Source organism: Methylobacterium sp. 190mf, from assembly GCF_900107945.1.
Taxonomy (GTDB): domain Bacteria; phylum Pseudomonadota; class Alphaproteobacteria; order Rhizobiales; family Beijerinckiaceae; genus Methylobacterium.
Window position 1 is genome coordinate 1 of sequence record NZ_FNVI01000017.1, and the last position, 56772, is coordinate 56772.

Consider the following 56772-nt stretch of genomic DNA (forward strand, 5'->3'; position numbering starts at 1 on the left):
CCTGTTTCGAAGATCACGCGTTTGGCAGACGGCGCATGCTTGCGCAGCAAGGCGCCAATACTGGCGGGATCGGACGCGCACTTGCCGCGCCAGATGCGCTTGCCATTCCGCCGAATGGAAACCGCGGTCTCTTTCATCGACACGTCGAGGCCGATATACTCGTCCATGGCTGTTCTCCGTCAGATGCTTGGGCCCGGCGTTCGGTCGTGAGCCCGTACTTCCATCAAATCGGGGAACAGCCACCAGCTTCCATAGCGTGACTGCATCAGGGTGACTCGCTCCCGCGATTACCCCATGTGGATGGCTCCCGCTCCGACTGACGGCATCTCGATGCCAAGATGTGGTTGCTGTCGAAACAGCAGCCACGCAGATGCAGGAGCCGTTCTCATGGAGATCACCACCGTCGGGATCGATCTGGCCAAGATGTGATTAGGCATGGAATAAGGGCTCTGACGCACTTTCGCTGATCATTATGAGGTGAAGCCGATCAGGCGAGCTTGCAGCAGGTCGATCTTGCCGCGGCCGTACATCTGGCGCTTCACCAGCTTGAGTTTGGTGATCTGCCCCTCTGTCTGACCGTTTGACCATGGCAACGTGATCGCTGTCCGAACCGCAGCTCGGTCCTGACCGACACCGCGGGCGAACGAGGCGACGAGGCCTGTGCCAGCACGCGTGAGCCACCCTTCGAGCCTGTCCGGCGCCATCGCTCGGACCATCGTCTGGAAAGCGCCCACCACCTCGCGCGCCTCGACCAGCGCCGGCACGCCGTCCCCGACGGCGGCCACTGTCAGCGTTTCCGCCTTGGTCAAGCGGTCGCGACCTGTCGTCAGCCATCGCGCCAGGGTTCGTGCCGACGGCACACGTTGCAGCCGTTCGATCTTGGCCTGCTCGGCGCGTCGACGCCGCGTCGCCCATTCCCCGACCACGCGCAGCGATCCTCTGAAGCCTTGCCCCTTCGCCCTGCGCCAAAGTTCGGTCGCGTTGCGGCTGCCAGCATCCCACTGGGCATCGAGCCAGGGCAGATAGGCATCGAGCGAGCTCTGGCGGACCCGGAAGACGTCGGTGCGCTCTCCACGCAGGACCGCACGCACCACCTTGCGGCTGCGGCCCAGACATTGGCAGATCCGGCGGATCGGAGTGCCTGCCTCGGCGAGCGCGCGGATGGCCGCGTCCACCTCCTCCCGCCGCAGGTAACCCTCGTACTGGATGCGCTCGGCTGCAGTGAGCAGCGCCGGATCGATCGTGGCCGCGCCGACGACGTCACGAACCTGTCGCATCGACCTGCGCACGGCTTCGAGGAAGCCACGGCTGGCGTTCTCCATGAGGTGCCACCGGTCGGCGACCTGGATGGCCTCAGGCAGAGCACGGGCGATGGCCTCGCCATATCCGCCCCCGCGGTCGCGGGCGACGATCCGGATCGAGCCGTTCATCTTCAGCCAAGTCTGTGCGGTGGCCTGCTCGCGGTCCGGCAGGAGCGCTACGATGCGTCGGCGTTCGAGATCGCAGACGAGGGTGCCGTAGCGGCGGTTGCGGCACCAGGCGAAGTCGTCGATGCCGATGACGCTGAGCGGATCGAAGTGTGTAGTCGCCCGACGGCGGATCACGCGCAGGAGCGTGTCGCGGCTGACGGGCAGCATCAGGCGCTGAGCGAGGCCCGCACCGGGCCGACCACCGAGCGCGAGCCCGAGGTGATGGACGATCTGCTCCAGTCGCGAGGTGCGTCGCGCGAAGGTAGGCAGGACGTCATCGGAGAAGCGCTCGGCGAAGATCTTCCGCCCACAGGCAGCCGCGTCACACCAGAAGCGTCTCACCATGACTTGGAGTTCGACGCGCCGACCACCGAGCGGCAGGTCGGCGGCACGGCGCTGGTAGCGGCTTTGGATGCGACGTGAAGAGGTCCGGCAGTCTGGGCAAGTCGCCGTCGCAGATCCGGACCTCGCGACCAGACCGATCCGATCAAGGCCGACATCGAGGTGATCGAAGGCGAATCCGGCAGGTACGAGGCTCGTCGGCCTGAAACGTTGGCGCATGCTGCGGCTCCATCATGGATATCCGCAACCTCAACGCCGCCGGCATCAGCGAGAGTGAGTCAGAGCCCCGATTGCACGCCGATCCGGGGTCCCGTTCCAACGCTTTTTGACACTTTGGATGACGATAGGCGTCAGATCCACTCCGATCTCTAGCGCTCTCCGGATGATCTTGTCCGCAGTTGGCCTTTCGGCCGAATGCTTGACCGCTCCGCCCACGCGATCCAGGGAATCCGCTCGCGCTTCCGAAACCGATGAAAGACAGAGTACGACCGAGATTGTGGCGATGAGGCGCTTCATGACCGAATCTTCGCTGTAAACGGGTAGTCCTTCCTATACGGGACGAACGCTTACCGTTGCTTGGTGGAACAAGCTTCGATGTAAGGATTTCGATAACCGGCCGGTAAGTCGGTGCCGCCGTTCGGCGTCGGCGGTGGCGTCGGAGCCCCTACCGGACCCGGACCGGAAGCCGGGTTCCGGTTCGAAGATCGGCTTCCGGAAGCGGAGGAGGGGCTGCACGGAGGCGTCGACGACCCTCGGTATGCCGCCCTCGAACAGCGCCTGTGCGAAGCCGAGCGCGCCGACCCGGAAGAGCTTTCGCGCAGTCGCATCGTCGATCGGGCAACCGTTCCGTGCCGGCCCGCGACGAGCCGGGCTCGACCGTGGGAGCGATCCAGACCCGCGAGCCGCCCGACAGGCATCCCACGCCGGAGACCGGATGTCTCCTCGTACGCGTCGACGGAAACAGGCCGATCCGCGGACCGGCCTGGACGAGCTTTCGAACGGTCGCCGGGCGGACGGCGCCGCATGTCGGCGGCGACAGGCGGACCGGGCCGGCGGTTGACGTCACGACGGAGTCGGGGCCGGCGCATCGCCGTCGCCGGTACGGCTTCTCTGCCGCTCGTGCAGAAACTCCGGGCCGTAACGACCCCGCTTCGCTCGGGTATACACCTTGAGATCGGGGCGATGCATCTTCGCCACGAGGGGCGACCCGCGTTCGCGCAACGACGCGACCACACGATGCCAGACTCCGAGCCTGATCATCCTGTTCACGGCGAGGTGCATGGCGTGCAGATCGCCGAATACGAACGGGAGATGCCAGCGGTTTCCCGTCGTGCACGCCCAGTGGAGACCTGCGTCCACGACGGTCCGGGCATCCAGCGCGATGCCGCGCGGATCCCGCAGGATGTTCGGTCCGATCATCGGCGCCACCGCGTTCCAGTCCTTGTCGCCGATCCTCAGCTCTCCGCTCGCTGCGAGCGCGTCGGCTTCTGCGATCTTGTCCCTCGTCATGAAACCCGTCGAGGTCCAACGCTCAAAACGGAGTACGATCGGATCGCTCCGCGCGTGCTCCGCGGACGACGGTTCGTCCAAGATGGCCGCCAAGTTGCCGGATATCGTCAGCGTATAGGCCGTTCCGTTCTCGACCGGGTTCATCTCGATCGGACCGAGCAGCGCGCGGAGGCGTCCCACGAGCTTGGCACCCTCGTCGTCCGCCGGGCAGAACGGCGAACCCGCGATCAGCCTCTCGAGCCCCTCCTGCAGGGCCGGGATCGCGCCGTCGTCGACCGGCGCCGCGTCGTGCCGGCCGAGCCGGCCGAGAGCCTTGCGGAGCACGCTCCGTTCCGCTTCCAGCTTCGAGCGTATGCCATCGAGCGTCTCAGGACTGAGATTGCGCACGTGCCGATGATTGAAGCTGTCCTCAAGATCGCATCTGATCACATCGAGACGGGCGTTGATTCGCGAGCGTTCCCGTCGATCGTTTTCAATGATCTCGTTTCTGCGGGCGATATATGTGCTGCGGAACGCGGCGATCTGCTCGTCGCCTACGATACGGTCGCGGACCGCTTCCAGAACTGCTCTCGTCGCCGAGACGACGTTAACGGTATTCCGGTTCGTGCAGACGCCTTCGCGATGATGACGCGGGCACAACATCCTCTTGTCCGCGCCGCTACTAAGAACGCACATCCTTCTCCCGCAGGTTCCGCACAAAATCTGGCCGCGCAACAGGAAATCCCGTCCCTTGCGTTCGTTCCGGCCGGGGCTTTCCCCAAGACTCTCGATCTTCTGCTGGACCCGCGTCCAAAGCTCGACGGGCACGATCTGCCACTCCGGCTTGCGCCGGACAATCCAACCTTCCGGAGGGACCGGCTCCCTCTTGGGGAACCGTTTACCGGCCACGTAGCGGCTTACGGTCTGGCCATAGACGAGCGCTCCCGGATACGTCAGGCTGCGCAGTATGCAGAAGCGACTGCTCCGTTTGAAAATGGCTGCGGCAGTCCACGCCTTCTCGCGGGGGGAGGGCACGTTCGCCGCGTTCAGTAGCTGTACGATCTGCCTGATCGAGACGCCCGCGTCGTAGAGCTGGAAGATCCGGACGACGACCTTCGCCTTTTCCCCGTCGATGATGAGCTCGCCCGGTGCGTCGCCCTTCTTGTACCCGTAGCACAGGCTGCCCGGACAGCGTCCCTCCCGCGCAGCCGCGATCCGGCCGTACATGGTGCGCTCGGCGATCTGACGCACCGCGTCTTCGGCCATGATGCCGTAGATCGCGATCTCCATCATGCCGAGCCTCCCGCGGTTGACCGAGTGGAATTCCGCGCCCCGCTGCTCGATCTGCTTCCACAGCCAAGCCATATCGGCGAACAGTCGGGAGATCCGGTCGGGCTCCTCGACGTAGACCCGATCGACATCGTTTGCTTCGAGATAGTCGAGCATCTCGAACAAGCCGCTTCGTCCATCGATGAACCGGCCACTCCGCTCCGGATCGATGAACGACGCGACGAGCTCGAAGCCGTCGCGGTTTATAATCTCCGCGACTTTTTCGTTCTGCCGATCCAGGCTGGCCTCGGTCTGACCCGTGGTGGAATATCGTCCGTAGAAGACCGCCGCGTTCCGCTTCCCCGCCGTTGTCTTGACCTGCTTCTTTCTTATTCGAAAGTATTCCGATGGCTGAACAACGGGAATATTCGCTTGGTCGAACAGCTGCATGATATCCATGTCTGTCTCCATCTTCGGACCGCATTCGATCAAGGTCCGAGAAATCATGGGTGCACGGATATGCGCCAAGGAAAAGGGAATTCAATAGGAGGAAATCTACGTATATGCGACCAAGACTAAAACCGTGAAGGATTTATTGTATTAAATTCGGTAGAGCATCGACCGTGTAGTGCAGGAATACGCGGTCGCCGATCGTCTTCGCGTGACCCGACCGTGGATGGGTCCGTCGGTGATCGTTCGTGCGAAGGACCGACGACCGGCTGCCGGGATCGGCCGAGCTACGGCGCCGTCAGCCGCGTCTTCGGGATGCGGCGTCCTGTTCGTCCTGCATCCGGGCCCAGCGGCTCGGTCTACGGGGTGGCGTCCCGGCGTTGCGGACGTCGACGGACGCGCACCACTCCGCCAGCGCCTCGACGAAATCGGCGGCCCGGGCAGAGCCTTTGCGGGTAGCTTCGATGGAAACAGGCATTCGGGTCATCGTCGGATCTCCGATCGGACACGAGTTGGATGTTCTTCCTCGTCCGTCCGTCGCCCGTGGCGATGGTCGGCGTCGTCGACGACCGCGGCCGCGGTCCGTCATCCGTCACGGCGACGGAAGTCGCGCTATCTCGGCGGTTGCTTCCGATCGGAGCCGGCCGCTCGGGCGCGCCGGATCCTCGGAAGGCCCACACGCGGCGAGCGCTCGCGGCCGGCGGGCCGCGTCGAGCCGCATCTACGTCCGTCGATCGTCGGCTCGAACTTCCTGCACCGAGGTCTGCGCCCGAAAGCAGTCCGGACGGCGTGGCCGTATGTGGCCGTCGTCGCCGACCGGGCCTCCGCCCTCCGATCGTGCGCGTATCCGTCTTGCCGTTGACGAGGAACGACGGCGGACGGCGTGGACGTCGCCTCCGGCGGCCTCGCCCTTCGGCTTGCCGATCGCAGCCATCTTCGGCGCACGTCGCCGCGACCGTCCACATCCGGTGATTTCGAGGGGGGCGCCAAGTCCGCCGACCGCAAGTCGGGACCCAGGCGTACACTTCGACGAGGTCGAAGAAGCTACCGCGCGTCTCTCCCAGTCTCGAGCCTCACGACGGAAGCTTCGATCGGAAGAGTCGCCGTATCGATCGCAACCTTTGAAGGTTGTCACGTCACCATTCAAATATCCGACGATCTCGTACGCAAGTCAAGGATACCCCGACCAATCAGGTGCCGCTCCGATCGCGCCGGCTCGGAAAGGACCATGTAGCTGTCGGGTCCCGTCCCGCCGCTCAGGAAGGCGTCCGAAGAAGAGCTCGTTTGCTTTTCCGCGCGGTCAATAGGGCATGAGAAGGCGCCGGCGCTCCACCGCCTTCTCGAGAACCGCTTCGCGCGCTTCCAATTCCTGGTATATCTGGAGCATCGGGTCCGCCGGGTTCCGCGTCGCCACCATGTCGACCAGCTTCCGTTCCGCGACGCCCCGTTCGTCCTTGGACCGGCGGATGGCCCGCTCGTGTTGAAGATACACGTCGTATAGTTCCGCGATCGCACGACCGTCGCTTCGCCGCGACCAATCGGTCGCGGCCTTTTCGAAGTGGGACCTGACGCCTACGATGTTTTGTCTGCAAACTGCTTCGTGAAGGATCGCCGAAATCCGCGCAAGAGATAGAGCCGCGAGTCCTCCGCTCGGGAAAATGCCGCCGCTGCATCCCAGCGCCGTCCGGTAGTATTCCACCGTATCCCTCATGCGTTCGTAGATGTACTTAAGTTCCTTGACGGAAATCGGATTTTTTTCGAGTGGCAGCGAGGGGTGCTTGACATAGCTACGGTCCGAATGAGCGTAGTACTTGTTTCTCAGTTTTCTAACTTTTTTGATCGTTGGATCGTCTCGGAAAAATTTCCGGTCCTCATGTGATCTCTTCGGATCTACCGGAATCTCCCATTCGATCTGATGATGATTGTTCTCGATGAAGCCGAGAACGGCGTCCAGGTTGTGTTCGTTCTTTGCGGTCGTCAGGATCTTGGCCATCTTTATGATGGTCAGGTATTCGAACGACTCTCGGATGAGGCCGAGTACCGGCCACTGGGAGACATCGAAGGATTCGTCGCTCGTCGTATCGCGGGAAGAATAGTTGATAACTGAGATCGCAAAATCGAGATCGACCATTATGTAGTGATAGAGATTGGAGAGTTCCTGCGAAAGCGAGTTTGGGTCCATAGGCCTGTTCCAGTGCGGTTCCGGTGCTCCGGAGCTCCGGTCATACTGGCAGACCGGCGTTTATCACCTCTGAAGGAGCAGGTCCGGACCGCCGGCCTTGAACTGCGCTGTTCCGGGTGAGGGTCGTCGGCTTCCCCGCGCGAAGTCCTTCCGGCCATCCGGATTCCGGTGTGGAATGCTTGAGGTGCTCCACGCCCTTCTCCCGACGGTCTCGCCTCGCCTGAGTCCGCGCGGGCGGTCGGGCCAAGGCAAAAAAATGCCCGGCCGTAAGGCCGGGCCAGTCTGGGTCCCGTTGCACGGGGACATCAGGATCGGGACTTTGGGAACCCGATCCCGATTCGGGAAACTAGAACTCGCGCTGGACGCGAAAGCGGAACTGCGAGACCGAGTCCTGCGAGGCGGTGCGGACCGCGAACGTGCCGTTGTTGATGCCGGCGATGTTCGAGTAGGCGGTCGGGCTCTTGTCGTTGTCGATCGCCCGGCCGTTCTTCAGGCCGATCTGCGTGTAGAACGCCTCCATGCCGATATTGAGGTCCTTGATTGGCGACCAGATGATGCTGGCACCCGCCACGAACTGGTAGGTGTCGCGCAGCGCCTGGCTGAGTTGGTAGAACCGGGTGCCCGGAACGCCGACGGCGTTCGTGCCGAAGCCGGGGTCGCCGGTGAGCCCGCTCACGAGGCCGTAGATCGCGCCCTGAGCCGCACGCGCGCTCTGCGAGAAGTTCTGCTCGCAGTAGGAGCCGAAGAAGGCCGAGCGCCACTCCGGCGTCCAGTAGTGCAGGTACGACGCCGTCGCGGTGAAGCTCTGCGAGGTCTGCAGCTGACCGGAGAACGGGTTGATCGTCGCGTCCGAGAAATACTGGTTGAACTTCTGTCCCTGGATTGTCGTGATGCTCTGCGTGTAGCAGCCGGTGTACATGCAGTAGCCGGTGTACACCTGAGCGCCGTCGCCGTAGGCGCCCTGCAGGTAGAGGGCGTCGCCCGGGGCGACGAACGGGGTGTTGATCTTCAGTCCGCCCTGAACCGCTCAACCCTGGACGTTTCTGGTGTGAGCCGGAACGACGGTCGGGCCCGTGCCGGTGCTGGCGGCGGTGGACAGGTTGCCGACGTTCAGCTCGTGGGTGGCGGCCGAGATCTGGGCCGAACCCCAGGCCTGGTCGAGGCGCACGACGCCGACGAAGTCGGGCATGCGCGACTTCTCGATGCTGTCCGCCAGTCCATAGCGGCCCGGTCCGACGAAGACGGGCGTCGGCTGGACGGTCACGCCGAAGTTCGAGGCGCTGCCGGTGGAGACGGTCGGCGAGACGGCGAACGGCGAGAAGATCGGGGTACGGCGGAAGGCCGGATCTTCGATCGAGATCGTGGCCGACAGGCCGTTGCCGATCGTGGCCGTGTAGGCGAGCAGGTTGGTCGAGAACACGTCCGAGCCCGCGGCGGCAGCGGCGATCTCGAAGTCGTGGGCATAGAAGTCGAAGAACGAGGAGGCGCGACCGGCGGTCAGGCCGGCGAACTGGATGAACGCTTTGTCGACGTTCACGTACTGCGAGTCGCGGTCGAACTGGTCGGTGCCGATACCGGCATAGGCCTGGCCGATGCGCTGCTGGGTACCGGACTGGCCGACCCCGGAGTAGCCGGTGCGGGACCCGGCATCAAGGCGGACGTCCGGTCCAGGATAATCGCGTCGTCGTGGATGGCCGTGATGGAACGCAGGCGGAGGACCGAGCGCTCGTGGTCGGCCACTAAGTTCGCGGCGCCGTAGGTCCCGCCGCCGGCCTCGGCCCGAGCTTTGTCCAAAATGATCTCGGCCTCGGGGAGCCGCTGCCGAGCCCGCTCCCGCCGCACCGGATCGCCCTTCGCGACCGCGCAGTCGGCACGCCCGGCCGCGCACGCGCCGTGGTGAGGACGAGCCGCTGACACCGACCAGGACGGTTGGTGCAGGCCACCGTTGCCGGGCCTCGACGACGAGTCGGCGACCGACATCGAGCCACGGCGTGCGCACGCATTCGGGCTCCAAGCGGACGCGATCGGAAAGGGAGAGCCGAGAAGAACGGTATAGCTCGGACCGGGCCGCCGCAAGAAACCTCGGCACCTTCAACCTGGCGGTCGTCCGCCGCCTGTAGATCGACGAGGCATCCCGTGGAAGGTGGGCAAGGCGTCTATCGCTGATCGACGGGCTGCCCGCCACTCCTTCGTTTTGCAGGGCCGCTCAGAGCTCCATTCCTTCAAATTAAGTAATGAACCGTAAAAATTCGGAAATCAAAGCAATGAGCCTCGAAGGAATGAAGGCGCTTGCCCAGATATCAGCTACAGGACTTGTCGTTCACGTGCTACTTTCTTGAAAGAAACTTGCGAACAACAAACGGTGTAGAAGTCCTCGGCTATTCGGATTTAAGTGATGAAACCCTTTTCGGAGGCTCGACGTAGGCGACGCCTCCCGCACCGGGGCAAGCCGTTGCCCCGACGAACTCGCGGAACGACCGTCGCCGCCCCCGGCGTGATGGGAGGCAGGCCTCCCGTCACCCCGGCGGCCGGCGGGCGGACCCCGCACGCCGCCGGAGACCGAGCCTTCCGGCTCGACCACGCGTGTGCCTCATGCGACGCTTTCCAGATTTTCGCGATCCGCCTCCAGGTCGACCACCCCTGCCTCCGGGACCCGCAGGACCGGGAGGCATGCGCGCGGCCGCGGGAAGGGTGACGTGGCCGGAGCCGTCGAGCGGCACGCAGAGGACGGCCGCACCCTCCCGGTCCGCATGGACGGTTCGGGAGGGCGGAGATCCGGACCCGGCCATGCGGAAACGACGAGTGCGTCCGCGCAGACCCAGCCCGGCTCGGCATCCAAGCCGGGATGTGCCGAAAGCCCAAGCGGAAATTCAAAAAGCGCTGCCCGGGACGAGGTCGAGAGTGGGAGATGTCGATCGCAAAGCGGATCGGTTCGTCTGCGGTTCAGTATCGACCGGAGGATTCAGCTTCCGCAGAGATTATCGAGCGACCATTCCGGTGACGGAACGAGCACTCCGAGTCGATCCAGCCGCTTCGGACGATCATCGAGCGCAGCCCGGACTTGTCTCGAACTGGAACAAGACGATCGCGGTCGATCCAAGGGGACGACAAGCGGCGGCTAAACCGCATTTGTCTTGTTGAACACGCCCTGTGCCTGTTGACGTGACGCCGGACTTGAAAGGATAGCGTAATGCATCCGGCGACTACGAGCGCCGGATGCGGGACGAGTCGAACCGGCCTCGTCGCAGGTTCGAGTCCCTACCGCCCTACCAACCCAGCTTCGAAGGAGCATGGATCATGACGAACCACCACGCGGCTTCCGATCGGTTCCGAGCCCGAGCCACCGTTTCGAAGGTTGGCCTCGACACGGCCGAACATTCCGGACGGTTTCCGGTAGGAATTTCAAGTACTCGGCAACTCATGGAGCTGAACAATGGACTCGCATATCACGTCGTTTCCCGAGGAAGCGCGCGATAGAATCGTCGAAGATACGTTCGTAACTTCGTCCCTTGCCGCGTCGACCGAGCGCCGCATCCTTGATGGAGCGGAGCCTCGAGGCGTCGCAGATACCGACGGCTACTCCGTCGTGTTCAAGGCCGGAGGCGCGATAGCTCGCGACCGGCTCGACGAGATCGGCGCTCTTGCCCGATCCCATTCCGAAAGCGCCGGGTTCCACCTGTTGGGCGTGTTCGCCGAGCTGGGCGACGAACGACCGGGCGTGTGCCGCGAACTTCTCGAGTTCGTCGAGGACTGGTCGATCGACGCGGTCTTCCTGGACCTGACCTCACCGACGCCGAACGCGTACATCGAGCTGGCTTGGCTCGTCCGGCAGCTGGCAGGGCTCGACGTCGAGATTCACTCGCTGATGCATAGGCGTCTCGGCCGGGCCGACCTCGACGCCCTGATCCATCTGGGCCTGACCGCCGCCGCAGAGATGGGCGCCGACGCGAGGGCGGCCCGGCCGCAGCCGCGATTCAACCGACGGCGCTACCGAACCGATCGGACCCGATCGCTTCCGCGATCCCGTGCGCCGATCGCGGACTACGATCGGTTCGTCCGGTGGGTGAACGCCGTCGGACCGCGGGCAGCGGCTACGGAGGTCGGCGAGGATCCGACACCGGCGTAGGTCCTGCCCGGATCCGGCATAAGGATGCCGGGTTCGTCGCCGGACATCCTGCGAGCGCTCGGGTCCGCCGCCGGCCAAGATCGGCGGCGGACCCACGGACGGGTTTCGGAGGCGGCGGCAGACGATCGGGATATCCCCGGCGGCATCGGACCGGACCCGAGCCCCGCCCGCGGCCTGCAGCTCCAAAGCGTGCGGGCCGCGGCACCGACTCGTGCCCGGAGCGGGTTCGACGTCTCCCGGACGCGCGACGGCATCCCGGAGCCAGTCGCCTTGCGCCGGTCCCCCTGCGCGGGTCCATGGCCCGTGCGTGGACGGGCGGCGCTTCGCCGACCTTGTTCGACGCTGCGCCGGCGAAATCGTCGAGGCTCGGTCGAGGGTGGATCGGCCTGTCGAAGATACCGATGCGCGCGATGTTCGGACGAGCCGACTTGGTCCTTCTCCACAAACTCCTCCCGGCTATGGGTCGCGACCGGGCGCACCGAGATGGAAAATCAGATTTTATGGTAATTTTCCGTTTGATTTAGCTGGCGGGTCGGCTTTCTCGATCCCGCCGGTGGTCCGATACCCAAGACCCTCAGAAGCGCACGTCATCGAAGATTGGTCGAAATGCTCGTCGAAGCTCATCGGCGGTCGGGCCTAACTCAAAGCGAACTCGCCTCGTGGCTCGGCCGATATCAATCCGTCGTCGCCGCCATCGAAGGTGGAGGAAGGCGGGTCGATTTCGTGGAGTTTCTGGACAACGCGGATGCTCTCGACATTGATGCCGCGACCTTGATCGCGATCGTCCGATCGGTCCGGACCTCATCCTGACGGATCAACCCTCGGACCCACGGGAAGGAAACAGTCGGCGAAGCGCATCCCGACGGTCCGGCGCCGGGAACCCGCCCGCTTGGCTTCGAGCGGAGGAGCGGATCTCCCGCGGGCGGAGCGCCTCCCCATGGACGGCGGCCGACGGTTCGGCGCCGTTCGCGGAAGGAGCGCCTGCGAGCATCTCGACGACTTCATGTCCCTCGAGGGTGCCGCGTGCCAGCAGTGCCTCCTTCAGCTGGTCGAACGCCGCGCGCCTGGATCTCAGGATGTAGGCCGCCTTGGCTGCGGCCGCGCGAAGTTCCTCCTCGATCGGAATCGAGTGCGTGGTGCCGGGATCGTGCGGGACCACCTGGAGCCGCTCTCCCAGCCCCCAGCGGAAGTGCATGCTCCACGCGACGGCGGTCGCCCTCTCGAGGTCCGAGGCGCATCCGGTCGACGAAGAACCGAGGACGAGTTCCTCCGCGGCCCGTCTGCCGAGCGGGACGGTCAGCAGGGCTCTGGCGCCGTCGATCGTCAACACTGTGGGGCAAAGAGGAGGGTCGGGAACGCCTGCTTGGCGCCCGGATCCGCCGTGTCGAGATGACGGATGGCCGAGCGGGCTACGTTGGCTGCGGAAGCGGTCCCGGCGGCCGGTCGGGGGCTCGGGAGGGGTCCGGCTCGATATCTCCTTTTCGGAGCTGGATTCCTTCCTTCACGGCGGAGGAGAAGTGGCCGCGATTCGGCCTGGGTCGATGTCCGGGCAGCATGAAGCCTCTTCCCTCCCGGCCGTTTCGAAACTCCACGGTGAAGCTGCCATTCCGGAATACGATTCGCTTGATGAAGCTTCTCAGATCCTGATTGACCCTGCTGCGCACCTGAGGGCTCTGATCCTTGGGGGAAGCGGAGATTCGCCGGTACAACGACAGAAGCCTGTCTGGAAATGACGCCTCGAGCATCTCGTTGGATCTCGCAAGGCTGTGCCTTAGATCCTGCAGCTCCGCGCTCAACGATTGCGATTCTTCTCTGAGTTCACGCAGACGGTCGTCGAGAGCCGGATCCGCGCTGACCTCCATGTGCTTCACCAGCCGTCGAATGCGTTCGGACCTATCGTTCAGCTGAAGCTCCTTCCCGGAGATAAGTCCACGCACCGTGCATGTCTCGGCCTCGGCACTTCGTAGGATCTGGTCGGCATGATCTCCGATGCAGAAGAAGACCATCAGCTCGGCGCGAGCATACACATATCGGAATCTGTGTTCGCAGTCGCCGACGAGAGATCTTTGACACACGAGAGCCGGACCGCGTGAACGTGTGCCTTTGTCTTGCATCGTCATGCCTCTGCCGCAGCAGCCGCAGACGCAGAGATTTTGCAGGAGGTTCCTGGAGGAGCCCTTCCGTCCGCCTCCGCCCTGCCTGAGGTCGGCCGCGGCTCGGGCCTGGTCGAAAATTTCGCGACTGACGGCGGCGGGATAGTAGTCCAATATGGGTTCCTGGCTCGTCCTTCGTCGATTTCCGGGCCACTTTCCCGGGAAATAGGTTCCGCAGGCTTCGCCGCCCGAGAGGATCTTCTGAACGTAGCTCTCGTTCCAGACCGGATGGGGCCGCTTGACGGATGGCTCGATCCACGGCTCGACCCTCCGGGCGATCAGCTCCTTCACGATCCGCCGGCGGCCCCACCCGCCGATCGCGCAGGCGAACATCCACCGCACCTCCCGGGCCCGATCCTCGATCAATTCATAGCCGCCGGGCTCAAGCCTCATCCATTCAGGGCACCTCCTTCCGTGCGGCTGTCCATTTTCGCGCGCGAGCCGATGCTTTTCCCGCCATGCTTCTGCAACTCGAGTCGATTTGAGCTCGCTTTCGGAATTCGCACGTCCGAAATGCATGATCGACATGATCATGGTGAGCATCCGCTGCATCGCGGTCCCGTCTTGCGTATATCGATAGCCGTCGAGAAACGTAACGATGGCAATGTCGTTCGAGACTATGCTCGTGAACATCTTCACGGCTTCAAACGGGTTCTCTCGGCTCAGGCGGTCGAGATTTTCCATCACGAGCGTCGATCCGGCCACGATCCGACCGGAGGCGATCGCTTCGAGGATCTGCCCCATCGCGCCGCGCCTGATGTGATCGGCCGTGAAGGCGCTGTGTCCGGCATCCTCCAGAGTCAGATCGGCTTCCACGCCGTTGCGGGCGCACCACTCCTCCGTTCCTTCGCGCTGTCGCGTGAATCCATGGCCTTCCGCCTGCTCCTCTCGGGAGACTCGGTGATATCGGATCACCAGTGCGCGGTCGGATGGGGTATCGAGGAAAGGATTGCGCATACGAGAGAGTACTGCTCCATGCCGTCGCTCGAAACAGGGTACAACGTGTTGATGAACGGGCCGCCCGGCTCGGGCAAGTCGATGCTGGCGGCGCGTCTTCCCTCGATCCTGCCACCGCTCACGCCGCGCGAGCTGCTCGACATCTCCATGATCCAGTCGGTGGCGGGCGCGCTGAAGGACGGGGCGCTCTCGAACCGCCGGCCGTTCCGGCAGCCGCACCATTCCGCCTCGATGGCGGCCCTGGTGGGGGGCGGCCTCGGGGCGCGGCCCGGTGAGGTCTCCCTGGCCCATGGCGGCGTGCTGTTCCTGGACGAGCTCCCCGAATTTTCCCCGCAGGTGCTCGACAGCCTGCGCCAGCCGATGGAATCCGGGGCGGTGATGATTGCCCGGGCCAACCACCGAATCACCTACCCGGCGCGGTTCCAGCTGGTCGCGGCGATGAACCCGTGCCGCTGCGGCCACGGTCTCGAACCGGGCTACGCCTGCCGGCGCGGGCCGAACGCGCGCTGCATGGCGCAGTATCAGGCGCGGATCTCCGGCCCGATGCTCGACCGCATTGACCTGCGCGTCGAGGTGGCGGCGGTGACGGCCGCCGACCTGATCCTGCCCGCGCCGGCCGAGGGCTCCCGCGAGGCGGCCGCCCGGGTGTCGGCGGCCCGCGCGCTCCAGGGCGCGCGCTACGCCGCGCGCGGCCTGCCGGAATCCACCACCAACGCGACCTGTCCCGCGACGCTGATCTCGGACGTCGCGAGCCCCGACGCCGACGGGACGGCGCTGATCCGCCAGGCGGCCGAGAGCATGCGCCTCTCCGCCCGCGGCTTCCACCGGACGCTGCGCGTCGCCAGGACCCTGGCCGACCTCGACGGCGAGGCGCAGGTCCGCCGGCTCCACCTCGCCGAGGCGCTGTCGTACCGCGGCCGGGGCGACAGCGCGGCGGCCGCCGCTTGAGCGCCGGACCGCGCGGCCCGGCCGACCTGACGGTCACGATCGGCCAGCACAGCAGCGCCGGCGGCAAGGCCGCCAACCAGGATTTCAACGGCGCGCTGGTTCCCGTCCAGCCGGCGCTGGGCCTGAAGGGGATCGCGGTCGCCCTCGCCGACGGGATCAGCAGCAGCGCGGCGGGCGCGGCGGCGAGCGAGACCGCGGTCAAGAGCTTCCTCAGCGACTACTACGCCACGCCGGACACGTGGTCGGTGAAGACCTCGGCGCAGCGCGTGATCGCGGCCACGAATTCCTGGCTCTACGCCGAGACGCGGCGCGGCGCCGATCCGAACGATGCCGACCGGGGCCACGTCACGACCTTCGACGCCCTCGTGCTGAAATCCCGCGTGGCCCACCTCTTCCACGTGGGCGATGCCCGGATCTGGCGGGTGTCCGGCCGGTCGCTCGAGCAGCTCACCGAGGACCACCGGGTCGTCGTCTCCGCGGCGGAATCGTATCTCGGCCGCGCCCTCGGAGCGCAGGGCCGCGTCGAGATCGACTATCACGCCGTGGGCGTCGAGGCCGGAGACACCTTCGTGCTGACGACGGACGGCATCCACGAGCATGTCCGGCCCCGCGACATGGTCGCGGAGATCGCTGCGGCCGAGACCCTGGACGCCGCCGCGCGGGCGATCGTCGAGATGGCCCTGGCGGCCGGCAGCCCGGACAACCTGACGATCCAGATCGTGCGGGTCGAGACCGTGCCGGAGGGCGAGCCGGCCGACCTCCTCGGCGAGGCCGAGGGGCTGGACCCGGCGCCGCTCCTCGACCCGCCCGCGGAGCTCGACGGCTTCCGCCTGCTGCGGATCCTCCACTCCGGTCCGCGCAGCCGCGTCTACTTGGCGGTCGAGGCGGAGACCGGCGCCCAGGTCGCGCTGAAGGTGCTGTCGCTGGACCTGCGGGACGATCCAGCCCAGCGGAAGCGCTTCGTCATGGAGGAGTGGATCGCGCGGCGGATCGACAATCCGCACGTGCTGAAGGCCCATCCCCAGGCCGGCCGCCGCAGCCACCTCTACACGGTGATGCGCTACGTCGACGGCCAGACCCTGACCCAGTGGATGCGCGACCACGCGGCGCCCGAGCTGGAGGCGGTGCGGGGGCTCGTCGAGCAGCTCGCCCGGGGCGTGCAGGCCTTCCATCGGCGGGAGATGGTCCACCAGGACCTGCGGCCCGACAACGTCCTGATCGACCCGGCCGGCACCGTCCAGATCATCGATTTCGGCGCGACCCAGGTCGCCGGAGTCGTCGAGGGCGACCCGCGGAACGACCCGGCGGAGATCCTGGGCACGGTGCAGTACACGGCGCCGGAGTGCTTCCTCGGCGCCCCGGGGACCGCCCAGTCGGACGTCTTCGCGGTCGGCGTGATGACCTACCAGATGCTCACGGGGCGGCTGCCCTACGGCGACGCGGTGCCCCGGGCCCGGACGCGCGCGGCGCAGCGGCGGCTGCGCTACGCGTCGGCGCTGACTGTGCGCCCGCTGCTGCCGGTCTGGGTCGACGGCGCGCTGCGCAGGGCCGTCCATCCCGATCCGCAGCGGCGCTACGCGACCGTGTCGGCCTTCGTCCACGACCTTCGCCACCCCAACCCGGCTTTCACGGATGGCCGGCGGGCGTCGCTCCTGGAGCGCGACCCGCTGCTGTTCTGGCGCCTGCTGTCGCTGGTGCTCGGGCTCGTCGCGCTGGTGCTCGCGGCGATCCTGATCGCCGGCCCGCGTCGGTGAGCCCCGGCTCGCGCCTTAGGGATCCAGCTCCGGGTAGCGGCGGAAGATGCCGTCCTCGTTGGACGGGATCCGGCGCGCGCTGGCGAGGTAGGCGGCGAGCCGCGGGCGCCGCGCCACGGTCTCGTGGAGCCGCGCCACCTGCGGGGTCCTCCGGAGGGCCGCGGCGGTGGCCTTGGGGAAGGCGTAGAGCAGGCCGTCGACGAGCTGGAACAGCGACAGGTCGGCGTAGCAGAGATCCGCTCCGACGAGGCGGCGGCCGCCGTTGGCCGCAAGCACGCGTTCGAAATAGCCGAGATATTTCGGGATGCGCTCGCCCCGGAATTCGGCCGCCCGGCGCAGCGCCTCGGCCTTCTGATCCGCGTAGTACAGGCCGACGCCGACGGGATGGTGGGTGTCGTGCGCCTCGTCGACCGCGTCGGCGACGGTGAGCTGGAGCTGATGGGTCCAGATCCGGTCGCGCTCCGACGGGCCCACGAGCCCGAGGCGCGGTCCGAGATAGAGCAGGATCGCGGCGCTCTGCCCGACGACGACGTCGCCGTCGCGCAGGAAGGGCGGTGCCAGGGGCGGTCGCGGATCGGAGGGGTCGGACAGTCGGTCGAGCATCGGTCCGATGCCGCCGGAATCGTCGTCCTGGCGGGCCACGTCGACGTAGTCGGCGCCGGCCTCCTCGAGGGCGAGGCGGACGAACTCGCCGCGCCCCTGGATCATCGGCCAGTAATGGAGCTCGTAGGGCATCGCCGCCTCCGGGTCGGGGAAGGCGCGGCGACCCCGGACGGTTCCCGCTCAGTTGTTCTCGGCCGGCTCCTCCGCCGAGGCCTTCTCGAGCGGCGGCTCGGCGCTGGCGACGGCCTTGCGGGCGAACATCGGCTGAAGGCGCTCGGCGAGCTGCTGGTCCAGATGCTTGACGTACGCGCCCTTGAAGTAGCGCTCACCGGTCTTCGCGCCGTAGAGGTTGTCGTGGGTCCGGATCATCGCAGCGACCTCCGGGCGGCACAGGAAGCCCGTGATGCCGACGGCCTCGTACCAGCGGCCGGCGCGCGCCTCTGCCGTCGCCTTCGGGTTCGACAGCACCGTCTCGGCGAAGCACGCGGTGGCGGCCTGCCGCAGCGGCGCCAACACCTTCTCGGCCTCCGCCGCGTTCACCTTCGGGGCGGCCGGGTGCCGGTGAGGCCGCGCCTCGGCGGCCGAGACGAGCGCGAGGACGGCGAAGGTGGCGAGGATCGAAGTCTTCATACGGGCGGCCTCGTCGGGTGTCCGAACCGTGTTCAGCTCTCGCTCATGATTGCGTCGGGATCGGGGCTGGCGGTTCGGTCCGGGTGCCCGATTCCGGGCAAGATCCGGGCTGTTTCGCGACGGCCACAGCCGCGCTCAGCCGCGCCGCTCCGCGTTCCAGTGTCCCCGGCAGGCCAGGGCGCAGGTCGAGACCCAGGTTCCGGCACCGAAGCCGTCCGAGCCCAGGCGTCCCCGCACGTCGGCGGTGGCGGCGCCGTTGGAGATCGAGCCGCGGATCGCCCCGTTCCGCGCGACGCCACCCTCGACCACGAAGGCAGTCCCGATGAAGCGCGCCCGCCCGCGCTCGATCCGCACCGGGTAGCGGTAGGCACGGTCGCAGTTCCCCGTCTCGGTGATGATCTCGACGCTCCAGGTGCCGTCGAACCGATCGGGCAGGGCGGCGGCGCGGGGGGCGGACGCGGCGGGCAGCGTGCCGGCGAGGAGCAGGGCGACGGCGATGCGGGGCGTCATGCGGATCCGGAGTGCCTAGAGCTTCGGGGAGACCGGCGCCCCGTCAGCGCGGGGCCTGCGGCGCGGGCGTTCGCATGGCCGCACGGAGTGCCGCGTTGAGGAGGGCGAGGAGGTCGCAGCCGACATGCAGGAAGGCGGCCACGCCCGCCTGCTTCAGCGGCTCGGCCAGATCCGTCGGCTTCCCGGCGAGGTAGACCGGTCCGGCGCCGGCCCCGGTCAGCGCCTCCGCGGTCGCGACCGCGCGCTCGGCGTAGATCCCGTCGGTGGAGCAGATGCAGGCGAGGCTCGCGCCGGACTCCCGGAACGCCGCCGCCGCCGCCTCGGCATCGGGGAAGCCCTCGTTCGACAGAGCCTCGAGCCCGCCGGCCGCGAAGGCGTTGGCCGCGAAGGTCGCCCGGGCGTTGAAGGCCGCCACCGGGCCGAGATTGGCCAGGAACACGACCGGCCTGCGACCGGTCTTGGCGAGGAAGGCGTCCGAGGCGTCTCGCAGGGCCTCGTAGGGCTCCGCGAGGCGCTGGGACGGCAGCGCGTCGCAGGCGACCGCCGAGCCCGCGCCGAAGTTGGATCCGCGCACCGCCGCCACGGGAGACACGTCGAGAACCGTGACCGGCTTCTCGGGGAGGTTCGGGAATTCGCTCGCCCCGGTGAGCGGTTCGCGGCGGGTCGCCACCGCCTTGGCGCGGGCCTCGCGGGTCACCTCGATCCGCCGCTGGAGCTTGCCGACGCTGAGCGAGGCGACGATGCCGCCCTCGGCCTCGATCGCCTGGAACGCCGCCCAGCCCGCCTCGGCGAGCTCGGCCGTCAGGGCCTCGAAACCGCCGGCGCCGGCCGCGGGGTCGCTGACCCGCGCGAGGTGCGATTCCTCGATGAGCACGATCTGGCTGTTGCGCGCCACGCGCCGGGCGAAGGCGTCGGGCAGGCCGAGGGCCTGCGTGTAGGGCAGGACCGCGACGCTGTCGGCGCCGCCCATGCCGGCCGAGGCCGCCGCCATGCCGGTGCGGAGGATGTTCACGAACGGGTCGCGCTTGGTCATCATCCGCCACGCGGTCTCGGCGTGGAGCCGCAGCGGCTTCGGCTCGAGGCCGCAGGCCTGCTCCACGCGCGCCCAGAGGCGCCGCATCGCGCGGAACTTCGCGACGGTGACGAACTCGTCGGCATCGGCCGCGAGCAGCACGGCGACGCGGTCGCGCGCGCTCGCGAGATCGTGACCGGCCGCTTCCAGGGCGCGCAGGTGGGCGACGGCGGTGGCGAGCACCGCGCCGAGTTCCGCTGCCTCGCCGGCGCCGCCCTCGTGGTAGGGCCGGCCGTCGGCCAGGAAGGCCCGGCCGCGGAATCCCGCCGCCTCCAGCTCGGCCACGGCCTCGGCGAGGCGGGGCGCGATGTCGGTCCAGACGGCTCCGAGGCTGCCGGTGGCGGCCAGGACGCCGACGGGATCGAGCCCCAGATCGACGTCGTAGGTCGACAGATCCTCGCCGCGGCGCTCCGCCAGAGCCTTGACCAGCCGGGCCACCTCCAGGCCGCGGCCGCCGGCATCGATCCGCAGGGCGATCAGCGGCAGCATCACGCCCTTCAGGGCGGCGTCGAGCTCCTCGACGCTCGCCGCGGTGAGACCGTAGCCGCGGGCGCCCGGCGCGCCCGCGAAGGCGAGCACGAGGGCATCGGCCCCGCCCTCGAGGTCGGTGAGCGCCTGCGTGTTGGCGGTTTCGAGGTCGGGATGGTCGACCCGCTGGGCGATCCGCCAGGATCCGGGCTCGCGCACCGGCTGCGCCGCCGGCTCGGCCGGTCCGTAGAGGGGCTCGATCCGCAGGCCGTCGGCCGTCCGCGACACCAGCCGCTTCTCGAAATCGGCGCCCTTCAGGACGCCTTCGACGAGGCCGAGCCAGCGCGCCCGGTCTGCGGGCTCGAAGAGGTCGGCGAGCGGTCTGTCTTCCATCGGTACGTCCCAGGGCGCGGCGTCTTCTGCACCGCTTTCATGCGTTTGCCTCGCACGCCGCTCCGCCGCTGGCAATCGCCCGATGGTTGAGGAAAGCTGAAGCCGCGGATCACCGATTTTTGAGTGATGCGGCGCAGGTGCGGTGAGGGGCACCTGTCAATCCGGATCGCGAGTCCGAGCCGCTGCCGGCGAGCCCGGGCCGACCGAACGGGGCGCTCTCTCCCCGCGTCAGCCGAGGATGATCAGGCCGGCGAAGCCGAGGGCACCGACGATGATCCGCCACCACGCGAACAGCCAGAAGCCGTGCCGGGAGACGTAGTCGAGGAGAAACCGCACCACGAACAGCGCCGAGACGAACGACACGATGAAGCCGATCGCGATCAGCCCGACATCGTTGCTCGACAGGTACTTGTAATTGTCGAGCAGGTCCTTGGCGAAGGCACCCGCCATGGTCGGCATCGCGAGGTAGAACGAGAACTCGGTGGCCGAGCGCTTGTCGGCGCCCATCAGCATCGCGCCCACGATCGTGGCGCCCGAGCGCGAGACGCCGGGGATCATCGCCAGGCACTGGAAGATGCCGATCTTCAGGTCCATCGGCAGCGAGAAGTCGTAGACGTCGGTCTTCTTCACCTCGAGGTCGGTGTCGTCGATGACGAGGAGCACCAGGCCGCCGGCCACCAGGGTCGCGCAGACGATCCACGGGTTGAACAGGTAGGCCTTGATCAGCTTCGAGAAGAGGCCGCCGATGATCGCCGCCGGCAGGAACGCCACCAGGATGCCGAGGACGAAGCGGCGCGCCTTCGGATCGGACGGCAACGCGGTGGCGATCCCCAGGAGGCGGCGGAAATACACCAGCAGGATCGCCAGGATCGCGCCGAGCTGGATCAGCACCTCGAAGGTGTTGTTCGGCGAGTGGAAGCCGATGAAGTGCCCCACCAGCAGCTGGTGGCCGGTGGAGGAGACCGGGATGAACTCGGTCGCCCCCTCCACCAGGGCGAGCAGCACTGCCTTGCCGATGCTTGCCGGATCCATCGCGACGCCCTGTGCCGCGCGCGCGGCGACCCCCGTCGGGCCACCGCCTGCCACGCGAAATGGTTGTACCCGAGGCTTCGCCGATCAGGGTTGACGGGCAGTTACCGGGCCCGGCCGCGCGTGTTAAGGGCTCGGCAACGGTCGGGCAATAACGCTCGGTCCGAAGTCCTCTGCGCCGAAGACCTGCGCTTCAGGACCCACGACGAGCGCGGGACCGGCCGCGCTGGCAGACCGAACGTCCCGCACGGCCTCGATGGCAACCCTCTACCATTTCCCCTTCTGCGCGAATTCCCGTTTCATCCGTCTCGTGCTCGCCGAGATGGGCATGGAGCCGACGCTGTTCGAAGAACGGCCCTGGGAACGGCGCGACGACTTCCTGCTGATCAACCCGGCGGGCGTCACGCCCGTGCTGCTGGAGCAGAACGGGCTCGTGGTTCCCGGCGCCGGCGTCATCGCCGAGTACCTCGACGAGACCCGCGGTCTCGGGCTCTCGGGGCGGCGGATGCTGCCGGAGGACACCGTCGAGCGCGTCGAGGTGCGGCGCCTGCTCGACTGGTTCCTGGTCAAGTTCGAGTCCGAGGTGACCGCCTACCTCGTCAACGAGAAGATCTCGAAGCGCTTCATGTCGGCCAACGAGGGCGGCGGCCCGCCCGACATGAACGCGATCCGCGCGGCGCGGTCCAACGTGCGCTACCACCTCAAATACATCGGCTACCTCATCGCGCGCCGGCGCTGGATCGCCGGCGACAACCTGACCTATGCCGATCTCGCGGCGGCCGCCCATCTCTCCTGCGTCGACTACCTGGGCGACGTGCCCTGGGACGAGGACGAGATGGCGCGGAACTGGTACGCCCGCGTCAAGTCGCGGCCCTCGTTCCGCGCCCTGCTCGCCGACCGGGTGGCCGGGATGGCACCGGCCGCCCACTACGCGGATCTGGATTTCTGAACGCCCGACGGACCTACCACGGCGCCGACCTGCGCCGCCTCGTCGAGACCCGGGCCCGGACGCTCGGGTTCTGCGGCCTGCGCGTGACCCGTCCCGACCGGCTGCCCGACCTGCCCGGCCGCCTGTCCGCCTGGCTCGCCGAGGGCGCCCAGGGCACCATGGACTGGATGGCGGAGCGGGCCGACCAGCGCGCCAGCCCGATCGCGCTCTGGCCCGGGGTGCGCAGCATCCTGGTCCTGGCGATGAGCTACCGTCCGGAGCACGATCCCCTCGACCTCGTGGCGCGCCGCGACCGCGGTGCCGTCGCCGCCTACGCGCAGCGGCGGGATTATCACGAGGTTTTGAAGGGCCGCCTGAAGGAATTGGGCGGGTATCTGTCGGCCAAGGGCGACGTGCGGGTGAAGGTCTTCTGCGACACCGCCCCCGTCATGGAGAAGACCCTGGCGGAGGCGGCCGGCCTCGGCTGGCAGGGCAAGCACACGGTGCTGATCTCCCGCGGGCACGGCAACTGGCTGCTCCTCGGCGCGATCTACACGAGCGCGGAATTCGAGCCCGACCAGCCGGAGCCCGACCATTGCGGCTCCTGCCGCGCCTGCCTGGACGTCTGCCCCACCGACGCCTTCCCGGCACCCTACCGGCTCGATGCCCGCCGCTGCATCTCGTACCTGACGATCGAGCATGCCGGGCCGATCCCGGCAGCGTTCCGGGAAGCGATCGGCAACCGGGTGTTCGGCTGCGACGATTGCTTGGCCGTCTGTCCGTGGAACAAGTTCGCCCGCACCGCGGCGGAGCACCGGCTCGCCGCGCGTGCGGACCTGGCGGCCCCGGCGCTCGCGGATCTCGCGGGCCTCGACGACGCGGCGTTCCGCGCCTTCTTCGCCGGCACGCCGGTGAAGCGTACCGGGCGCGACCGCTTCCTCCGCAACGTCATGATCGCGATCGGGAATTCCGATGACCCATCGCTCGCGGAGGCGGCGGTCGCGCGCCTGCGCGACCCGTCTGCACTGGTGCGCGGCATGGCGGTCTGGGCCTGCGCCCGGCTGCTGGCGCCCGAGGCCGTGCGGGCGCTCGGGCGGCAGCACGGCGATTCCGAGACCGACGCCCACGTGCGAGACGAGTGGCGGGCCGCCACCGGCTTGACGGAACCGCGGACGGACGAGACATCCGCGGCATGAACCTCTTCGTCTTCGGGCTCGGCTTCACGGGCCGCCACTTCGCCGAGCGGGCGCGGCCGCGTTTCGGGACCGTCCGCGCCACGGTGACCGACCCCGCGGCCGCCGACCGCGTCGCGGCGGAGACGGGCTTCGCCATGCGCGCCTTCGGGCCGGAGGCCGACGATCCCCGGATCGCGGCGGATCTCGCCGACACGGACGTGCTCCTCGTCTCGGCGCCCCCCGGCGAAGCCGGCGACCCGGTGCTGGCCCGCTACGCCGACGCCGTCGCGGCGAGCCGGATCCGGTGGATCGGCTACCTGTCGACCATCGGCGTCTACGGCGACCAGGGCGGCGCCTGGATCGACGAGACCACGCCGGCGACCCCGCGCAGCGCCCGGTCCAAGGTGCGCGTCGACGCCGAGGCGGCGTGGCTGGCGCTCGGCGCCGCGACCGGCAAGGCCGTGCAGGTCTTCCGGCTCTCGGGCATCTACGGACCCGGGCGCAACCCGATCGTGAAGCTGCGGGAGGGGCGCTCGCAGCGCATCGTGAAGGCCGGGCAGGTCTTCAACCGCATCCACGTCGACGATATCGCCACGACGCTGCTCGCCTCCATCGACCGGCCGCGGCCGGGGGCGATCTACAACGTCACCGACGACGAGCCGACCGCGCCCCAGACCGTGACCGAGCACGCGGCGGCCCTCACAGGCCTGCCGCTGCCGCCGGAGATCGATTTCGAGACCGCCGACCTGTCGCCGATGGCGCGCAGCTTCTACGGCGAGAACAAGCGCGTGCGGAACCGGCTGATCCGCGACGAGCTCGGCGTCGCGCTCGCCTACCCGACCTATCGCGAGGGGCTCGCCGCGCTCAAGGACCAGCCCTGATCAGGCCTCGAGGTGGCGCGGCCGGACGAGGCGGCGGAGCAGGCCGTCGCGCGGGCCGACCATCATCGAGGCGACGTAGAGCGCGCCGGCCGCCAGCACGATGGCCGGCCCGCTCGGCACGTCGTACCGGTACGACAGGCTGAGCCCCGACACGCTCGCCAGGGCTGCGATCAGCATCGAGACCGGGATCAGCCCGGCCAGGTCGCGGGCCCAGAACCGGGCCGCCACCGCCGGCAGCAGCATCAGCCCCACCGCCAGCAGCGTGCCGAGGGCCTGGAACCCGCCGACGAGGTTCACCACCACCAGCGCCAGGAAGGCGAGGTGGACTGGGCCGCCGCTGCGGCTGACGCTCCGCAGGAACAGCGGGTCGACGCATTCCATCACGAGCGGCCGGTAGATCAGGGCGAGGGCCAGCAGGGTCAGCGTGCTGATGCCGCCGAGCAGCCACAGGGCGGCGTCGTCCAGCGCCAGGACCGAGCCGAACAGGAAGTGCATGAGGTCGATCTGCGATCCGCGCAGCGACACCAGCAGCACGCCGGCCGCGAGCGAGATGAGGTAGAAGGCCGCGAGGTTGGCGTCCTCCCGCACGACCGTCGCCCGGGTGACCGCGCCGGCCAGGAGGGCGACCGCGAGACCGGCGACGAGGCCCCCCAGCGTCATCGCCGGCAGCGACAGGCCGGCGACGAGGAAGCCGACCGCGGCGCCGGGCAGGATCGCGTGGCTCATCGCGTCGCTCATCAGGCTCATGCGGCGCAGCGTCAGGAACACGCCGATGGGCGGCGCCGAGACCGACAGGGCGAGGCAGCCCGCCAGGGCCCGGCGCATGAAGCCGAACTCCACGAACGGCGCGAACAGGGATCCGAGCGGATCGGTCACGCGGCGTCCTCGTGGTGGTGATGGTCCGCGCCGCCGTGATCGTGCGCCGCCGCGACGGCGCGCGGACCGGCGCAGATCGCCGCGCCCTCGTCCCAGGCCTCGGACAGGTTGCGCGCGCGGGCGAGATTCTCGGACGTCAGGACCCTCGCGGTCGGACCCCAGGCCACGGGCTCCCGGGCGAGCAGCAGCGTCGTCGGGAAATGCGCGCGGACCTGCTGGAGGTCGTGGAGGGCCGCGACCACGGTCCGCCCCTCGCCGTGCCACGTGCGGATGAGCGCCAGGAGATCGTCGACCGTCCGCGCGTCGATCCCGGTGAACGGCTCGTCGAGGAGCACGACCGGGCAGTCCTGCAGGATCAGGCGGGCGAACAGGGCGCGCCGGAACTGTCCGCCCGACAGGGTGCCGATCGGCCGAGCCGCGAAGCCGTCGAGGCCGACCGTGGCCAGCGCCGCCTCGATCGCCGGGCGCCGCCGGGTGAGGCTGCGCCACGCCCCCGCGCGCCGCCAGAGGCCCATGCCGGCGAGATCCATGACGGTGAGCGGGAAGCTCCGGTCGATCTCGTCGACCTGCGGCATGTAGGCGAGGGCGCCGGCGCGCTCGATGCGGCCGTCCAGGCAGCGGATCTCCCCGGCCATGCCCTTGAGGAGCGTCGACTTGCCGGCCCCGTTCGGGCCGACGAGGGCGAGCAGGTCGCCGGCCCGCACGGATCCGTCGAGGTGGTGGACCGCCGGATGCCGGTCGTAACCGAGGGTGAGCCCGACGAGGCGGATCGGATCCGGGCGCGCGGTGCTCATGTCGCCAGCGCCCAGGCGATGGTCAGCCAGACCAGCGCCGAGAGCAGCGCGGCGAGCGCCAGCCGCAGGCCGATCCCGCTCTGGAACAGCGATCGCCGCGCCGCGTGTCTCGGGCTGGGAATGGTCGGCACGGGGTCCTCGTCGCGCGCTCACGCCGGCGCGGGCACCACGCGGGGCTACTGGTGCGGTGCTGGGCGGCGGTGATACACTGTAACAAACCCGCGGGACAACCTGCGGATCACGTCTGGAGCGATCATGCACCGTCACGAGGGTCACGACGCGTGCCACGCCGGCACCGGTGACATGCTCGCGCGGGCCGAGGCCCTGTGTCGCGAGCGCGGTCTTCAGTTCACGCCCCTGCGCCGGGAGGTCCTCGAGGCGGTGGCTGAGTCCGCCAAGGCTCAGGGCGCCTACGACATCGCGGAGCGGCTGAGCGCGCCGGGCAAGCGCGTGGCCCCGGTCTCGGTCTACCGCGCCCTCGACTTCCTCATGGAGCAGGGTCTGGTCCACCGGATCGCGAGCCGCAACGCGTTCATTCCCTGCGCGCACGGCCACGCCCCCGGGGAGGGGGTCATCTTCCTGATCTGCCGCACCTGCGGCGGCGTCGACGAGGCCTCGTCGGAGGAGGTCGAGGGCAGCCTGGGGCGCACGCTGGAGCGGGCCGGGTTCACACCGACCCACAGCATCCTGGAGGTCGAGGGCGATTGCGGCGCCTGCCGGGGCCGGAAGCAGGCCCCCTGAGGAGTCCCGCCCGGGCCGAGCCGCCCGGCCATCCGAGCGCGCCTCGCGAACCGGGAGCGCCGGGCGACCCCGGGTGGCGGTCAGAACGCGTTCTGGTAGGCGCGGCGCGAGACGACCGTCTGGATCATGATCTGGATGTCGAACCAGATCGACCAGTTGTCGATGTAGTGCAGGTCGCAGGCAACGCGCCGCTCCATGGCGAGGTCGGTCTGCGTCTCCCCACGGTAGCCGTTGACCTGGGCCCAGCCGGTGATGCCGGGCTTCACGTTGTGGCGTCGCGCGTAGAGGGCGATCCGGCGCTCGAAGCTCCGATCGTGCGCCAGCGCGTGCGGACGGGGTCCGACCAGCGACATCTCTCCGCGCAGGACGTTGATCAGCTGGGGCAGCTCGTCGAGGTTCGTCCGGCGCAGGATCGCGCCGATCCGGGTGATGCGGCTGTCGTTGCGGGTCGCCTGCCGGAAGGCGGCGTTCGGATCCGCCCGCATCGACCGGAACTTGAAGACGCCGAACGGCTGCTGGTTGAAGCCGTAGCGCTTCTGCCGGAAGAAGACCGGGCCGCGGCTGTCGAGCTTGATCGCCACCGCGATCGCGGCGAGCAGCGGCGAAAGCGACACGAGGGCGATGGTCGCCACCGTCAGGTCGAGGGCGCGCTTCAGCATGACCTCGCCGACGTTGAGCGGCCGACGGCCGATGTTGATCCCCGAGACGCCGCCGACCCGGGCGACCTGCAGGTCCGGGAACCGGTCGAGGACCGCGCCGGGACGCAGGTGGAGGGCCGAGGGCACCCGCAGGAAGGCGTCGATGCAGCGCTCGACCTCCGCGGTGTCGGCCCAGGGCACCAGCACGAAGACGTCGTCCGGCCGCAGGAAGCGGACGACGGAGACGGCGAGGTCGAGATCCTCCTGCAACTGGTCGTGGCGCGTGGCCGCGTCGGCGCCGGGGTCGACCCGCCGCAGGTAGCTCGTCCCGATGATCCGCGAGCCGAGCTGGTCGACCTCCTTGCCGGCGTAGAAGCGCGCGATGTCCTCCTCGTAGCCCACGAGGTGGATCCGGCTGGCGGTGGCCGATCCGGCGCTCAGCCGCTCGCGCACGAGCCGGCGCACCGCGGCCCGCGCCGCGATGAGCACCGGCAGGCCGGCGGCGAAGATCCCGAGTGAGACGAGCCGCGAGTAATCGTTGGTCGTCTTCGTCATGAAGCTGACGACGAGCACGGCGGCCCAGGCGATCAGCCAAAGCGAGGCCACCCGCTGGACGCCCGGCTTCTGCGCCATCACGTTCTCGAGGCTGTACTCCTCGCGCAGGACGTTCGTGGCGACGATCACCAGCGCCAGCAGCGCCGACAGCCGCGAGCCGCGGACGAGACCCGCCCACACCGTGCCGTCCTGCGCGAGGACTTGGTAGGCGCATTCGAGGCCCAGCGTGACCGCCACGATCGCCGCGATGTCGGTGGCGGCGAGAGTCATGGACAGGGCGATGCGTGCCAGCGCACGGCCGCGGCGCGGCAGCAGGGCCGACCACACATTGCGGCGGCGCTCCGCCGAGGTCGGCAGCGCCTGAAACGTCTCCGGAAGCCGATCGTGAAACATCTGACCCGCAACGTCCCGTCTTAGTCGGACTCTGTACCAGTCTGAGACACGAAAGGTTTCAGCGCCGCCTGGTGACGGTCACGGAGCAAGCCGCGGGCCCGGCGGGTTCACGATCGCAGTCGCGGATGAGCGCTGCGACTTAGGGCCTGCTTCCGGAGGAGGCAATACATAGTTAATGCTGAGTGACTGTTCGGCGCAGCCGGCCGTCGCGAGGTTTGACGGGGGACCGTTTTCGCCGGAGCTATTTCAATTCACGCGAGTTTCTTTCATCGCGGTTTCAACCGGATCGGCGCCTCGAATGACCCCGGCCGAAGGGCGGCCGGGGTCCGCCGCGTTCAGACGGCGTCCGCGTCCTGGCGCGCATCGGCCGTCCCGCCGACCGTCTGGATCGTCTCGAAACCCTCGAATTGGGGGTGGCCGAGATACAGGGGCTTGGTCGAGGGCACGCGGCCATGCGCCTTGCGGAACTGCTCGGACCGGGTCCAGGCCTCGAAATCGGCACGCGATCGCCAGATCGTGTGCGAGGCGTAGAGCACGTGGTCCTCGTGCTCGGGGCCGCGCAGCAGGTGAAACTCGACGAAGCCCGGCATCTCGCCGAGGTGGCTGTCGCGCCCGAGCCAGACGGCCTCGAAATCCGCCGTCGCGTCCTTAACGACCTTGAAGCGATTCATCGCGATGAACATGCGTGCCTCCTGCGCGGTACCGAACCTACATGCCCCTGTGGTCCTAAGGGGTGCCGCCGCGCGGCGACAAGGCGCACCTCGAAAGCAGCCCTGACCTCCACGTCGACATTTGAGCAACAATGTTGCAAAGATGTGTGGGCTTAAACTAGAAGATGTAACCTTCGACTTGCGAAGCTTGACAACTTGGTGTCCTACTGCGCCCCGGTTCACCTGTGTCGGGATCAGGGCTATAGCCGGACATCGGCACGGAGTACCGGCAACCTGGCGTGCAGGACATGCGACTAAGGGGCGGACGGTGAAGCGGCGCGACAGCGAGGCGAAGACACCCCGTCCGCAGGAGGATGCAGCCCACGCCATGGACAAGGATTCCTCCGGCCAGACGATGCCGAAGCAGACGACGGACGTCGATCGCCTCGTCGGCATCCGGATCACAGCGCTGCGCAAGGCTCGCGGCATGAGCCAGACCGCGCTGGGCAACGCGGTCGGCGTGACCTTCCAGCAGGTTCAGAAATACGAGAAGGGCCAGAACCGGGTCGGGGCCGGCCGGCTGCGCGAGATCGCGCGCCTCCTCGAGGTTCCGGTCTCCGCGTTCTTCGAGGAGAACGAGCCGCGCGAGAACGCGCAGGAGGACGTGTTCGGCTTCCTCAGCGCCCACGGCGCCATCGAGCTGCTGCGCGCCTACGCCCAGATCGAGGACGAGCAGATGCGCCGCGACGTGCTCGCGCTGGTCCGCAGCGCCGCGCGACTCGCGCAGAACCGCGGCGCAACCGCGCCGACGACGGATCCGGCCTGACCGGCGCGCGAAACAGGCTTCACCTCGGGGACCTTCGAAGCGGCTGCGCCGAGCCCGGCGTCACGGCGGATCGGTCGCGATCAGGTGGAAGAAGCTGCCGGTGACGGGTCCAACCCGGTGGCCGGCCAGTCCCAGATCGACACCTTCGGCATCCGTCACGCGGGCGAGCGCCGTTTCCTCCGGCGCGATCGGCGAGAGCTCGCTGGCGTAGTGGAATTCGTGGCCGACAAGGCGCGTGCCCGCGGCGCCGAGCAGGCCGGATTCGCAGAGCCGCGCGACGCGATAGCCGAGATGCAGCTTGCGCCGGTGATACGAGGTCGCGACCGGCAGCAGTCCGGCCATGGCATGGGTTGCTCCGTCGGCATCCTGCAACGTCTCGCCCAGGACCATGTAGCCGCCGCACTCCCCGTGGACCGGCCGGGTCCGCGCGAAGCGGCGCAGCCTGTCCAGGAAGCGGGTCGCGCCGGCGATCGGGCCCGCGTGCAGTTCCGGATAGCCGCCCGGCAGCCAGCAGACGTCGCAATCCTCGGGCGGTCCCTCGTCGGCCAAGGGCGAGAACGGCACGAGCTCGGCGCCGGCCATCCGCCACCCGGTCTCAAGATGCGGGTAGAGGAAGCTGAACGCCGCGTCCCGGGCGACCGCCACGCGCTGTCCGGGCGGCCGGGGCAGGCGGCCACCGGAGGGCGGTACGGTGCCGCTCGCGCAGGCCGTCACGGCGTCGAGGTCGATGCCCGCCTCCGCGAGGTCGGCGAGCCTGTCGAGGCGCGCGGCGAGATCCGCGGTCTCGCCGGCCTGCACGAGCCCCAGGTGGCGCTCGGGCAGGACGAGCTGCGCGTCGCGCATCAGCGCGCCGAGCACCGGCAGCCCCGCGCGCTCCATGCCGGCTTCGACGAGGCGCCGGTGACGGGCGCTCGCCACCTTGTTGAGGATCACGCCGGCGATCCGGATGCGGGGATCGTAGAGCTTGCAGCCGAGCGCCACGGCGGCCGCCGATTGCGCCGCGCCCGACACGTCCACCACGAGCACCACCGGCCAGCCGTAGCGCGCGGCGATGTCGGCATTCGCCCCGGTGCGGTTCTCGGCCGCCCGGACGCCGTCGAACAGGCCCATGGACCCCTCGGCGATCAGCAGATCGGCCGCCGCCGCCGTCGCGCCCGCCAGCGCGTCGAGGAGCGGCGGCGCCATGGCGAAGCTGTCGAGGTTGAAGCTCGGATGGCCGGTCGCGGCCTGGTGGAAGGCCGGATCGATGTAGTCCGGGCCGCACTTCGCGCCGCGCACCCGCAGGCCGCGCCGGGTGAGGGCGCGCATGAGCGCGAGGGCGACGGTCGTCTTGCCGGAGCTGGAGCGCGGCGCCGCGACGAGGAGGCCGGGGGCACTCACGACCGCGACCCCACCGTGCCGCCCGGCCGGTAGCGCCGGTCGTAGTCGGGCGCGTAGAGGGCGCTCTCGCGGAACTCCGCGGCGCCCAGCGCCGGTCCGACCAGGATCAGGGCGGTGCGCTCCAGACCGGCCTCCGCGACGAGCCCGGGCAGCGCGGCGAGATCGCCCACGAGCGCCCGCTCGTCCGGCCAGGAGGCTCGGAACACCGCCGCCGCCGGGCAAGACGGGCCGTAGAAGGGGATCAGCTCGGCGGCGACGGCCTCGACGACGTGGATCGACAGGTGAATCGCCAGGGTCGCGCCGGTGGCCGCGTAGGCCGCCAGCGTCTCCCGCTCGGGCATGGCGCTCGCCCGCCCGGAGGTGCGGGTCAGGACCACGGTCTGGGCCACGCCCGGGACCGTCAGCTCCCGGCGCAGCAGCGCGGCCGCGGCCGCGAAGGCGGGGACACCCGGCGTCACCGTGTAGGGAATGGCCAGCGCGTCGAGCCGGCGCATCTGCTCGGCCAGGGCGCTCCAGATCGACAGGTCGCCGGAATGCAGGCGCGCCACGTCCTGGCCGGCCGCGTGCGCCGAACGGATCTCCGCCAGGATGGCGTCGAGGTCGAGGGGCGCCGTGTCGACGATCCGGGCACCGGGCGGGCACCAGCCCAGGATCTCGGGTGCGACGAGCGACCCGGCGTAGAGGCAGACGGGACAGGCGGCGATGCGGTCGCGCCCGCGCACCGTGATCAGGTCGGCCGCGCCGGGGCCGGCGCCGATGAAGTGGACGGTCATGGTTCCCGTGTCGTGTCGTATCGGACAGCCAGGGCGCAAGTGGCGCCGCCGCTCGCGATCCGGGGTAGGGCGAGGCGGCTCCGGGGCCCGGCGCCGGCGAGGGCCGCCGCCTCGGCCAGCGAGCCGACGCCGCGCAGGCGCTCGATCCGCGCCGAGCGGGTGACGACCTCGGCGTCGCGGGCCTCCAGCGCGGCGGCGGCGATGGAATGCGGTGCCAGGCCGAACCGGGCCGTCGCCGCGCGGATCGCCGGGTCCGACGCCCGGTCGTCAGCCGTGGCCACGGCCGCGAGGCTCGACCGCGCGGCGCCGACCAGGACGAGAGCGCGCTCGATCAACTCCGCGATCTCCTCGGCCTCGGTGCCCCGGCGGAACCCGATGCCGGCGACCAGCGCTCCGGTCACGGCTTGGTCCAGGCCCACTGGATCACCGTCATGGCCGGGCGCCAGCCGTGCATTCCCCCGACCGGGCTCGCCCGCTCCACGCCGTAGCGGCGCAGGCTCCCGCCATGCGCCGCGAAGGCCGCGAGCAGCGCGGCCTCGCCCTCGAGGGTCACGGCGTTGGCGACGCAGCGACCGCCGCCCGGCAGCGCCGCCAGCACGGTCGCGAGGACCCCCGGCTCCGAGACGCCGCCGCCGATGAAAACCGCGTTCGGCGCGGGCAGGCCGGCGAGCGCGCCCGGCGCCGTGCCGGCGACGACGGCGAGGTCCGGGGCGCCGAGCGCGACGGCGTTGCGGCGGATCCGCTCGACGCGGTCCGGCCTCCCCTCGATCGCGGTGGCGCGCAGGCTCGGGTGGCGCAGCATCCACTCGATCGCGATCGAGCCGGCGCCCGCACCGACATCCCAGAGATGCTGTCCCGGATGCGGGCGCAGCGCCGACAGGGTCAGGGCCCGGATCTCGGACTTGGTCAGCTGCCCGTCATTCTCAAACAGGTCGTCGTCGAGGCCTGGCGCGAGGGGCAGGGCGCGGCCGGCACCCGCCACCGCGAGCGCCACCGTGTTCAGCGGATCGAAGTCGGCGCCGTCGAACGCGTCGGCGCGGAGCGTGCGGACGCGCTCGCGCGGCCCGCCCATCGCCTCCAGCACCGTCAGCGTCGACGCGCCGAAGCCCCGGTCGCGCAGCAGGGCGGCGAGGGCGCCGGGCGTCGTGCCGTCCCACGACAGGACGAGGAGCCGCGCACCCGGCTGGAGATGCGGGACGATCCGGGTCAGTGCGCGACCGTGGAGCGTGACCAGGGCGCACTCGGCGAGCGGCCAGCCGACCCGGGCGCAGGCGAGGCTGAAGGCCGAAGGCTGCGGGAAGGCGCGGATCTCGTCCGCCGGCACCAGCCGGGCGATCTCGGCGCCGATGCCGTAGTGGAACGGGTCGCCCGTGGCGAGGATGCAGGTCGGCCGGCCGCGCCGCGCCAGGATCTCGGGATAGGCCTCGTGGATCGGGCTCGGCCAGGGCCGCGTCTCCGCGTCGAGCGGCCCGGCGAGGGCGAGGTGGCGCCGGCCGCCATAGACCACACGGGCGGCGTCGAGCGCGGCGGCGGCGGACGGCGTCAGCCCGGCCCGACCGTCCTCGCCGATCCCGACGATCGACAGCCACGGGGCGCTCGACAGCGAGTCAGCGATCATGGACAAGGCGCCCATGAACACGCCGCCCCCGATCACCGGCACGATGCGGATCCTGATCCTCGGCGGGACCGGCGAGGCGAGCGCCCTGGTGCGGTCGCTCGCGGGGCAGGCGGATCGCGCCGTGACCCTCTCGCTGGCGGGCCGGACGGCGGCGCCGAAGCCCGAGCCGGTGCCGACGCGGATCGGCGGCTTCGACGGCGCCGAGGGGCTCGCCCGCTACCTGGAGGCCGAGGCGATCACCCGCCTGATCGACGCGACCCACCCGTTCGCCGCGCGGATGTCGGCCAACGCCGCGCGCGCGGCGGCCCTGACGGGGGTGCCGCTGCTCGCGATCCGCAGGCCGGCTTGGAACCGCGAGCCCGGCGACGAATGGATCGAGGTCGACGGGATGGAGGAGGCGGTCGCCGCTCTCGGCCCGGAACCCCGGTGCGTGTTCCTGACGATCGGGCGGCAGGAAGCCGGGGTCTTCGCGGCGGCGCCGCAGCACAGCTATCTGGCGCGGACGGTCGAGCCGCTGGGCGCGATCCTGCCGGTGCCGCATCTGACCGCCCTGGAGGCGCGGGGACCGTTCGACGCCGCGTCCGAGACGGCCCTGATGCGGGCGAGCCGGATCGAGATCGTGGTCAGCAAGAACGCGGGCGGCGCGGCGACCTACGGCAAGATCGCGGCGGCGCGCGACCTCGGCATCCCGGTGGTGATGGTGCGGCGGCCGGGCAAGCCCGAGGTGCCGAGCGTCGCGGACGCCGCGGGCGCGCGCCGCTGGCTGGACGCGGGCGATCACGCCGGTCCCTCGACCTTGCGGGCGGTGTAGACGAAGGGTGCCCGGCCCGCGCGCGGGATCAGCCGCGTCGTCGAGGCGCCCAGGATCACCATCGTGGCCATGTCGGCCGGCACCGCGGGCGCCTCGGCGAGGGTCGCGACGCGGATCGCCTCGTCCGGCCGGCTTACGGCGCGGGCGAACATCACCGGCGTCTCGGGCGCGCGGATCCCGGCCGCGATCTCCAGCGCCGCCCCGAGCTGCCAGGGCCGGGCGGTGGAGATCGGGTTGTAGAGCGCCACCACGAAATCCGCGCGCAGCACCGCCTCCAGCCGCGCGGTCACGACCGGCCAGGGTTTCAGGTTGTCCGAGAGCGAGAGCGCGCAGAAGTCGCCGCCGAGCGGGGCGCCGAGCCGGGCCGCGGCGGCGAGCATCGCGGTGATGCCCGGCTCCACCGTGATGGCGAGGTCGCGCCAGCCGGGCTCGCCATACTCGACCGCCTCGAACACCGCCGCCGCCATGGCGAAGACGCCGGGATCGCCGCCGGAGACGACCGCGACCCGGCGCCCAGAGGCGGCGAGCTGCAGCGCGTGGCGCGCCCGGTCGACCTCCACCCGGTTGTCGCTGGCGTGCCGGACGAGGCCGGGCCGCTCGGGCACGCGCGCCACGTACGGGAAGTAGCCGACGACGTCCTCCGCCGCGTCGAGTGCCCGGCGGGCCGACTCGGTCAGCAGGGCCGCGTCGCCCGGCCCGAGGCCGACGACGGTGAGGATCCCGCTCACGGCCGGCGGCCCTCTCCGGGCAGGAGCACCATGGAGAAATAGGGGGCGTCGTCGTCGGCCTTGTCGGCCAGCATCACGACGCGCTCGCCCGCCATCGTGCCGCGCTCCACGTAGACCGCGCGCGCGAGCAGCCCGGAAGCCGACAGGGCGGCCTTGACCTTCGGCAGGTGCCGCCCGAGCTTCATCACCACGGCCGCGTCCGTGCCGCGCAGGCGCTCGGTCAACGCGTCGAGCGACAGGGTCGCCGGCAGGACGGTGAGGACGTCGTCGCCCCAGGTGATCGGCGTGCCGGCGCGGGTCCAGCAGCCCGACATGCCGGTGACGCCCGGAACCACCTCCACGGGGAACCGGTCCTTCAGGCGCCGCCAGAGGTGCATGAACGAGCCGTAGAAGAACGGATCGCCCTCCGACAGGATCGCGACGTCGCGCCCGGCGCCCAGGTGATCGGCGAGCTGCCCGGCCGCCTCGTCGTAGAATCCGGCCAGCGCCGCGACGTAGTCCGGGTGCTCGGGATGGATCTCGGTCGTGTAGGGATAGGCGAGGGCCATCTCGCGGGCCGGGTCGCGCAGGATCGCGTCCGCGATGGTACGGGCGTTGCCCCGTCGGCCGCGCTTGCAAAAATGCACCAGCACGGGCGCGCGCATCAGGATGCGCTGCGCCTTCACGGTCAGGAGCTCCGGATCGCCGGGGCCCATCCCGACGCCGTAGAGCGTGCCCGTCACCGCGGCCGCGGGAATTTCCTCGGTCGGGCCGTCGAGGCGCTCGAAACCATCCATCACTCGACCTCGCTGGCGAGCGCGTTGACCGCCGCGGCCGTCATGGCGCTGCCGCCGCGCCGCCCGTGCACGACCACGAACGGCACACGGCCGTCCCGCGCCAGGGCCTCCTTCGACTCCGCCGCGCCGACGAAGCCGACCGGAATGCCGATCACCGCGGCGGGCGGTGCCACGCCGGCATCGAGCAGCTCCAAGAGGCGGAACAGGGCGGTCGGGGCGTTGCCCACCGCCACGACGCTGCCCGGGAGATGCTCCCGCCACAGCTCCATGGCGGCCGCGGAGCGGGTCGTGCCGAGGCTCTTGGCGAGGTCCGGCACGCGCGGGTCGCCCAGGGTGCAGATCACCTCGTTGCCGGCCGGCAGGCGGGCTCGGGTGACGCCGTCGGCGACCATGCGGACGTCGCACAGGATCGGCGCGCCGGCCTGCAAGGCCGCGACGCCGGCCTCGGCGAAACCGGGCGCCATCTCCACGTCGGCCGGCAGGTCGGTCATCCCGCAGGCGTGGATCATGCGCACGACGACGCGCTCGGCGGCGCCCGACCAGCGCCCGAGAGCGGACTCGGCGCGGATCATCGCGAAGGAGCGCGCGTAGATCGCGCCGCCGTCGCGGATGTAGTCGTAGCGGGACGGGGACTCGTGGGCCGCGGCCGGCTCCGATCCTGTCTGGCGCAGGGCGTTCTGGCTCGCGCTCATGCCGGTCTCCTGGTCCTCCCGCATTCTGAAGGGGCGGTCTCCGGCGCGAAGGCGGCGGAGAGCCCGTCGGTCTCGGCCCTTCCTAGCCGCTCCAGCACCGCCTCGATAGGGAGATCCATCGCCGGCTCATCGCCGGGCGCACCCCCGATCACCACGCCGTAGAGGCCATCGCGGCCGACGAGGGTCAGGTCGGCCGGGCCCGGCCGCGCGCAGCCCTTGGCGCAGCCCGAGACGTGCGCAGTATGGCCCGCGGCCGCCAGGGTGCCGAACGCCGCCGCGAGGCGCGCCGCGTCCGCCAGCGTGGGGGTCGATCCTGAGGCGCAGCCCGGCGCCCCCGTGCAGGCCGCGATCGCGCGCCGTGGATCGTCGGGGACGACGATGAACTCCACCGCGAGCGCCGCCGTTGCAGCCGCAGCCGAGCTCGAAATCGGCACCAGCATCACGAATCCGCGCGTGGGGGAGAGGCGGATCTCGTTCGCGCCGAGCGCCGCCGCCGCGGCGGCGATCCGGTCGAGGGCGTCGGCGGTGCAGCGACCGAAGGGCGCGTCGACGGCGACGCTCCGGAGGCCGCGTCCGCCCGCCGGACGCGCCGGCTCCCGTTCCGGAGCGAAGCCCCGGTGAGCCTGCGCCGGTTCGTCGATGGGTGTTTCTGCCGGAAGCAACTCGGTCAGCGCGGTCAGTTCGCCGTCCGACAGGTCGCGCATCCGGCGCCGGCCGGTCCGCGCGAAGCTGCCGAGCAGGGTTGCCACGTGGCCCGGCGCCGCGTCCTCCGCGCAGGTCAGGAGCGTCCGCTGGGTCTCACCGTATGCGACCGTGAGCGCGACGCGGCCAGGCCCCTCGGCGACGACGGAGAGATCCGCCTCTGGCAGCGCTCGGCCGGCGCGGCCCTCGACGACGACCAGGGTCTTTGCCGGCAACCCTGGGATCGCGAGCCCAGCGGTCTCGATCGCCCGGGCGAGGACAGGCACGTCGATCGTCTCGTCCGGGTCGTGGCCGGCCAGGGGGCTCGTGAGCGTCAGGCGCTGGGGGCCGCCGTCGGCGCGCACGTCGCCGAGGCCCCGGGCCGCGAGCCAGGCTGCCAGCGGCGCGCGCGTCGCCTCGGAGACGCCGCGGATCTGGAGATTGGCCCGGGCGGTGAGATCCAGGTGCCCGTTTCCGAAAAGCCGCGCGCCCTCGGCCACGGCGCGGGCCTGATCGAGCGTCAGGATCCCGAGCGGCGGATGGACCCGCGCGAGCAGGCCGTCGCCCGTCGGCATGGGCCGCGCCAGACCGGGGCACCAGCCCCGGCGGGCGGGCGCCTCGGGCAGGACGCGCCGATGCGGGGTCGCGCTCACTCGGCGGCCTCGCGCATCAGGGCGTCGGCCGGGAGAGCGTTGCGCCGGCTGTGCCACAGGCCGCGGTCCCGCGCCTCGTCGAACCGCTCCAGGATCGCGCGGGCCGCGGCGGGATTGGCGGCGCGCAGACGCTCGAAGACCTCGGCATCGGCGATCCAGGCCGCGTACAGCGCCTCGAAGCCCGCATTTGTCACCGCGTCGCTCGCGGCGGCCAGGACGAAGACCGCGTCGAGCCCCTGGGCGAGTTCCTGCGCGCCCCGGTAACCGTGGCGCAGCTGGGCCGCGATCCAGCGGGGATCGGCGAGGCGCCCGCGGATCAGCCGGGCAGCGTCCTCGCGGGCCGTCCGCGCCTTCGGCCGTTCCGGCACCGACACGTCGAGGCTGTAGAGGGCGGGCTTCACCCCCTCCAGGGCCGCGGCCGCCGCGAAACCGCCCATCGCGTCGACGGCGGCGTCGCCGTCGAACAGGTCGCGCTCGGCCACGTCGAAGGCGTGGAGATAGGCGTCGGCGGCCGCGACGCGGGCGGCGAAATCGGCGTCAGGCCCCTCGCGGTCGCCGTAGGCGTGGCCGCTGGCGGCGAGGTAGGCGCGGCCGAGTTCGTCGCGGTCGTCCCACGCGCCGTCGAGGGCCGTGGCGGCGGTGCCGGCGCCGTAGCGGCCGGGCGCGGCCCCGTAGACGCGCACCGACGCGTCGCCCCGCCGGCGCGCCGCCGCGAGGGGATTCTCGTCGTCGGCCTCGTCCCGGTCCGCCACGGCGCGGGCGGCGCGGTCGAGCAGCGCCAGCGTGTCGGGGAAGGTGTCGCGGAACGCGCCGGAGACGCGGACGGTGACGTCGATCCGCGGCCGGTCCAGCATGGCGAGGGGCAGGATCTCGAAGCCGGTGACGCGGGTGCTGGCATGGTCCCAGACTGGCCGGACGCCCATCAGGGCCAGGGCGTGGGCCACGTCCTCGCCACCGGTGCGCAGGGTCGGCGAGGCCCAGAGATCCATGACGATCCGGGCCGGATAGGCGCCCTCGTCCTGGAGGTAGCGGGTCACCACGGCGGCGGCGGCCTTCTCGCCGAGGAGTGCGGCGGCGCGGCTCGGGATGGCCCGCGGGTCGAGGGTCGCGAGGTTGCGCCCGGTCGGGAGCACGTCGGCCCGCCCGCGCGACGGCGAGCCCGAGGGGCCCGGCCGGACGAACCGCCCGTCGAGGGCCGCGAGCAGGCCGGTCCGCTCGGAGTCCGCGCTCGCCGCGACGGCGTCCGCGGCCCCGTCCGGGGCGCGGGCGAAGACGTGCAGGCCGTCCCGGAAGACGGTCTCGCCGAGATCGCAGAGATGGGCGTCGAGCCGCGTCAGCGCCTCGTCCATCGGCGTGTCCGGGCCGATCCCGGCACCGTCCAGCAGTCCGGACGCCGCAGCCTCCTCCAGGATGGCGCGGGCGATGAGGTCGGCGCGGCGGGGGTCGAGCACGCTGGCGGCGGAATACTCCTCCACCAGCTCGCGGAGGCGGGCCGCCTCGGGCGTCAGCGCGTGAACGGCGGTGTCGGGCGTGAGGTGCCCGAGCGCGACCCCGCCCAGGCGGCGCTTGAGCGGCGCGGCCTCACCCGGGTCGTCGACGATGAACGGGTAGATCACCGGCAGCCCGCCGACGCAGAGCGCCGGGAAGCAGTCGGGTGACAGGGCGACGGCCTTGCCCGGCAGCCACTCCGCGGTGCCGTGCGTGCCGAGCTGCACCAGGGCGTCGAATTGCTGCCGCAGGCCGAGATGGAAGGCTAGGTAGGCGTGGGTCGGGGCGCGGTCGAGGTCGTGGTAGCCGGTCTTGCGATCGGGGTCGCGGCCGCGGTCGGGCTGGAGGAAGACCGCGAGGCCGCCGTCCCGGACCATTCGGAACCGGAAGGCGCCGTCGACGCAGGCCGGGTCCGCCTCGGCCTCGCCCCAGCTGTCGGTCACGGCGGCGCGGACGTCCTCGGAGAGCGTGCGCCACCACGCCGCGTAGGCCGCGAGCGGCACCCGGAACGCGGCCGGGCCCTCCGTGAGCGCCGCCATCAGCGCTCCGGGCTCCGGAAGCGCGCCCGCCGCGTAGCCCGCGGCCGCGAGGTCGGCGGCGATCGCGCGGGCGCTCGCGGGCGTGTCGAGGCCGACCGCGAACCCGGCCCGGCCGCCGCGGGCGGGATAGTCGGACAGGACCAGGGCGACGCGCCGCGCCGCCCGGGGCAGGGCGGCCAGCCGCAGCCATCCCGCGGCCCGGTCGGCGAGCGCGGCGATGCCGGCCTCGTAGGGCACGGCGCGCCGCTCGGCGAAGCCGGCGATCTCGGCGCTCTCCTCCTTGAACGAGATCGGGAAGCCCGAGAGCCGGCCGTCGAATTCCGGTAGCGCGACCTGCATGGCGAGATCGGCCGCGCCGAGACCGCGGGCGGAGGCCTCCCAGGCCGCGCGGGGCGACCCGACCGTGAAGGCCTGCAGCACCGGGCAGTCGCCGCCGTCGAGCACGAAGCCGGTCTCGTCCTCGCGGGCCGAGAAGGCGGTGGCGGCGATCACGAGATCGGGCCTGCGCGCGCGCACGCCCGCGGCGACCGCGGCGGCGGCCTGCGGCTCCTTCAGGCTCGACACGGCCATCGGGAGCACGCCGATCCCGCGCGCCCGCAGGGCGGCGGCGAGGGCGACGAACGGGCCGGTGTCGCCGCCGAGCACGGCGGAGCGGTAGATCAGCAGGAGCGCGACGGGTTCCGCCGCGCTGCGCGCTCCGGCGAGCGGGACCGCGGTCGCGGCCGCGGCGAGGGCTGCCTCGAGGGGAAGAACTCCGCAGCCGGGGCACCAGGGAAAGCCGCGCGGGAGCGGCACGGGCGGCTCGACCGGTCCGTCGGCGCCCAGGCGAATCGCCAGGCGCCGCAGCATCCGCCGCAAATTGTCGGGGCCGCCAGCCCGGAAATAGGCGTCGAGCTGCCCGGCGAGGTCGGGATCGGTGGAGAAGGCGGCGAGGCGCGGATCCGGCCGGTCGTCGCCCGGCAGGACCGCGAGGACGACGCCGTGCGCCCGCGCGGCCTCGGCGCAGCGCTCGATCCCGTAGCGCCAGTAATCGAGGCCGCCCAGGCAGCGGATCACCACGACCTTGGCGCGCGCCACGACGCGCTCGACGTAGAGGTCGACCGAGAGCGGGTGCCGCAGCCTGGCGAGCTTCGCGAGCCGCAGGCTCGGCAGGCCGGGCTCCGCGGCGTGGGTCTGCCCGACCGACGCGAGGTCGCTGTCGGTGAAGGACAGCACCACGAGGTCGCCGGGCTCCTGCCCGAGATCCACGGCCGCCTCGCCCTCGTCGAGGGAGACGGAATCGATGCGCACGAGGTGCACCGCGGCGACCCCTAGAGCGAGTCCGGGCGGGCGTGCGCGACCGGCCTCATCCCGCGAGGGCCGAAGCGACGGCGTCCTTGTCGAAGCCCTTCAGGCCGATCACCACCAGCGTCCCGTCGCGGGCTTCCCCGGCCCGCCAGGGGCGGTCGAAGTGATGGGTCACGCGCCGGCCGACACCCTGCACCACGAGGCGCATCGGCTTGCCCGCGACCTCGGCGAATCCCTTGATGCGCAGGACGCCGGCGGCCTCGGCCGCCGCCTCGACCCGGGCCGCGAGATCTCCCGCGGTCACCGCCGGGCGCACCGGCAGCGCCACGGTCTCGAAATCGTCGTGGTCATGGTCCTCGCCCTCGCCGTGATGCGAGGGGCGGGCGTCGAGATCGTCCTCGGCGGCCGCGCCGAGGCCGAGCAGCACCCGCGGGTCGATGGCGCCGTTCTCGGTCTCGACCACCTTCACGGCGCGGGGCAGGTGCCCCTCGACCTCGGCGCGGACCCGCGCCCGCGTCGCGGCGTCGATCAGGTCGGCCTTGTTGACGACCACGAGGTCGGCGCAGAGGAGCTGGTCCTCGAACACCTCCTCCAGGGGGTTGTCGTGGTCGACCGACTGGTCGGCGGCGCGCTGGGCCGCCAGGGCCTCCGGGTCCTCCGCGAAGGCGCCCGAGGCCACCGCCGGGCCGTCGACCACCGCGACCACGCCGTCGACGGTCACCCGCGAGCGGATCGCCGGCCACTGGAACGCCTGGACCAGCGGCTTCGGCAGGGCGAGGCCGGAGGTCTCGATCAGGATGTGCTCCGGCGGCTCGGCGCGGCCGAGAAGGGTCTCCAGCGCCGGCACGAAATCGTCCGCGACCGTGCAGCAGATGCAGCCGTTCGGCAGCTCGACGATGGCGTCCTCGGTGCAGCCCTCGACGCCGCAGGCGGCCAGGAAGGACTTGTCGAAGCCGATGTCGCCGAACTCGTTCACCAGGATGGCGAGGCGGCGCCCCTTGGCGTTCTCGACCACGTGGCGGACGAGGGTCGTCTTGCCGGCCCCGAGGAAGCCGGTGACGATGGTGCAGGGGATCTTGTTCACGAGGGTCATTCCGCGGGCTCCAGGGTGCCGGCGGGGACCGGGCGGGGTTCTGGGAAAGGGGGAATGCGGGCGATCACGCCCTTGCGGAACGCCTCCGGACGCTCGCGCCAGGGCACGATGCCGTCCGGGGTCGCTGCGTAGGCCGCGAGACCGCCGAGGATGATCTCGGCCGAGGCGGCCGGATCCATGTCGCCGTAGACGTAGGTCCAGCGGTCGGCCGCGGCGACCGCCACGGTGCAGGGCCGCTTGCAGACCGACAGGCACTCTACCGGCTCGACCCGCAGGTCCGGCGTGGCGCCGCTCCGCCCCCGGAGCGCCTCCAGCAGGCGGGCCCCGGCGCGGGGGCCGTCGGGGTCGTCGTCCGGCCGGCGGCAGGTGGTGCAGACGTAGAGAACGGTCTCAGGCACGGGCCGCTCCCCGATCCGCGCCGCGGGCGAAGGCCTGCCACGCCCAGCCGAGCCCCAGCCCGATCAGGATCCAGAACACGAAGCTGATGGCGAGCGACCGCGCGGCGAATTGCGCGGCGAGCGCCGCCGGAAGTTCGGACGCGGCCTCGGGTGCCTGCGGGGCGCCGACGACGTGCGGGGCGATGATCAGGACGAGCCCCCCGAGGATCGTGATCAGCGCACGGCGAATCGTGATCAGGTAGAGCCCCATCCCGGTCGCCGCGGCGGTCATCACCCACCACGCCTGCCGCGTCGCGAGCGGGGCCGCCGCGCTGCCGGGCAATTCCGGGGGCAGGCCGAGGCCCGGCGCGAGGGCGACGCTGGCGAAGGCGGCCACCGCGAAGGCGAGGCCGACCTGCGGCGTGGGCTCGCGGCCGCAGGCGAGCATCACCGCGCCGAGCAGCAGCGCGTAGCCGACGCCGCCCACGAGGGTCGCGAGCCCGGTGAAGGCCATCCGCGGCAGTCCGGGCGCGGGCTGCCATTCCGGCGCGGCGTCGGGGGCGGCGTGGTCGTGCCCGGCATGGGCCAGCACGATCGGGAACGCCTTGATCGGGAGCGCCTTGGCAGCCCGGTTCGGCGCCTCCTGCTGCTCGTAGCGCTCGGCCGCGACGATCAGCGGCGAGGTCAGCGTGAGTTCGAGGCCCGTCACGATGGCAGCCGCGAAGAAGCCGGCGGCGAGGGCCGCCGACAGGAGCCGGATGATCATCCCTGGTCCGGGGACGTCAGTGACAGGGGAAGTTCTGGGTGTGGCGGAAGTCGTGCGCCGCGTTGTGGAGCGCGATCGCCGGCGAGAAGCCCGCCATGAACAGCAGGCCGAGGCCCAGCACGGCCGCGAGCGCGACGGCGATCGGGCGCTCCGACGCGCGGGTGCCGGCGGCGACGGGGGCGAGGGTTTGCGTCGTCATCAGAAGCGTCTCCAGCCGCCCCACCGGCGGCATTGCGGGATCCTGTCGCGACGGCAGGTCTCCTGGCTCGCGGCTCGGCGCGCCCACCGCCTTCCCGGATCGCTCCGGTGGCGCTTGGCGGGCGCTCGCCGCTCACAGTTGCGGGGGCAGCCGCGGAATCGGGGCTTCAAACCCCTCACCGCATTCCCTTTTCACCCCGTCTCCGGGGCACCGTCGCCCGGCCGTTGTAGACGCATGACCGCCAGGACACAACGGAGCGGCGCCGGATCGCGGCCGTTTCCCGCGCCCGCCCCGCGATCGGGGCGGGCTTGACGGCCGCGCCCCGGAGCGGGCACCGCCGCACCCGATACCCGCCCGGCCCCGGCGCGGGCGCTGAACTCCCGGAGACCCGATGGCCCCGACAGACGATCCGACCCCGGTTCTCGTCGATCTCGCGGCCGGCCGTGAGCCGCGGATCGTCTCCGATGCGGGCACGGGAACGACGTGGCTCGAGGTTGACCTCGACGGCCGCTTCCCGATCCATTCCGTCGCCCTGCGGCCGGGGGAGGGGGCGGTTCCCGCGGAGCCCGGCGACGTCGCGGTGGCGGTCTCGCAGGACGGCGTGACGTGGGCCGAGCCGGACCTCGCTGGCTGGACCGCGACCCCGGACGCCCTCGTCGCCGCGATCGTCCCCGACGAGCGGGCCTGGGCGCGCGCGGTCCGGATCGCCGCGCCCGAACCGGCCCGGATCGCCGGCATCGGCATCCGCGCCGACGAGGCCGCGGTCGACCTGATCGCGCTGCGGGCGATGCTCGGCCTCGACGTGACGCTCCTGAACGAGAAGCCCGGCGCCAACGTCTACGTCACCTACGCGCTCCAGTCGGCGCCCGACCGCGCCAGCCACGCCCTGGTCGGCCTGTCGCTGTTCGAGAACGGCGCCTTCGGCAACTGCCTCGTCCAGTACATCATCGCGGTGTCGATCGCGAAGGCGCTCAACCTGAAATACATCAAGGTGCCCAAGGTCGACCGCAGCAAGGTGATCTTCCTGACCGAGCGGCTGACCTGCGACGGGATCACCTTCATCCCGCCGGACGAGCCGCTGCCTGCGGACGGCTACTTCCTGTCGGGCCTGTATTTCGACCCGACGCAGTTCGAGCGCGTGACCGCGCTGCGGGGACCGGCGGATTCGCGCGCGATCGTGCAGAGCGTGATCCGGCCGCTGTTCAACGGTCTGCCGAAGAACTTCCCGGTGAAGCCCGACGACCAGCTCCTGATCCACATCCGGTCGGGCGACATCTTCAGCACCTGGGTCGATCCGCACTACCCGCAGCCGCCCTTCGCGTTCTACCGGATGGTCATCGACCGGCTCCTGGCCGAGGGCCGGATCCGCTCGGTCAAGCTCGTCTTCGAGAACAGGCTGAACCCGGTCATCGCCGAGGTGGAGGCGTACGCGGAGCGGCGCGGATTGCCGGTGGAGATCCAGAGCGAGTCGCTGATCTCCGACGTCGCGGCGCTGGTGAACGGCCGCTACCTCGTCTTCGGGCTGGGGACGTTCGGGCCGGGGATCTGCCACCTCTCGGACCACGTCGAGCAGGTCTTCTACTTCGCGTCGAACTGGCCGCAGGGCTTCCAGTCGATCCCCACCATCGGGAAGGTGGTCGAGGTCCGCGATCTCGAGGGCCGCTACATGAAGGTCGGCGAGTGGCAGAACACCGACGCGCAGCGCCGGACGATGGTGGATTACCCGGCCGAGGCCCTCGCCTTCGACGACGCGTGACCGGCTTGGCGGGCCGGAGGCGCTACGGCGCCGTCCGGAGATGCTCGGCGGGGGCTCCGGCCGGACGGGTCGAGCCGGCGTCGCGCACCTTCAGGGCGTCCGTGTACATCCGCTCCACGTCCGTCCGGAAGGCGGCGCGCGAGTCCGGTCGCGTGTAGAACATGTGCCCGCCCGGATAGACCGCGAGGCTCAGGCGGCCGGCGGCGTAGGCGGGGACCTGCGCCAGCAGGAGCTTCGAGGCGAAGTAGGGCGTCACCAGGTCGGTGAAGCCGTGCGCCACGAGGACGCGCAGGTGCCCGTCGAGCGCCAGATCGCCCTTCAGGTTCGACAGGACCTCGGGTGCCTGCCGGCCCGAGCCCCAGTTCCAGCCGCGATTGACGGCGTTGTTCAGGAGCTCGTAGCGCATGTTGGTCACCGGCCATTTCAGCGTCCGCGCGTAGAGGTCGAGCATCGCGCTCGTCAGCGGTGCCTGGAGGGCGGTGAGCTGGGGATCCTCGAAGCTCGACTGGGCGGCGTCCGGGTTCGGGTCCCAGCCGGTGATGCCGGTGTCGTAGGCGCTGGTCACGCGGCCCTCGGCGCGGTCGATCTCGCGCTGGACGCTCCGGGTCGAGAGGCGCGCCGCCTGGGCACGCACCAGGGCGGGGTCGAGACCGACGAGGGGCGCGACCTTCTCGGTCATCCGGGCGACGGCGGCCGTGTCGCTCGGCCCCTTGAGCAGGTCGCTCAGGTACGGGCCCGAGGCGTAGGCCTCCGCGTCGCCGAGCAGGGTTGGCGTCGGCACCGTGCCGGCCCGCTCGAGCGCGCCCGCCGCCAGCGAGGGCAGCTTCAGCACGTAGCCCCACGGGTTGGCCCGCGGCGTCTCCAGCCACGCGAAATCGAGCACCGGCGAGAGCAGCACCATGCCGGACAGGCCGACGCCGATCTCCTCCTGGAGCTTCTCGGCGATCAGCGGGCCGCGGAAGCCGCCGTAGCTCTCGCCGACGAAGAATTTCGGGCTCGCCATGCGGTCGTTGACGCGCAGGTAGCGCGCGATGGTCGCCGCCAGAGTCGAGGCGTCGGAATCGATCGACCAGTAGGCCTTGCCGTTCCCGTCCGCGGCCCGGCTGTACCCGGTCCCCACGGGATCGAGGAAGATGAGGTCGGTGAAGCCGAGCCACGTCCCGTCGTTGGGCGTCAGCGTCACCGGCTGCGACGGGCTGATGCTGTCGCCGCCGACCGGCAGCCGCCAGGGCCCGATCGCCCCGATATTGAGATAGGCCGAGGCGGCGCCCGGGCCGCCATTGACCGCGAAAGTGACGGGACGCTCCCGGCCGGCCTGCGGCGCCATCGTGTAGGCGACGTAGGCGATCTCGGCCTGCAGCTTGCCCGCCTCGTCGACGAGGGGCAGGCTGCCGGCGGTGGCGGTGAAGTCGAGGGTCCGGCCGTCCGGCAGCGTCACGCTCTGCTTGGTCGTCGAATCGGGCGGCAGGCGGCGCCCCTCCGGGCCGCGCTGCGCCGGTTTGCTCTCCGCGGGATGGCCGTGCGGCGCGTCCTGGGCGAGGGCCACTGTGGGCGCTGCGAGGGCCAGGGCGAGGGCGAGCGCGGCGCGCCCGAGACGTGCGTGGGGGGCCATTATCAAGCCTTCTTGTTCCAGCGTCCGGACTCGTCCTGCTGCCAGTAGGCCACCGCGTGGCCGGCGTCCTTGGCCTGCTTCCACTGCTCGCGGGCGCGCAGCAGCGCGTCCTGGTCAGTCCCGTCGAACAGGATGCAGATCCGCTCGTACTGCCCGGCGTCGGGCGGCAGGTCGGCGCCCTCCACCAGGAAGCGGATCGAGGCGGTGTTGGGATTCACGTCCCGGAGCGTGAGCACCACCGGCTGGCTCGCGGCGTCGGGCTCGCGGTCGGTGCCGTGCGGCAGGAAGCTCTCGTCGGAATAGGTCCAGAGGTGGTCGTCGAGCGCCTGCAGGCGCTCCTCGCTCGCCGCCTGGATCGCGGCCTGCCAGCCGCGGTCCAGCGAGCGCTCGACGAGGTTCGGCAGCACCTTCTCCAGGGGCTGCCGCTGCATGTGGTAGAAGAGGATCTCGGTCACGGCACCGAGGATATAGGGCCGCGGGCCGCCGCGCGAGCAGCGGCGCGCCGCCGCGGCCTCAGACCAGGCGGCTCTGCTCGATCGCGGCGCCGACGAAGCCCTTGAACAGCGGGTGCGGCTCGAACGGGCGCGACTTCAGCTCCGGATGGAACTGCACGCCGATGAACCACGGGTGCCCGACATGCTCCACCGTCTCGGGCAACAGGCCGTCGGGGGACACGCCCGAGAAGCGCAGGCCCTTGGCCTCCAGCCGCTCGCGATAGGCCATGTTGACCTCGTAGCGGTGGCGGTGGCGCTCCGAGATCTGATCGGACCCGTAGATCTGGGCGATCTTGGACTGGGGGTCGAGCTTCGCCTCGTAGGCGCCGAGCCGCATCGTGCCGCCGAGATCGCCGGCCGCCGCGCGCCGCTCAAGCTCGTTGCCGCGCAGCCACTCGGTGAGCAGGCCGACCACCGGCTCGGCGGTGTCGCCGAACTCCGTGGAGTTGGCCTCCGGCATCCCGGCCAGCGAGCGGGCCGCCTCGATCACCGCCATCTGCATGCCGAAGCAGATGCCGAGATAGGGGATGCGCTTCTCGCGGGCGTAGCGGGCCGCCCGGATCTTGCCCTCGGCCCCGCGCTGGCCGAAGCCGCCCGGCACGAGGATCCCGTTGAGGCCTTCGAGGAAGGGCGCCGGATCCTCGCGCTCGAACACCTCGGCCTCGATCCACTCGAGATTGACCTTCACCCGGTGGCTGATGCCCCCGTGGGTCAGCGCCTCGGTCAGCGACTTGTAGGCGTCCTTCAGCCCCGTGTACTTACCCACGATGGCGATCGAGACCTCGCCCTCGGGATTTCGCACGCGCTCGGCGATGGTCTGCCAGCGGCCGAGATCCGGCTCCTCGCCGTGCTCCAGGCCGAAATGGCCGAGCACCTCCCGGTCGAGGCCCGCGGTCCGATAGGAGAGCGGCACCTCGTAGATCGAGGCCACGTCGAGGGCCTCGATGACCGCGGTCTGGCGGACGTTGCAGAACAGCGCGAGCTTGCGCCGCTCGTCCATCGGGATCGGCCTGTCGCAGCGGCAGAGCAGGATGTCGGGCTGGATGCCGATGGAGCGCAGCTCCTTCACGGAGTGCTGGGTCGGCTTGGTCTTCAGCTCGCCGGCGGACGGGATGTAGGGCAGCAGCGTCAGGTGGACGTAGCAGCAGGTGCCCCGCGGCAGCTCCTGCCCGAGCTGCCGGATCGCCTCGAAGAACGGCAGGCCCTCGATGTCGCCGACCGTGCCGCCGATCTCCACCAGCACGAAGTCGAAGCTGTCGTTGCCGTCGAGGACGAAGTCCTTGATCGCGTTGGTGACGTGCGGGATCACCTGGATCGTGGCGCCGAGGTAGTCGCCGCGGCGCTCCTTGGCGATGATGTCCTGGTAGATCCGGCCCGTCGTGATGTTGTCGGCCCGGCTCGCCGGAACGCCGGTGAAGCGCTCGTAATGCCCGAGGTCGAGGTCGGTCTCGGCACCGTCGTCGGTGACGAACACCTCGCCGTGCTGCGTCGGGCTCATCGTGCCCGGATCGACGTTCAGGTAGGGGTCGAGCTTGCGCATCCGGACCCGGTAGCCGCGGGCCTGGAGGACCGCCGCCAGGGCCGCCGAGGCGAGGCCCTTGCCGAGGGAGGAGACCACGCCGCCGGTGATGAAAACGTACCGCGTCATGGGCCTCGGTCCATAAAGAAGCTGCTGGCATTTGCCAAACGACGGAGGCCCCGGCCCGTGCATGGGCTGGGGATCGCGGAACGCATGGCGTGGACCGGCCGAGCGCCGGTCCGTCGGGACAAGGGTCGGACGCTGCGCCGCCGGCGGCGCGCGCCGTCAGCGCGACTGCGGCGCGTCCGGAACCGCCGGCTGGGCGGGGGCCGGCTGCGCGGGCGCCGGCTGGGCCGGGGCGTTCGCGGGCGCCCGGTCCTGCTGCTGGCGCAGCGTGTCGAGAAGGTTGTCGGCACCGGTCGGCTGCTTGGCCGGCTGGCCGGAGGTCTGCGGCGCGCCGGTGTCGAGGATCGACTTCGGCGCCACCGAGCGGTGCGACAGGATCGCGAGGGTCAGACTGGTGGCGAAGAACAGGGCCGCCAGGATCGCGGTGGCCCGCGTCAGGGCGTTGGCCTGGCCGCGGCCGGTCATGAACCCGCCGACGCCGCCACCGCCGCCACCGCCGCCGAGCCCGAGTCCGCCCTCGGAGCGCTGGAGCAGCACGACGCCGATCAGCGCGAGCACGATGATGAGGTGGACGACGATCAGGACGGTCTGCATCGGTGTTCCGGGATCTTCTTCAGCGCCGCGCGCCGGCAGCGGGCACCGGAAGACGAACGCACGAGGGCCGGGGCCCGCGATCGTCCACGAACCGCCCCGACACACGGGCGTGCGGCGGGGGCTTCGGGGGACGCTTCGGGCGGACCGGCCGGAATTCGGCGACGGCATACACCACCGGTCGCCCGCCGCCAACCTGACGCGAGCGGCCGAGTGTCCGCTCCGACCCTCGCCTTCGCCCGCGCACCGTGCTCTCTGCCGGGGAAGGGCGGCCGACCGAACGCGCCGCCCGGTCCGGGAGGCAAGCCATGTCCGTGTCACGCCGTGCGGCGCTCGCCGCCGCCATCGCCGCACCCGTCCTGATCCGCCCGGGCTCCGGCTCGGCGGCCGCAACCGATCCCGCCGCCCGGGGCGCCGCGGTCGAGCAGGCGGTCGACGCCCTCACCAAGGCTCTCCTCGCCGCCGACGGTCCGGCCCTCGACGCCCTGACCCTCGATGGGCTGAGCTACGGCCATTCCAGCGGTCAGGTGCAGGACAAGGCGGCCTTCATCGAGACGCTGACCAGCAAGCGCTCGACCTTCCCGAGCATCACCCTGTCGGACCGCTCCGTCTCGGTGGTCGGCGACGACGCCATCGCGCGGCACGTCTTCACCGGCGAGGTGGTCTCGGGCGGCAAGACGTCGCCGGTCCATATCGGCGTGATGCAGGTCTGGCACAGCGACGGCGGCCGCTGGCGGCTGCTCGCCCGGCAGGCCTTCAAGATCTGACGGTGGCGCGGCGCGTCTGTCGCGCCGCGCTCCGACAGGATTCGCGGTCCCGCGCTCAGGCGTAGGCGGCGCAGATCCCCAGGAAGTCCTCCGCCACGAGGCTTGCGCCGCCCACGAGCGCGCCGTCGACGTTGTCCACCGACAGGAGTTCCTTGGCGTTCCCGGGCTTCACCGAGCCGCCGTAGAGGATGCGGATCTTCTGCGCCTCGTCGCCCACGAGCTTGTCGAGCATCTCCCGCAGGGAGGCGTGGACCTCGGCGATGTCGCGCGGCGTCGGCGTCCGCCCGGAGCCGATCGCCCAGACCGGCTCGTAGGCGATCACCGTGTCGGCCGCCGTCGCGCCCTTGGGCAGGCCGATGGCGAGCTGGGCGCGGACGATGTCGAGGGCGCGGCCCTGCTCGCGCTCCTCGATGGTCTCGCCGACGCAGACGATGCCGCACAGGCCGGCGCGGCGGGCGCCCAGCGCCTTGGCGTGGACCCCGTCGTCGGTCTCGTGGTGGTAGGCCCGGCGCTCGGAATGGCCGACGATCACGTACTTGGCGCCGAGATCGGCGAGCATCTCGGCCGAGATCGAGCCCGTGAAGGCGCCGCTCGGCCGGGCGTGCAGGTTCTGGCCGCCGATCGCGATCGGCGATCCGGCCGCCGCCGCCACGCAGGATCCGATCAGCGTCGCCGGCGGGCAGATCAGGACGTCGATGCGCGACGCGAGGTCCGGCGAGAGCCCGTCGCGAATCGCCTCGACAACCTGGATGGATGCCCGGGTCCCGTTCATCTTCCAGTTGCCAGCGACAAGCGGCTTGCGCCCAGACTGCGTCATTCCTGCCCTCGCTCCGCCGCGGCTTTCTCGAAGTCGCCGGGGCCTACCAGAGCGAGCTTGAGCGTGCAAACGGCCGGGACCGCCCGAGCCTTTGCCTGTGGACGCGAATGGTCTATCGCGGTCGGCTCTCAGGGACAGCGCCGGCCCGGCGACGGGGCGGCTGCCGAAGGTACTCGATCACAGACCATGCTTCAGGGCATCCGCAACGCCAGCCAGCACTGGCTCGGCAAGATCGTCTTGACGATCATCTTCACGCTGCTGATCGCCGGTGTCGGCATCTTCGGGGTCGAGGAGTTCTTCCGCGGCGGCGCGAGCAACAAGGTGGCCACGGTCGGCAGCACGCCGATCACCGCCGAGCAGGTGCGCCAAGCCTACCAGAACCAGCTGCAGCGCTATCAGACCCAGCTGAAGCGTCCGCTGACGCCCGACCAGGCGCGGATGCTCGGCCTGGACCGGCAGGTGATGTCCCAGCTGATCACCGAGGCCGCCCTCGATCAGAAGACCCAGGATCTCGGCCTCACGGTGCCGGATTCCTCGGTGATCAAGGCGATCCACGAGGAGAAGAGCTTCCAGAACCAGCAGGGTCAGTTCGAGCCGCAGCTCTTCTATCAGACCCTGCAGCGCGCCGGCCTCAACGAGGCCCTGTTCGTGCGCGAGCAGCGCTCGGTGATCGCCCGCCTCCAGCTGGCCGAGGCGGTGTCGTCGGACCTGCACGTGCCGCTCGCCATGCGGGAGGCCGTCCATCGCTACACCACAGAGCGCCGCGCGGCCGCCTACCTGATGCTGACGCCCTCGGTGGCCGGCCAGATCCCCGATCCGACGGACGAAGAGCTGAAGACCTGGTACGAGGCCAACAGGTCCGGCTTCCGGGCGCCGGAGTTCCGGGCGGCCAACCTCCTCGTGGTCGAGCCCGAGGCGATGGCGAAGCCCGACGCGATCACCGAGGCCGACGCCCGCGCCGCCTACGCGTTGAACAAGGACCGCTACGGCACGCCCGAGAAGCGCACCATCCAGCAGATCGTGTTCCCCGACGCGGCCGCCGCCGAGGCGGCCCGCAAGGCGATCACGGACGGCTCCAAGACCTTCGACGCGGTGGCCGCAGAGCGCGGCACCGACGAGAAGGACCTGACCCTCGGCACGCTGACCAAGAGCGAGCTGTTCGACAAGGCCGTCGCCGACGCCGCGTTCGCGCTGCCGGAGGGCGGCGTGAGCCAGCCGGTCCAGGGCCGGTTCGGCACCGTGCTGCTGCGCGTGACCAAGATCGAGGCCGGGACGGTGAAGCCGTTCGAGGCGGTGGACGGCGAGATCCGCAAGGCCCTCGCCCTGGCCCGCGCCCGCGACGCCATGGAGACCACCCGCGACGCGATCGAGGACCAGCGGGCCGGCGCCAAGCCGCTGGCCGACATCGCGGCCGAGCGCGGCCTCAAGGTCGTCGCCGTGAAGGCGGTGGACGTGAACGGCAAGGGACCGGACGGGCAGCGGATCACCGACATCCCGGACCCCGAGACCACCCTGCCGGCCCTGTTCCGCGCCGAGATCGGCGGCGACAACGAGCCCCTGCGGACCAAGACCGGCGGCTACGTCTGGTACGACGTCACCGGGATCAACGCCGCCCACGACAAGCCCCTCGACGAGGTCAAGGACGGCGTGAAGGCCGGCTGGACCGCGACCGAGATCGCCAAGCGCCTGCAGGCCAAGGGCCGCGAGCTCGTCGAGAAGATCAACAAGGGCGAGACCATGGAGGCCGCCGCCCAGGAGGTCGGCGTCAACCTGCAGGAAGCGCAGGATCTCGCGCGCAACCAGGCCAAGGGCATGCTCACGGCCGACGTCGTGAACCTGATCTTCGCGACCCCGGTGGGCAAGGCCGGCACGGCGGCCGCCGGCGATTCGCGGGCGGTCTTCAAGGTCACGGCGGCGACGGTGCCGGCCTTCGTGGCCGACAGCCCGAGCGACAAGCAGATCACGCAGAGCTTCCAGGCGGCGCTCGCCGACGACGTGCTGTCCGAGTACATCAGCGAGGTCCAGAAGAACGCCGGCGTGAAGGTCGATCCGGCGGCTCTGCGGCGCGCCATCGGCGGCGAGTACTGAGGCATGGCCGACGCGCCCGATTACGCGGCCTTCGCGGCGCGCTACGAGGCCGGGCAGCCGAGCCTCGTGGCGGTGAGCCTCGTCGCCGATCTCGAGACGCCGGTGGCGGCGTTCCTCAAGCTGCGCGCCGGCCATGCCGGGCCGGCCTTCCTGCTCGAATCGGTCGAGGGCGGCGCCGTCCGCGGCCGGTACTCGATGATCGGCCTCGATCCGGACCTGATCTGGCGCTGCCGGGCGGGCGCGCCCGCGATCGCGCGCGGGGCCGATCTCACGCGGTTCGAGCCGGATTCGCGGGCGCCGCTGGCGAGCCTGCGGGCCCTGATCGCCGAGAGCGCCATCGGCGAGTCGGACGGCCAGGATCTGCCGCCGATGGCCGCCGGCCTGTTCGGTTACCTCGGCTACGACATGGTCCGCGCCATGGAGCGGCTGCCGGAGCCGAACCCGGATCCCCTCGGCGTGCCGGACGCGATCCTGGTGCGCCCCCGGGTGATGGTGGTGTTCGATTCGATCCGCGACGTCATCACGGTCGTCTCGCCGATCCGGCCCGCCCCCGGCACCGCGGCCCGGGCCGCCTACGAGGACGCGCTGCAGCGCGTCGACCGGGTCGCCGCCGCCCTCGAGGGGCCGCTGCCGATCGAGGCGCGGGTGGACCTCTCGGCGGTCGCCCCGCCCGAACCGGTCTCGAACACGCCGCCGGACGACTTCTTCGCCATGGTGGCGCGCGCCAAGGAGTACATCGTCGCGGGCGACGCGTTCCAGGTGGTGCTGTCTCAGCGGTTCTCGGCGCCGTTCACGCTGCCGGCCTTCAGCCTGTACCGCTCGCTGCGGCGGACCAACCCGGCGCCGTTCCTGTGCTACCTCGATTTCGAGGGCTTCCAGATCGTCTGCTCCTCGCCGGAGATCCTGGTGCGGGTGCGCGACGGCGTGGTCACGGTCCGCCCGATCGCCGGCACGCGCCGCCGCGGCGCGACCCCGGCCGAGGATTCCGCCCTCGCCGAGGAGCTGCTCGCCGACCCGAAGGAGCGGGCCGAGCACCTGATGCTGCTCGACCTCGGCCGCAACGACGCCGGCCGGGTCTCGCGGATCGGCAGCGTCCGCGTGACCGACTCGTTCTTCATCGAGCGCTACAGCCAGGTCATGCACATCGTGTCGAACGTCGAGGGCGACCTCGACCCGCGCCACGATCCCCTGGACGCCCTGGCGGCGGGATTCCCGGCCGGCACGGTCTCGGGCGCCCCGAAGGTGCGGGCCATGGAGATCATCGATGAGCTGGAGCGCGAGAAGCGCGGGCCGTACGCCGGCTGCATCGGCTATTTCGGCGCGCGGGGCGAGATGGACACCTGCATCGTCCTGCGCACCGCGGTGGTGAAGGACGGGACCATGCACGTCCAGGCCGGGGCCGGGATCGTCTACGATTCCGATCCCGCCTCCGAGCAGCAGGAATGCGTCAACAAGGCCAAGGCGCTGTTCCGGGCCGCCGAGGAGGCGGTGCGCTTCGCCGCGCAGGCCAAGCGCGGGCAGTAGGGCGCACGCGCGGCTGCCCCGCCGTCCGACGCCAACGGTTGACCGCGCGGGTGCGAGCGGTCACATCGCCTGCATGCCCGAGCGTGCCGCCGCGATGCCCAACGTCCTCGTCATCGACAACTACGATTCCTTCACGTGGAATCTCGTGCACCTGATCGGGCCGCTCTGCGGCGCGGTCGAGGTCGCGCGCAACGACGCGCTCACGATCGCCGACATCCGCGCCAGGGCGCCCGACGCCATCGTGCTGTCGCCCGGGCCGTGCACGCCCACGGAGGCGGGGATCTGCCTCGACGTGGTCCGCGACCTGTCCGAGGAGATCCCGATCTTCGGCGTGTGCCTCGGCCTCCAGGCGATCGGCCAGGCCTTCGGCGGCGACGTCGTGCGCGCGCCGCTGCCGCTCCACGGCAAGGTCTCGACCATCCGGCACGGCGCGCGCGGCCTGTTCCGCGGCCTGAACGACAGTTTCGAGGCGACCCGCTACCACTCCCTGGTGGTCGACCGCGCGACCTGCCCGACGGCCCTGCGGGTCACCGCCGAGGCGGACGGCCTGATCATGGGCCTGGAGCACGCCGACCGGCCGCTCCACGGCGTCCAGTTCCACCCCGAGAGCATCCGGTCGCAGCACGGCACGGAGATCGTGAAGAACTTCCTCGATCTCGCCGCCGCCTGGAACACGGCGCGTGACAGGACGCGTGCCGACGTGCATTGACGCCGGGGGCCGGGGCGGCCCTCCGTAAGAACCCATGGACAGCTTCAGACCCCATCTCGCGAAGGTCGCCGGGGGCCTCGCCCTCGACCGCGCCGAGGCCCGCGCCGCCTTCGACGACCTGCTGTCGGGCGAGGTCACGCCGGTCCAGGCCGGCGCCTTCCTGACCGCCCTCAAGGTGCGCGGCGAGACCGTCGAGGAGATCGTCGGCGCCGCCGAGGCCATGCGGGCGCGCATGACCCGCGTCGCGGCGCCCGCGAACGCCGTCGACGTCGTCGGCACCGGCGGCGACCATTCCGGCAGCGTCAACGTCTCCACTCTGGCGGCGATCGTCGTGGCCGCCTGCGGCGTGCCGGTGGCCAAGCACGGGAACCGGGCGGCGACCTCGCGCTCCGGCGCCGCCGACGTGCTCGCGGCCCTGGGCGTGCGGCTCGGGCTCGACCCCGCCGCGCAGGCCCGCTGCCTCGCCGAGGCGGGCCTCTGCTTCCTGTTCGCGCAGGCCCACCACCCGGCCATGCGCCACGTCGCGGCGGTCCGGTCCGAACTGCCCGTGCGGACGATCTTCAACCTGCTGGGGCCGCTGAGCAACCCGGCCGGCGTCGGCTATCAGC

The 56772-nt window shown here is 70.8% G+C and carries 48 protein-coding genes, 3 pseudogenes and 1 riboswitch (1 of these 52 only partly in view); of the genes and pseudogenes, 16 read left to right on the plus strand and 35 right to left on the minus strand.

Annotation, left to right across the window (positions count from 1 at the left end):
- From C4T42_RS19770 to C4T42_RS19790, 5 genes and pseudogenes are all read right to left on the minus strand, one after another.
- A pseudogene (locus C4T42_RS19770) lies at positions 1–167 on the minus strand (IS110 family transposase); the annotation flags it as partial.
- A 303-nt stretch (positions 168–470) separates the two neighbouring features.
- Positions 471–2030 carry an ISL3 family transposase gene (locus C4T42_RS19775; RefSeq protein ID WP_103985715.1) on the minus strand — a complete coding sequence of 520 codons (1560 nt, stop codon included), beginning with the start codon at positions 2028–2030 and terminating at the stop codon, positions 471–473.
- 843 nt (positions 2031–2873) lie between these two features.
- Entirely contained in the window at positions 2874–5027 is a 2154-nt protein-coding gene (locus tag C4T42_RS19780) for a recombinase family protein (RefSeq protein ID WP_181049193.1), read from the minus strand.
- A gap of 1291 nt (positions 5028–6318) precedes the next feature.
- Positions 6319–7200, minus strand: a complete 882-nt coding sequence (locus C4T42_RS19785) for a hypothetical protein (RefSeq protein ID WP_020094666.1) — start codon at positions 7198–7200, stop codon at positions 6319–6321.
- Between the two features lie 346 nt (positions 7201–7546).
- A pseudogene (locus tag C4T42_RS19790) lies at positions 7547–8860 on the minus strand (porin); the annotation flags it as partial.
- A 1773-nt stretch (positions 8861–10633) separates the two neighbouring features.
- Here C4T42_RS19790 and C4T42_RS31540 point away from each other — a divergent pair.
- Both C4T42_RS31540 and C4T42_RS19800 read left to right on the plus strand, forming a co-directional pair.
- A complete protein-coding gene (locus C4T42_RS31540) occupies positions 10634–11326 on the plus strand; it encodes a hypothetical protein (RefSeq protein ID WP_146074016.1) in 693 nt (230 codons plus the stop codon).
- Positions 11327–11932: 606 nt separating this feature from the next.
- Positions 11933–12136, plus strand: coding sequence for a transcriptional regulator (locus C4T42_RS19800; protein WP_210274615.1), 204 nt, complete (start codon positions 11933–11935; stop codon positions 12134–12136).
- Between the two features lie 4 nt (positions 12137–12140).
- On the opposite strand, the gene C4T42_RS19805 is transcribed toward C4T42_RS19800, so the two are convergent.
- Positions 12141–12653, minus strand: a complete 513-nt coding sequence (locus C4T42_RS19805) for a hypothetical protein (protein ID WP_158684217.1) — start codon at positions 12651–12653, stop codon at positions 12141–12143.
- Between the two features lie 82 nt (positions 12654–12735).
- On the minus strand, positions 12736–14436 hold the full coding sequence (locus C4T42_RS19810) for a recombinase family protein (protein ID WP_103985718.1): 1701 nt from the start codon (positions 14434–14436) through the stop codon (positions 12736–12738).
- Positions 14437–14472: 36 nt separating this feature from the next.
- Here C4T42_RS19810 and C4T42_RS19815 point away from each other — a divergent pair.
- Positions 14473–15384: pseudogene (locus C4T42_RS19815) on the plus strand (ATP-binding protein); the annotation flags it as partial.
- Positions 15381–17138 carry a bifunctional protein-serine/threonine kinase/phosphatase gene (locus tag C4T42_RS19820; RefSeq protein ID WP_103985719.1) on the plus strand — a complete coding sequence of 586 codons (1758 nt, stop codon included), beginning with the start codon at positions 15381–15383 and terminating at the stop codon, positions 17136–17138. The pseudogene C4T42_RS19815 and the gene C4T42_RS19820, both read left to right, overlap by 4 nt.
- A 15-nt stretch (positions 17139–17153) precedes the next feature.
- Here the strand turns inward: C4T42_RS19820 and C4T42_RS19825 are convergent, their stop codons facing one another.
- From C4T42_RS19825 to C4T42_RS19845, 5 genes are all read right to left on the minus strand, one after another.
- Positions 17154–17873, minus strand: coding sequence for a glutathione S-transferase (locus tag C4T42_RS19825; protein ID WP_103985720.1), 720 nt, complete (start codon positions 17871–17873; stop codon positions 17154–17156).
- 48 nt (positions 17874–17921) lie between these two features.
- Positions 17922–18371 carry a hypothetical protein gene (locus tag C4T42_RS19830; RefSeq protein ID WP_091680812.1) on the minus strand — a complete coding sequence of 150 codons (450 nt, stop codon included), beginning with the start codon at positions 18369–18371 and terminating at the stop codon, positions 17922–17924.
- Positions 18372–18506: 135 nt separating this feature from the next.
- Positions 18507–18881: a hypothetical protein gene (locus tag C4T42_RS19835; protein WP_103985721.1), complete on the minus strand. Its 375-nt coding sequence runs from the start codon at positions 18879–18881 to the stop codon at positions 18507–18509.
- Between the two features lie 43 nt (positions 18882–18924).
- A complete protein-coding gene (locus C4T42_RS19840) occupies positions 18925–20814 on the minus strand; it encodes a methylmalonyl-CoA mutase subunit beta (RefSeq protein ID WP_103985722.1) in 1890 nt (629 codons plus the stop codon).
- A gap of 228 nt (positions 20815–21042) precedes the next feature.
- A complete protein-coding gene (locus tag C4T42_RS19845) occupies positions 21043–21846 on the minus strand; it encodes an undecaprenyl-diphosphate phosphatase (RefSeq protein WP_020094652.1) in 804 nt (267 codons plus the stop codon).
- 253 nt (positions 21847–22099) lie between these two features.
- Between C4T42_RS19845 and C4T42_RS19850 the strand changes: the two genes are divergently transcribed.
- The 3 genes from C4T42_RS19850 to C4T42_RS19860 are packed head-to-tail and all read left to right on the plus strand — an operon-like array spanning position 22100 to position 24827.
- Positions 22100–22792: a glutathione S-transferase family protein gene (locus C4T42_RS19850; RefSeq protein WP_020094651.1), complete on the plus strand. Its 693-nt coding sequence runs from the start codon at positions 22100–22102 to the stop codon at positions 22790–22792.
- Positions 22793–22821: 29 nt separating this feature from the next.
- Entirely contained in the window at positions 22822–23967 is a 1146-nt protein-coding gene (gene queG, locus C4T42_RS19855; protein WP_103985772.1) for a tRNA epoxyqueuosine(34) reductase QueG, read from the plus strand.
- Complete coding sequence (locus C4T42_RS19860) at positions 23964–24827, plus strand: SDR family oxidoreductase (RefSeq protein ID WP_103985723.1); 864 nt, start codon at positions 23964–23966, stop codon at positions 24825–24827. The genes queG and C4T42_RS19860 overlap by 4 nt, the downstream gene beginning before the upstream one ends.
- Here the strand turns inward: C4T42_RS19860 and C4T42_RS19865 are convergent, their stop codons facing one another.
- From C4T42_RS19865 to C4T42_RS32755, 3 genes are read right to left on the minus strand one after another with little or no spacing between them, the layout of a single operon-like run.
- Complete coding sequence (locus tag C4T42_RS19865) at positions 24828–25652, minus strand: metal ABC transporter permease (protein WP_051123769.1); 825 nt, start codon at positions 25650–25652, stop codon at positions 24828–24830.
- A 47-nt stretch (positions 25653–25699) separates the two neighbouring features.
- A complete protein-coding gene (locus C4T42_RS19870) occupies positions 25700–26497 on the minus strand; it encodes an ABC transporter ATP-binding protein (protein WP_103985724.1) in 798 nt (265 codons plus the stop codon).
- Positions 26494–26628 carry a hypothetical protein gene (locus tag C4T42_RS32755; RefSeq protein ID WP_020094646.1) on the minus strand — a complete coding sequence of 45 codons (135 nt, stop codon included), beginning with the start codon at positions 26626–26628 and terminating at the stop codon, positions 26494–26496. The genes C4T42_RS19870 and C4T42_RS32755 overlap by 4 nt, the downstream gene beginning before the upstream one ends.
- 124 nt (positions 26629–26752) lie before the next feature.
- Here C4T42_RS32755 and C4T42_RS19875 point away from each other — a divergent pair, with 124 nt between their 5' ends.
- Positions 26753–27238 carry a transcriptional repressor gene (locus C4T42_RS19875; RefSeq protein WP_103985725.1) on the plus strand — a complete coding sequence of 162 codons (486 nt, stop codon included), beginning with the start codon at positions 26753–26755 and terminating at the stop codon, positions 27236–27238.
- A gap of 80 nt (positions 27239–27318) precedes the next feature.
- Here the strand turns inward: C4T42_RS19875 and C4T42_RS19880 are convergent, their stop codons facing one another.
- Positions 27319–28824, minus strand: coding sequence for an undecaprenyl-phosphate glucose phosphotransferase (locus tag C4T42_RS19880; protein WP_103985726.1), 1506 nt, complete (start codon positions 28822–28824; stop codon positions 27319–27321).
- A 335-nt stretch (positions 28825–29159) separates the two neighbouring features.
- A complete protein-coding gene (locus C4T42_RS19885; RefSeq protein ID WP_042672224.1) occupies positions 29160–29507 on the minus strand; it encodes an antibiotic biosynthesis monooxygenase in 348 nt (115 codons plus the stop codon).
- Positions 29508–29862: 355 nt separating this feature from the next.
- Here C4T42_RS19885 and C4T42_RS19890 point away from each other — a divergent pair, with 355 nt between their 5' ends.
- Positions 29863–30300, plus strand: a complete 438-nt coding sequence (locus tag C4T42_RS19890) for a helix-turn-helix transcriptional regulator (RefSeq protein WP_020094642.1) — start codon at positions 29863–29865, stop codon at positions 30298–30300.
- Positions 30301–30360: 60 nt separating this feature from the next.
- Here the strand turns inward: C4T42_RS19890 and C4T42_RS19895 are convergent, their stop codons facing one another.
- From C4T42_RS19895 to cbiE, 4 genes are read right to left on the minus strand one after another with little or no spacing between them, the layout of a single operon-like run.
- On the minus strand, positions 30361–31680 hold the full coding sequence (locus C4T42_RS19895) for a cobyrinate a,c-diamide synthase (protein ID WP_020094641.1): 1320 nt from the start codon (positions 31678–31680) through the stop codon (positions 30361–30363).
- A complete protein-coding gene (gene cobM / locus C4T42_RS19900; RefSeq protein WP_020094640.1) occupies positions 31677–32453 on the minus strand; it encodes a precorrin-4 C(11)-methyltransferase in 777 nt (258 codons plus the stop codon). The genes C4T42_RS19895 and cobM overlap by 4 nt, the downstream gene beginning before the upstream one ends.
- Complete coding sequence (locus C4T42_RS19905; protein WP_234082293.1) at positions 32450–32854, minus strand: cobalamin biosynthesis protein; 405 nt, start codon at positions 32852–32854, stop codon at positions 32450–32452. Before C4T42_RS19905 ends, cobM begins: the two co-directional genes overlap by 4 nt.
- Entirely contained in the window at positions 32851–34071 is a 1221-nt protein-coding gene (gene cbiE / locus C4T42_RS19910; protein ID WP_103985727.1) for a precorrin-6y C5,15-methyltransferase (decarboxylating) subunit CbiE, read from the minus strand. Before cbiE ends, C4T42_RS19905 begins: the two co-directional genes overlap by 4 nt.
- Between cbiE and C4T42_RS19915 the strand changes: the two genes are divergently transcribed.
- Positions 34070–34882 (plus strand): cobalt-precorrin-6A reductase, encoded by an 813-nt coding sequence (locus tag C4T42_RS19915; protein WP_103985728.1) that lies wholly within the window; start codon positions 34070–34072, stop codon positions 34880–34882. The genes cbiE and C4T42_RS19915 overlap by 2 nt on opposite strands.
- Here C4T42_RS19915 and cobJ read toward each other — a convergent pair.
- From cobJ to C4T42_RS19960, 9 genes are read right to left on the minus strand one after another with little or no spacing between them, the layout of a single operon-like run.
- A complete protein-coding gene (gene cobJ, locus C4T42_RS19920; protein ID WP_103985729.1) occupies positions 34849–35610 on the minus strand; it encodes a precorrin-3B C(17)-methyltransferase in 762 nt (253 codons plus the stop codon). The genes C4T42_RS19915 and cobJ overlap by 34 nt on opposite strands.
- Positions 35607–36386 (minus strand): precorrin-2 C(20)-methyltransferase, encoded by a 780-nt coding sequence (locus C4T42_RS19925; protein ID WP_103985730.1) that lies wholly within the window; start codon positions 36384–36386, stop codon positions 35607–35609. Before C4T42_RS19925 ends, cobJ begins: the two co-directional genes overlap by 4 nt.
- On the minus strand, positions 36386–37078 hold the full coding sequence (locus C4T42_RS19930) for a precorrin-8X methylmutase (RefSeq protein WP_280177397.1): 693 nt from the start codon (positions 37076–37078) through the stop codon (positions 36386–36388). Before C4T42_RS19930 ends, C4T42_RS19925 begins: the two co-directional genes overlap by 1 nt.
- Positions 37075–38412, minus strand: a complete 1338-nt coding sequence (cobG, locus tag C4T42_RS19935; protein ID WP_103985731.1) for a precorrin-3B synthase — start codon at positions 38410–38412, stop codon at positions 37075–37077. The genes C4T42_RS19930 and cobG overlap by 4 nt, the downstream gene beginning before the upstream one ends.
- A complete protein-coding gene (gene cobN, locus C4T42_RS19940; RefSeq protein ID WP_103985732.1) occupies positions 38409–41738 on the minus strand; it encodes a cobaltochelatase subunit CobN in 3330 nt (1109 codons plus the stop codon). The genes cobG and cobN overlap by 4 nt, the downstream gene beginning before the upstream one ends.
- Before the next feature lie 46 nt (positions 41739–41784).
- Positions 41785–42819 carry a cobalamin biosynthesis protein CobW gene (gene cobW, locus C4T42_RS19945; protein ID WP_100250812.1) on the minus strand — a complete coding sequence of 345 codons (1035 nt, stop codon included), beginning with the start codon at positions 42817–42819 and terminating at the stop codon, positions 41785–41787.
- Positions 42816–43217: a DUF1636 domain-containing protein gene (locus tag C4T42_RS19950; protein WP_103985733.1), complete on the minus strand. Its 402-nt coding sequence runs from the start codon at positions 43215–43217 to the stop codon at positions 42816–42818. The genes cobW and C4T42_RS19950 overlap by 4 nt, the downstream gene beginning before the upstream one ends.
- Positions 43210–43962, minus strand: a complete 753-nt coding sequence (locus C4T42_RS19955; RefSeq protein ID WP_091680780.1) for a CbtA family protein — start codon at positions 43960–43962, stop codon at positions 43210–43212. The genes C4T42_RS19950 and C4T42_RS19955 overlap by 8 nt, the downstream gene beginning before the upstream one ends.
- 16 nt (positions 43963–43978) lie before the next feature.
- Positions 43979–44161: a CbtB domain-containing protein gene (locus C4T42_RS19960; RefSeq protein WP_024829520.1), complete on the minus strand. Its 183-nt coding sequence runs from the start codon at positions 44159–44161 to the stop codon at positions 43979–43981.
- A gap of 34 nt (positions 44162–44195) precedes the next feature.
- Positions 44196–44391: riboswitch (cobalamin riboswitch) on the minus strand.
- 161 nt (positions 44392–44552) lie between these two features.
- Here C4T42_RS19960 and C4T42_RS19965 point away from each other — a divergent pair.
- Positions 44553–45917: a discoidin domain-containing protein gene (locus C4T42_RS19965; protein ID WP_103985734.1), complete on the plus strand. Its 1365-nt coding sequence runs from the start codon at positions 44553–44555 to the stop codon at positions 45915–45917.
- Positions 45918–45939: 22 nt separating this feature from the next.
- Here the strand turns inward: C4T42_RS19965 and C4T42_RS19970 are convergent, their stop codons facing one another.
- The 4 genes from C4T42_RS19970 to secG all read right to left on the minus strand — a co-directional run bounded on the left by C4T42_RS19970 (position 45940) and on the right by secG (position 50262).
- Positions 45940–47529: a peptidase S10 gene (locus tag C4T42_RS19970; protein WP_103985735.1), complete on the minus strand. Its 1590-nt coding sequence runs from the start codon at positions 47527–47529 to the stop codon at positions 45940–45942.
- A gap of 2 nt (positions 47530–47531) precedes the next feature.
- Complete coding sequence (locus C4T42_RS19975; RefSeq protein ID WP_020094625.1) at positions 47532–47984, minus strand: DNA polymerase III subunit chi; 453 nt, start codon at positions 47982–47984, stop codon at positions 47532–47534.
- Between the two features lie 58 nt (positions 47985–48042).
- Positions 48043–49671, minus strand: a complete 1629-nt coding sequence (locus C4T42_RS19980; RefSeq protein WP_103985736.1) for a CTP synthase — start codon at positions 49669–49671, stop codon at positions 48043–48045.
- 156 nt (positions 49672–49827) lie between these two features.
- On the minus strand, positions 49828–50262 hold the full coding sequence (secG, locus tag C4T42_RS19985; RefSeq protein ID WP_103985737.1) for a preprotein translocase subunit SecG: 435 nt from the start codon (positions 50260–50262) through the stop codon (positions 49828–49830).
- Between the two features lie 305 nt (positions 50263–50567).
- Between secG and C4T42_RS19990 the strand changes: the two genes are divergently transcribed.
- A complete protein-coding gene (locus tag C4T42_RS19990; RefSeq protein ID WP_103985738.1) occupies positions 50568–51026 on the plus strand; it encodes a nuclear transport factor 2 family protein in 459 nt (152 codons plus the stop codon).
- Between the two features lie 55 nt (positions 51027–51081).
- Here the strand turns inward: C4T42_RS19990 and tpiA are convergent, their stop codons facing one another.
- Positions 51082–51843, minus strand: coding sequence for a triose-phosphate isomerase (gene tpiA / locus C4T42_RS19995; RefSeq protein ID WP_020094621.1), 762 nt, complete (start codon positions 51841–51843; stop codon positions 51082–51084).
- A gap of 186 nt (positions 51844–52029) precedes the next feature.
- Between tpiA and C4T42_RS20000 the strand changes: the two genes are divergently transcribed.
- From C4T42_RS20000 to trpD, 4 genes are all read left to right on the plus strand, one after another.
- A complete protein-coding gene (locus tag C4T42_RS20000) occupies positions 52030–53931 on the plus strand; it encodes a peptidylprolyl isomerase (RefSeq protein WP_103985739.1) in 1902 nt (633 codons plus the stop codon).
- A 3-nt stretch (positions 53932–53934) separates the two neighbouring features.
- Positions 53935–55455, plus strand: a complete 1521-nt coding sequence (gene trpE / locus C4T42_RS20005) for an anthranilate synthase component I (RefSeq protein ID WP_103985740.1) — start codon at positions 53935–53937, stop codon at positions 55453–55455.
- Between the two features lie 94 nt (positions 55456–55549).
- Positions 55550–56164 (plus strand): aminodeoxychorismate/anthranilate synthase component II, encoded by a 615-nt coding sequence (locus C4T42_RS20010; protein WP_103985741.1) that lies wholly within the window; start codon positions 55550–55552, stop codon positions 56162–56164.
- 34 nt (positions 56165–56198) lie between these two features.
- Positions 56199–56772, plus strand: the 5' portion of a protein-coding gene (gene trpD / locus C4T42_RS20015) for an anthranilate phosphoribosyltransferase (protein ID WP_103985742.1). 464 nt of this gene lie beyond the right edge of the window; the window shows 574 of its 1038 coding nt (coding positions 1–574); it begins with the start codon at positions 56199–56201; the stop codon falls past the right edge of the window.

Excerpts from the sequence above, each read along its gene's own strand:
- C4T42_RS19960 (WP_024829520.1), bottom strand. The coding sequence starts at position 44,161 with ATGACGACGCAAACCCTCGCCCCCGTCGCCGCCGGCACCCGCGCGTCG.
- C4T42_RS20010 (WP_103985741.1), top strand. The coding sequence starts at position 55,550 with ATGCCCAACGTCCTCGTCATCGACAACTACGATTCCTTCACGTGGAAT.
- C4T42_RS19980 (WP_103985736.1), bottom strand. The coding sequence starts at position 49,671 with ATGACGCGGTACGTTTTCATCACCGGCGGCGTGGTCTCCTCCCTCGGC.
- C4T42_RS19925 (WP_103985730.1), bottom strand. The coding sequence starts at position 36,386 with ATGGATGGTTTCGAGCGCCTCGACGGCCCGACCGAGGAAATTCCCGCG.
- C4T42_RS19780 (WP_181049193.1), bottom strand. The coding sequence starts at position 5,027 with ATGGATATCATGCAGCTGTTCGACCAAGCGAATATTCCCGTTGTTCAG.
- C4T42_RS19835 (WP_103985721.1), bottom strand. The coding sequence starts at position 18,881 with ATGACGCCCCGCATCGCCGTCGCCCTGCTCCTCGCCGGCACGCTGCCC.
- C4T42_RS19865 (WP_051123769.1), bottom strand. The coding sequence starts at position 25,652 with ATGCGCCGGGCCCTGGCGGGCTGCCTCGCCCTGTCGGTCTCGGCGCCG.
- C4T42_RS19965 (WP_103985734.1), top strand. The coding sequence starts at position 44,553 with ATGGCCCCGACAGACGATCCGACCCCGGTTCTCGTCGATCTCGCGGCC.
- C4T42_RS19890 (WP_020094642.1), top strand. The coding sequence starts at position 29,863 with ATGGACAAGGATTCCTCCGGCCAGACGATGCCGAAGCAGACGACGGAC.
- C4T42_RS19825 (WP_103985720.1), bottom strand. The coding sequence starts at position 17,873 with ATGCCCTACGAGCTCCATTACTGGCCGATGATCCAGGGGCGCGGCGAG.
- secG (WP_103985737.1), bottom strand. The coding sequence starts at position 50,262 with ATGCAGACCGTCCTGATCGTCGTCCACCTCATCATCGTGCTCGCGCTG.
- C4T42_RS19850 (WP_020094651.1), top strand. The coding sequence starts at position 22,100 with ATGGCAACCCTCTACCATTTCCCCTTCTGCGCGAATTCCCGTTTCATC.
- C4T42_RS19885 (WP_042672224.1), bottom strand. The coding sequence starts at position 29,507 with ATGTTCATCGCGATGAATCGCTTCAAGGTCGTTAAGGACGCGACGGCG.
- C4T42_RS19915 (WP_103985728.1), top strand. The coding sequence starts at position 34,070 with ATGGACAAGGCGCCCATGAACACGCCGCCCCCGATCACCGGCACGATG.
- cobM (WP_020094640.1), bottom strand. The coding sequence starts at position 32,453 with ATGACCGTCCACTTCATCGGCGCCGGCCCCGGCGCGGCCGACCTGATC.
- C4T42_RS19955 (WP_091680780.1), bottom strand. The coding sequence starts at position 43,962 with ATGATCATCCGGCTCCTGTCGGCGGCCCTCGCCGCCGGCTTCTTCGCG.
- C4T42_RS19785 (WP_020094666.1), bottom strand. The coding sequence starts at position 7,200 with ATGGACCCAAACTCGCTTTCGCAGGAACTCTCCAATCTCTATCACTAC.
- C4T42_RS19970 (WP_103985735.1), bottom strand. The coding sequence starts at position 47,529 with ATGGCCCCCCACGCACGTCTCGGGCGCGCCGCGCTCGCCCTCGCCCTG.
- C4T42_RS19930 (WP_280177397.1), bottom strand. The coding sequence starts at position 37,078 with ATGAGCGCGAGCCAGAACGCCCTGCGCCAGACAGGATCGGAGCCGGCC.
- C4T42_RS19880 (WP_103985726.1), bottom strand. The coding sequence starts at position 28,824 with ATGTTTCACGATCGGCTTCCGGAGACGTTTCAGGCGCTGCCGACCTCG.
- C4T42_RS19830 (WP_091680812.1), bottom strand. The coding sequence starts at position 18,371 with ATGAAGACTTCGATCCTCGCCACCTTCGCCGTCCTCGCGCTCGTCTCG.
- C4T42_RS20000 (WP_103985739.1), top strand. The coding sequence starts at position 52,030 with ATGCTTCAGGGCATCCGCAACGCCAGCCAGCACTGGCTCGGCAAGATC.
- C4T42_RS19990 (WP_103985738.1), top strand. The coding sequence starts at position 50,568 with ATGTCCGTGTCACGCCGTGCGGCGCTCGCCGCCGCCATCGCCGCACCC.
- C4T42_RS19775 (WP_103985715.1), bottom strand. The coding sequence starts at position 2,030 with ATGCGCCAACGTTTCAGGCCGACGAGCCTCGTACCTGCCGGATTCGCC.
- trpE (WP_103985740.1), top strand. The coding sequence starts at position 53,935 with ATGGCCGACGCGCCCGATTACGCGGCCTTCGCGGCGCGCTACGAGGCC.
- tpiA (WP_020094621.1), bottom strand. The coding sequence starts at position 51,843 with ATGACGCAGTCTGGGCGCAAGCCGCTTGTCGCTGGCAACTGGAAGATG.
- C4T42_RS19800 (WP_210274615.1), top strand. The coding sequence starts at position 11,933 with ATGCTCGTCGAAGCTCATCGGCGGTCGGGCCTAACTCAAAGCGAACTC.
- C4T42_RS19840 (WP_103985722.1), bottom strand. The coding sequence starts at position 20,814 with ATGGAAGACAGACCGCTCGCCGACCTCTTCGAGCCCGCAGACCGGGCG.
- cobW (WP_100250812.1), bottom strand. The coding sequence starts at position 42,819 with ATGACCCTCGTGAACAAGATCCCCTGCACCATCGTCACCGGCTTCCTC.
- C4T42_RS19870 (WP_103985724.1), bottom strand. The coding sequence starts at position 26,497 with ATGAGCACCGCGCGCCCGGATCCGATCCGCCTCGTCGGGCTCACCCTC.
- C4T42_RS19860 (WP_103985723.1), top strand. The coding sequence starts at position 23,964 with ATGAACCTCTTCGTCTTCGGGCTCGGCTTCACGGGCCGCCACTTCGCC.
- C4T42_RS19810 (WP_103985718.1), bottom strand. The coding sequence starts at position 14,436 with ATGCGCAATCCTTTCCTCGATACCCCATCCGACCGCGCACTGGTGATC.
- C4T42_RS31540 (WP_146074016.1), top strand. The coding sequence starts at position 10,634 with ATGGACTCGCATATCACGTCGTTTCCCGAGGAAGCGCGCGATAGAATC.
- C4T42_RS19845 (WP_020094652.1), bottom strand. The coding sequence starts at position 21,846 with ATGGATCCGGCAAGCATCGGCAAGGCAGTGCTGCTCGCCCTGGTGGAG.
- C4T42_RS19875 (WP_103985725.1), top strand. The coding sequence starts at position 26,753 with ATGCACCGTCACGAGGGTCACGACGCGTGCCACGCCGGCACCGGTGAC.
- cbiE (WP_103985727.1), bottom strand. The coding sequence starts at position 34,071 with ATGATCGCTGACTCGCTGTCGAGCGCCCCGTGGCTGTCGATCGTCGGG.